56 protein-coding genes (1 of these 56 cut by a window edge) are annotated in these 56,750 nt (G+C 61.4%); 20 read left to right on the top strand and 36 right to left on the bottom strand.

Features of this window, described 5'->3' with window-relative positions:
- Nucleotides 1-49 precede the first annotated feature (49 nt).
- From B0G77_RS42635 to B0G77_RS42580, 12 genes are all read right to left on the bottom strand, one after another.
- The gene (locus tag B0G77_RS42635; RefSeq protein ID WP_133667860.1) at nt 50-829 is read right to left on the bottom strand and encodes an enoyl-CoA hydratase/isomerase family protein; all 780 of its coding nucleotides are present in this window, start codon (nt 827-829) and stop codon (nt 50-52) included.
- A gap of 7 nt (nt 830-836) precedes the next feature.
- The gene (locus B0G77_RS42630; protein WP_133667859.1) at nt 837-1,508 is read right to left on the bottom strand and encodes a 4-carboxy-4-hydroxy-2-oxoadipate aldolase/oxaloacetate decarboxylase; all 672 of its coding nucleotides are present in this window, start codon (nt 1,506-1,508) and stop codon (nt 837-839) included.
- 2 nt (nt 1,509-1,510) lie between these two features.
- A complete protein-coding gene (locus tag B0G77_RS42625; RefSeq protein WP_133667858.1) occupies nt 1,511-2,170 on the bottom strand; it encodes an RraA family protein in 660 nt (219 codons plus the stop codon).
- A 43-nt stretch (nt 2,171-2,213) separates the two neighbouring features.
- Nucleotides 2,214-2,867: an RraA family protein gene (locus B0G77_RS42620; protein WP_133667857.1), complete on the bottom strand. Its 654-nt coding sequence runs from the start codon at nt 2,865-2,867 to the stop codon at nt 2,214-2,216.
- A gap of 76 nt (nt 2,868-2,943) precedes the next feature.
- The gene (locus tag B0G77_RS42615) at nt 2,944-3,942 is read right to left on the bottom strand and encodes a protocatechuate 3,4-dioxygenase (protein ID WP_133667856.1); all 999 of its coding nucleotides are present in this window, start codon (nt 3,940-3,942) and stop codon (nt 2,944-2,946) included.
- 36 nt (nt 3,943-3,978) lie between these two features.
- Nucleotides 3,979-5,208, bottom strand: coding sequence for a CaiB/BaiF CoA-transferase family protein (locus B0G77_RS42610; RefSeq protein ID WP_133667855.1), 1,230 nt, complete (start codon nt 5,206-5,208; stop codon nt 3,979-3,981).
- A gap of 187 nt (nt 5,209-5,395) precedes the next feature.
- Nucleotides 5,396-5,512: a hypothetical protein gene (locus tag B0G77_RS43975; RefSeq protein ID WP_279571402.1), complete on the bottom strand. Its 117-nt coding sequence runs from the start codon at nt 5,510-5,512 to the stop codon at nt 5,396-5,398.
- 20 nt (nt 5,513-5,532) lie between these two features.
- Complete coding sequence (locus B0G77_RS42600) at nt 5,533-6,000, bottom strand: Zn-ribbon domain-containing OB-fold protein (RefSeq protein WP_133667854.1); 468 nt, start codon at nt 5,998-6,000, stop codon at nt 5,533-5,535.
- A gap of 2 nt (nt 6,001-6,002) precedes the next feature.
- The gene (locus B0G77_RS42595; RefSeq protein WP_133667853.1) at nt 6,003-7,166 is read right to left on the bottom strand and encodes a thiolase domain-containing protein; all 1,164 of its coding nucleotides are present in this window, start codon (nt 7,164-7,166) and stop codon (nt 6,003-6,005) included.
- Nucleotides 7,163-8,308 carry an acyl-CoA dehydrogenase family protein gene (locus B0G77_RS42590; RefSeq protein WP_133667852.1) on the bottom strand — a complete coding sequence of 382 codons (1,146 nt, stop codon included), beginning with the start codon at nt 8,306-8,308 and terminating at the stop codon, nt 7,163-7,165. The genes B0G77_RS42595 and B0G77_RS42590 overlap by 4 nt, the downstream gene beginning before the upstream one ends.
- A gap of 14 nt (nt 8,309-8,322) precedes the next feature.
- The gene (locus B0G77_RS42585) at nt 8,323-9,504 is read right to left on the bottom strand and encodes an acyl-CoA dehydrogenase family protein (protein ID WP_133667851.1); all 1,182 of its coding nucleotides are present in this window, start codon (nt 9,502-9,504) and stop codon (nt 8,323-8,325) included.
- A gap of 27 nt (nt 9,505-9,531) precedes the next feature.
- A complete protein-coding gene (locus tag B0G77_RS42580; protein ID WP_133667850.1) occupies nt 9,532-11,682 on the bottom strand; it encodes an acetate--CoA ligase family protein in 2,151 nt (716 codons plus the stop codon).
- Between the two features lie 317 nt (nt 11,683-11,999).
- Between B0G77_RS42580 and B0G77_RS42575 the strand changes: the two genes are divergently transcribed.
- From B0G77_RS42575 to B0G77_RS42545, 7 genes are all read left to right on the top strand, one after another.
- Nucleotides 12,000-12,743 (top strand): GntR family transcriptional regulator, encoded by a 744-nt coding sequence (locus B0G77_RS42575; protein ID WP_243751534.1) that lies wholly within the window; start codon nt 12,000-12,002, stop codon nt 12,741-12,743.
- A gap of 36 nt (nt 12,744-12,779) precedes the next feature.
- A complete protein-coding gene (locus tag B0G77_RS42570; protein ID WP_133667848.1) occupies nt 12,780-13,157 on the top strand; it encodes a RidA family protein in 378 nt (125 codons plus the stop codon).
- Between the two features lie 75 nt (nt 13,158-13,232).
- Nucleotides 13,233-14,234 (top strand): amidohydrolase family protein, encoded by a 1,002-nt coding sequence (locus tag B0G77_RS42565; RefSeq protein WP_133667847.1) that lies wholly within the window; start codon nt 13,233-13,235, stop codon nt 14,232-14,234.
- 33 nt (nt 14,235-14,267) lie between these two features.
- On the top strand, nt 14,268-15,506 hold the full coding sequence (locus tag B0G77_RS42560; RefSeq protein WP_133667846.1) for an aromatic ring-hydroxylating dioxygenase subunit alpha: 1,239 nt from the start codon (nt 14,268-14,270) through the stop codon (nt 15,504-15,506).
- Nucleotides 15,507-15,525: 19 nt separating this feature from the next.
- On the top strand, nt 15,526-16,509 hold the full coding sequence (locus B0G77_RS42555) for a PDR/VanB family oxidoreductase (protein WP_133667845.1): 984 nt from the start codon (nt 15,526-15,528) through the stop codon (nt 16,507-16,509).
- A 55-nt stretch (nt 16,510-16,564) separates the two neighbouring features.
- Nucleotides 16,565-17,347: a crotonase/enoyl-CoA hydratase family protein gene (locus B0G77_RS42550; protein WP_133667844.1), complete on the top strand. Its 783-nt coding sequence runs from the start codon at nt 16,565-16,567 to the stop codon at nt 17,345-17,347.
- A 7-nt stretch (nt 17,348-17,354) separates the two neighbouring features.
- Nucleotides 17,355-18,680 carry a 3-hydroxyacyl-CoA dehydrogenase gene (locus B0G77_RS42545; protein WP_133667843.1) on the top strand — a complete coding sequence of 442 codons (1,326 nt, stop codon included), beginning with the start codon at nt 17,355-17,357 and terminating at the stop codon, nt 18,678-18,680.
- Between the two features lie 264 nt (nt 18,681-18,944).
- Here B0G77_RS42545 and B0G77_RS42540 read toward each other — a convergent pair whose 3' ends face one another.
- The 3 genes from B0G77_RS42540 to B0G77_RS42530 form a co-directional block, all read right to left on the bottom strand.
- Complete coding sequence (locus B0G77_RS42540) at nt 18,945-20,105, bottom strand: porin (protein ID WP_133667842.1); 1,161 nt, start codon at nt 20,103-20,105, stop codon at nt 18,945-18,947.
- 499 nt (nt 20,106-20,604) lie between these two features.
- Entirely contained in the window at nt 20,605-21,321 is a 717-nt protein-coding gene (locus tag B0G77_RS42535) for a GntR family transcriptional regulator (protein WP_243751533.1), read from the bottom strand.
- A 202-nt stretch (nt 21,322-21,523) separates the two neighbouring features.
- Nucleotides 21,524-22,909, bottom strand: coding sequence for an MFS transporter (locus tag B0G77_RS42530; RefSeq protein ID WP_133667840.1), 1,386 nt, complete (start codon nt 22,907-22,909; stop codon nt 21,524-21,526).
- A 108-nt stretch (nt 22,910-23,017) separates the two neighbouring features.
- On the opposite strand from B0G77_RS42530, the gene B0G77_RS42525 reads away from it, so the two are divergent.
- From B0G77_RS42525 to B0G77_RS42505, 5 genes are all read left to right on the top strand, one after another.
- Nucleotides 23,018-23,257: a hypothetical protein gene (locus B0G77_RS42525; RefSeq protein ID WP_133667839.1), complete on the top strand. Its 240-nt coding sequence runs from the start codon at nt 23,018-23,020 to the stop codon at nt 23,255-23,257.
- Nucleotides 23,258-23,469: 212 nt separating this feature from the next.
- Complete coding sequence (locus B0G77_RS42520; protein WP_133667838.1) at nt 23,470-23,967, top strand: transporter suffix domain-containing protein; 498 nt, start codon at nt 23,470-23,472, stop codon at nt 23,965-23,967.
- Between the two features lie 730 nt (nt 23,968-24,697).
- On the top strand, nt 24,698-25,291 hold the full coding sequence (locus tag B0G77_RS42515) for a cytochrome b/b6 domain-containing protein (RefSeq protein WP_133667837.1): 594 nt from the start codon (nt 24,698-24,700) through the stop codon (nt 25,289-25,291).
- Nucleotides 25,292-25,293: 2 nt separating this feature from the next.
- Nucleotides 25,294-26,067, top strand: a complete 774-nt coding sequence (locus B0G77_RS42510; RefSeq protein ID WP_133667836.1) for a molybdopterin-dependent oxidoreductase — start codon at nt 25,294-25,296, stop codon at nt 26,065-26,067.
- A gap of 48 nt (nt 26,068-26,115) precedes the next feature.
- Entirely contained in the window at nt 26,116-26,730 is a 615-nt protein-coding gene (locus tag B0G77_RS42505; RefSeq protein ID WP_133667835.1) for a hypothetical protein, read from the top strand.
- A gap of 361 nt (nt 26,731-27,091) precedes the next feature.
- Here B0G77_RS42505 and B0G77_RS42500 read toward each other — a convergent pair whose 3' ends face one another.
- Genes B0G77_RS42500 through B0G77_RS43755 form a run of 3 tightly spaced genes read right to left on the bottom strand, consistent with a single transcriptional unit; the run spans nt 27,092 to nt 28,581 of the window.
- On the bottom strand, nt 27,092-27,991 hold the full coding sequence (locus B0G77_RS42500; RefSeq protein WP_133661085.1) for an integrase core domain-containing protein: 900 nt from the start codon (nt 27,989-27,991) through the stop codon (nt 27,092-27,094).
- A complete protein-coding gene (locus B0G77_RS42495; RefSeq protein ID WP_133661086.1) occupies nt 27,988-28,377 on the bottom strand; it encodes a transposase in 390 nt (129 codons plus the stop codon). Before B0G77_RS42495 ends, B0G77_RS42500 begins: the two co-directional genes overlap by 4 nt.
- Before the next feature lie 27 nt (nt 28,378-28,404).
- The gene (locus tag B0G77_RS43755; RefSeq protein ID WP_166656410.1) at nt 28,405-28,581 is read right to left on the bottom strand and encodes a hypothetical protein; all 177 of its coding nucleotides are present in this window, start codon (nt 28,579-28,581) and stop codon (nt 28,405-28,407) included.
- Nucleotides 28,582-28,724: 143 nt separating this feature from the next.
- Here B0G77_RS43755 and B0G77_RS42490 point away from each other — a divergent pair, with 143 nt between their 5' ends.
- Together B0G77_RS42490 and B0G77_RS43750 are read left to right on the top strand one after the other, a co-directional pair.
- Nucleotides 28,725-29,429, top strand: a complete 705-nt coding sequence (locus B0G77_RS42490; protein ID WP_133667834.1) for a hypothetical protein — start codon at nt 28,725-28,727, stop codon at nt 29,427-29,429.
- Nucleotides 29,430-29,446: 17 nt separating this feature from the next.
- A complete protein-coding gene (locus B0G77_RS43750; RefSeq protein ID WP_166656409.1) occupies nt 29,447-29,599 on the top strand; it encodes a hypothetical protein in 153 nt (50 codons plus the stop codon).
- Nucleotides 29,600-29,900: 301 nt separating this feature from the next.
- On the opposite strand, the gene B0G77_RS42485 is transcribed toward B0G77_RS43750, so the two are convergent.
- The 12 genes from B0G77_RS42485 to B0G77_RS42430 all read right to left on the bottom strand — a co-directional run bounded on the left by B0G77_RS42485 (nt 29,901) and on the right by B0G77_RS42430 (nt 43,907).
- Nucleotides 29,901-30,932, bottom strand: coding sequence for a histone deacetylase family protein (locus B0G77_RS42485; RefSeq protein WP_133667833.1), 1,032 nt, complete (start codon nt 30,930-30,932; stop codon nt 29,901-29,903).
- A gap of 163 nt (nt 30,933-31,095) precedes the next feature.
- Nucleotides 31,096-32,385 carry a CDF family Co(II)/Ni(II) efflux transporter DmeF gene (dmeF, locus tag B0G77_RS42480; RefSeq protein ID WP_133667832.1) on the bottom strand — a complete coding sequence of 430 codons (1,290 nt, stop codon included), beginning with the start codon at nt 32,383-32,385 and terminating at the stop codon, nt 31,096-31,098.
- Nucleotides 32,386-32,393: 8 nt separating this feature from the next.
- Nucleotides 32,394-32,669: a metal/formaldehyde-sensitive transcriptional repressor gene (locus tag B0G77_RS42475; protein ID WP_133667831.1), complete on the bottom strand. Its 276-nt coding sequence runs from the start codon at nt 32,667-32,669 to the stop codon at nt 32,394-32,396.
- Between the two features lie 1,005 nt (nt 32,670-33,674).
- Entirely contained in the window at nt 33,675-34,151 is a 477-nt protein-coding gene (locus B0G77_RS42470) for a hypothetical protein (protein WP_133667830.1), read from the bottom strand.
- Between the two features lie 400 nt (nt 34,152-34,551).
- Nucleotides 34,552-35,877: an epoxide hydrolase family protein gene (locus B0G77_RS42465; protein WP_208116606.1), complete on the bottom strand. Its 1,326-nt coding sequence runs from the start codon at nt 35,875-35,877 to the stop codon at nt 34,552-34,554.
- 112 nt (nt 35,878-35,989) lie between these two features.
- Nucleotides 35,990-37,219, bottom strand: a complete 1,230-nt coding sequence (locus B0G77_RS42460) for an ISL3 family transposase (RefSeq protein WP_133662124.1) — start codon at nt 37,217-37,219, stop codon at nt 35,990-35,992.
- Between the two features lie 283 nt (nt 37,220-37,502).
- Nucleotides 37,503-38,177 carry a YciI family protein gene (locus B0G77_RS42455; protein WP_166656408.1) on the bottom strand — a complete coding sequence of 225 codons (675 nt, stop codon included), beginning with the start codon at nt 38,175-38,177 and terminating at the stop codon, nt 37,503-37,505.
- 322 nt (nt 38,178-38,499) lie between these two features.
- Entirely contained in the window at nt 38,500-39,126 is a 627-nt protein-coding gene (locus B0G77_RS42450) for a TetR/AcrR family transcriptional regulator (RefSeq protein ID WP_243751532.1), read from the bottom strand.
- 101 nt (nt 39,127-39,227) lie between these two features.
- Nucleotides 39,228-40,247, bottom strand: coding sequence for a zinc-dependent alcohol dehydrogenase family protein (locus B0G77_RS42445; RefSeq protein WP_133667827.1), 1,020 nt, complete (start codon nt 40,245-40,247; stop codon nt 39,228-39,230).
- A gap of 557 nt (nt 40,248-40,804) precedes the next feature.
- Nucleotides 40,805-41,236 (bottom strand): tautomerase family protein, encoded by a 432-nt coding sequence (locus B0G77_RS42440; protein WP_133667826.1) that lies wholly within the window; start codon nt 41,234-41,236, stop codon nt 40,805-40,807.
- A gap of 262 nt (nt 41,237-41,498) precedes the next feature.
- On the bottom strand, nt 41,499-42,383 hold the full coding sequence (locus B0G77_RS42435; RefSeq protein ID WP_133667825.1) for a 3-keto-5-aminohexanoate cleavage protein: 885 nt from the start codon (nt 42,381-42,383) through the stop codon (nt 41,499-41,501).
- A 117-nt stretch (nt 42,384-42,500) separates the two neighbouring features.
- On the bottom strand, nt 42,501-43,907 hold the full coding sequence (locus tag B0G77_RS42430; protein WP_133667824.1) for an NAD-dependent succinate-semialdehyde dehydrogenase: 1,407 nt from the start codon (nt 43,905-43,907) through the stop codon (nt 42,501-42,503).
- Between the two features lie 161 nt (nt 43,908-44,068).
- Here B0G77_RS42430 and B0G77_RS42425 point away from each other — a divergent pair, with 161 nt between their 5' ends.
- From B0G77_RS42425 to B0G77_RS42400, 5 genes are all read left to right on the top strand, one after another.
- Complete coding sequence (locus B0G77_RS42425) at nt 44,069-44,365, top strand: DUF1330 domain-containing protein (RefSeq protein WP_133667823.1); 297 nt, start codon at nt 44,069-44,071, stop codon at nt 44,363-44,365.
- Nucleotides 44,366-45,202: 837 nt separating this feature from the next.
- Nucleotides 45,203-45,979: an enoyl-CoA hydratase/isomerase family protein gene (locus tag B0G77_RS42415; RefSeq protein ID WP_133667821.1), complete on the top strand. Its 777-nt coding sequence runs from the start codon at nt 45,203-45,205 to the stop codon at nt 45,977-45,979.
- A 1-nt stretch (nt 45,980) separates the two neighbouring features.
- Nucleotides 45,981-47,246 carry a CoA transferase gene (locus tag B0G77_RS42410; protein WP_133667820.1) on the top strand — a complete coding sequence of 422 codons (1,266 nt, stop codon included), beginning with the start codon at nt 45,981-45,983 and terminating at the stop codon, nt 47,244-47,246.
- A 123-nt stretch (nt 47,247-47,369) separates the two neighbouring features.
- Nucleotides 47,370-48,734 carry an MFS transporter gene (locus tag B0G77_RS42405; protein WP_133667819.1) on the top strand — a complete coding sequence of 455 codons (1,365 nt, stop codon included), beginning with the start codon at nt 47,370-47,372 and terminating at the stop codon, nt 48,732-48,734.
- A 251-nt stretch (nt 48,735-48,985) separates the two neighbouring features.
- Nucleotides 48,986-49,699 carry a TetR/AcrR family transcriptional regulator gene (locus tag B0G77_RS42400; RefSeq protein ID WP_133667818.1) on the top strand — a complete coding sequence of 238 codons (714 nt, stop codon included), beginning with the start codon at nt 48,986-48,988 and terminating at the stop codon, nt 49,697-49,699.
- Between the two features lie 784 nt (nt 49,700-50,483).
- Here the strand turns inward: B0G77_RS42400 and B0G77_RS42395 are convergent.
- A complete protein-coding gene (locus tag B0G77_RS42395) occupies nt 50,484-51,116 on the bottom strand; it encodes a malonic semialdehyde reductase (RefSeq protein WP_133667817.1) in 633 nt (210 codons plus the stop codon).
- A gap of 500 nt (nt 51,117-51,616) precedes the next feature.
- Here B0G77_RS42395 and B0G77_RS45455 point away from each other — a divergent pair, with 500 nt between their 5' ends.
- Nucleotides 51,617-51,742 (top strand): hypothetical protein, encoded by a 126-nt coding sequence (locus B0G77_RS45455; protein ID WP_279571401.1) that lies wholly within the window; start codon nt 51,617-51,619, stop codon nt 51,740-51,742.
- Nucleotides 51,743-51,768: 26 nt separating this feature from the next.
- Here B0G77_RS45455 and B0G77_RS42390 read toward each other — a convergent pair whose 3' ends face one another.
- The 5 genes from B0G77_RS42390 to B0G77_RS42370 form a co-directional block, all read right to left on the bottom strand.
- Nucleotides 51,769-52,221 carry a VOC family protein gene (locus B0G77_RS42390; protein WP_133667816.1) on the bottom strand — a complete coding sequence of 151 codons (453 nt, stop codon included), beginning with the start codon at nt 52,219-52,221 and terminating at the stop codon, nt 51,769-51,771.
- On the bottom strand, nt 52,222-52,551 hold the full coding sequence (locus B0G77_RS42385; RefSeq protein ID WP_133667815.1) for a hypothetical protein: 330 nt from the start codon (nt 52,549-52,551) through the stop codon (nt 52,222-52,224).
- A 632-nt stretch (nt 52,552-53,183) separates the two neighbouring features.
- Nucleotides 53,184-54,125, bottom strand: coding sequence for an ABC transporter substrate-binding protein (locus B0G77_RS42380; protein WP_133667930.1), 942 nt, complete (start codon nt 54,123-54,125; stop codon nt 53,184-53,186).
- A gap of 88 nt (nt 54,126-54,213) precedes the next feature.
- Nucleotides 54,214-55,239: an ABC transporter permease gene (locus tag B0G77_RS42375; protein WP_133667814.1), complete on the bottom strand. Its 1,026-nt coding sequence runs from the start codon at nt 55,237-55,239 to the stop codon at nt 54,214-54,216.
- Between the two features lie 19 nt (nt 55,240-55,258).
- On the bottom strand, nt 55,259-56,750 hold the 3' portion of the coding sequence (locus tag B0G77_RS42370) for a sugar ABC transporter ATP-binding protein (RefSeq protein ID WP_133667813.1). The gene runs 20 nt beyond the window's last position; 1,492 of the gene's 1,512 nt are visible here — the last part of the coding sequence; its start codon lies off the right edge, out of view; its stop codon occupies nt 55,259-55,261.

The raw sequence follows: 56,750 nt of genomic DNA, 5'->3' as shown, positions 1-56,750 counted from the left end.
GGGGCCGCTGCGAAATCGAATCCGTCACGACCGTTGTGTCTCATCCTGTCTATTCGCCGCGAAAAACGGGCTTGCGCTTTTCCTTCCATGCGAGCGCGCCTTCACGCAGATCACGCGAAGCGTCCGCCTGGACGACGTCGCGCTGAAACTCGTCGGCGTCCAGGGTGCCCGTCGCGATCCGGTTCAGGTGCTTCTTCATGCCGAGCAGTGCAAGCGGCGCCATGCCGGCCAGCTCGCCGGTCAGGCGATCCACTTCGTCGCGCAACGCTGCGGGCGCCACAACCGTATCGAGAAAGCCGCAAGCTTGCATCTGCGCTGCGTCGAATGTTGCCGCCGTGAGCAGTAGCTTTTTCGCTACGTTCAATCCAAGCCGCGACACATAGCGCCGCAGCCCGCCCCGATAAAACAGCAGGCCGAGCCGCGCAGCCGGCACGAACATCTGGCTCGTCTCGACTCCGACGCGGAAGTCACACGCCAAGGCAAGATCGGTTGCTCCGCCGTATACGCCTCCGTTGATTGCGGCAATCGTCACGGGTCGTGCCTGCTCCAGTTCGCTCGCGAGCGCCTCGAAGCTCGCCCCCACATTGCCGTCAGCCACGCTGCCAATGTTGAATCCGGCACAGAACTGCCGGCCTGCAGCGCGTAGCCGCAACACGAGCACTTCGCGCCGCGCGTTCACGTCACGGATGAAGCCGCGCAGCGTATCGAGATCTGCCGGCTCGAGCCGGTTCGCCATGTCGGGTCGGCGCAGCGTGATCGTTGCGATCGGACCCGTGATGGTCAGTTCCGGCGCAAGGCCGGGCGAATGGGTGGCGTGTTTCGAGGTCATCGTCGGGTCAGTGGAAGTTGTAGATCTGCATGGTCGTCTCACCTGCTTCGATGCGCTTGCAGATCGCCGCTTCGTCGATTTCGCGCTGCGCGGCCCTGGCGACCACTTCTGCCGCACGGGCACGCGGTACCGCCACCACGCCGTCGCGGTCGCCGACGATGAGGTCGCCAGCCTCGACAGTCGTGTGGCCGAGCAGCACCGGCGCATTAAGCCAGCCAATCGCGCCATAGTCCTTGCCCGTGCCGCGAATCGACAGACCGCGTGAGAACACCGGGAAGCCGATCTGGTCCAGCAGGTCGGCATCGCGCACGCAGCCGTCGATGACGAGACCCGCGAGACCGCGCACCTTGGCCGCCGTAGTCATGACCTCACCCCAGTAGCCATGGTCGTACGCGCCGTTCGTGTAGACCACGAGCACATCGCCCGGCTTGGCCGCGAGGATGGCACGGTGCAGCCAGAGGTTGTCGCCGCCCGGCGAATGCACGGTGAACGCCGTGCCGCAGATCCTGAAGCCCGGCGCGACCGGCTTGATCGAAGTCGGCAGCACGCCGATCTTGCCGCCGGCCTCATGCAATGCGGCTGCCGGAACGTTACGCGCGGCTTCGACGACCTTCGCGTCGACGCGCTCGAAATCGAGACGGGTCGTGCTCGCCTGATCGTGTTCCTTGATGGCGCTCATGCTCACTTCCCCCGGGTCTGCAGTTGGTGGTACTTGAACTGCTTGCGCGCCTCGTCGAGACGCATGCCGCCACGGCAGGCCTCGCGGATCGCTTCTTCAGCGCTGTGAATCGTTTCAGCGGCGTCGAGCACGGCGTCCTCGTGCTCGCGCGGGATGACGATCACGCCGTCAGCATCGCCGCGCAGCAGGTCGCCCGGCGCGACACGCGCCTCACCGATGTTGACCGGCACGTTCACGGCTTCGACCTGCACGCGGTCCTTGCCGGTACGCATCCAGTGGTCGCGGCTGAACACAGGGTAACCGAGCTTCAGGCACAGCGCGACGTCGCGGCACACCCCGTTGATCACGGTGCCGGCGATGCCGCGGCGGTGCGCGATCTCGGTCATGATGTCACCCCACACGGTGGCGTCTTCACGGCCACTGTTGTCGAGCACGACGATGCTGCCGACCGGCACGTCGTCGATGAAGTCGCCCACGGTGCCCGGCGGGTTCGAAGCCGGACCGTATTTGATCGTGAAGGCGCGACCGGCGGTGCGGAAATCGGTGCTGCGCGGCTTGATCCTGTAGCACTGGCCAACGATGCCGAGCTTGTCGAGCGCGTCGGAGAGGGTCGCCGTATCGAGCTTCGCTGCGCGCTCGACGTTCTTGTCCTGAATCGTCACGGTATGAATTCCTGCGTGTTTTCTGGGTTTGTCCGGATGCCGCCTACTTGAGCATGTGCTCGTAGTTGCCGCCCATCACCTGCCCGACCGGCGTGCCGGCCAGAATCGCCTTGGCCATCGCGGCCTCCTTGTTGACGATCATTTCGGCAACTTCCAGCACGGCTTCGATGTCGGCTGCGCGAATGAAGATCACGGCGCTGTTGTCGGCCACGATGTAGTCGCCGGCTTCCACGCGCACTTCGCCGATCTGCACCGGAATATTCGTGCCCTTCTCGACCACGCGGCCGCGCGCGGTGCGCGCCGTCGTCGAGCGGCTGAACACCGGCAGCTCGTAGGCCACGGCTTCGTCGATGTCGCGCACCGGACCGTCTGCGACCACACCGGCCACGCCGCGCACCTTCGCCGCGAGCGACAGCAGGCCGCCCCAGCAACCGGCTTCCACGCCGCTACGCTGTTCAATGACGATCACGTTCTCGCCGTCGGCCTGTTCAACGGCCGTGCAGCCAAGGTGCACCGGCGGTCCCGGGGGCGCTTCGCCCCTGTCGAGCTTGACGGTGATCGCGCGGCCCGCGATGCGGCCTGCACCGGCGCGTTGCGGCAAACCGCTCACCACGCCGCTCAGCTTGAGTTTGTCGAGCGCGTCCGACACGGCGCAGCAATCGAGCCGGCGCAGGCGCTGTACGTTTTGGTCAGCCATGATGTGTTGTACTTTCCTGATAGAAACTTGAAGTGCCATGCGAGCGCCCCGCCCTGGACGGACAGGGCTGCCGCGTTCAGTCGCGCGTATGCCAGGCCGCAAAAGCGAGGCCCGTGCCGGTCAGGGCCGCCGTGCGGTAACCGGGCACGTAGGTGACCCATTCGAGGTCGAGCGACTTCAGTGCCTCCACGCCGATGATCCAGTTGCGGATCTCCGAGCTGCCAGCCTGCAGCTGCTTCGGATCGAGCGCGGCCAGCCATTCACTGTCCTTGCGGCGGATCGCGTCGATGATGCCGTTGTCGAGTTCCTCGTCCACGACGAAGTGCGACAGGCCGCCCGAAGCGAGCACGCCCACGCGCAGGTCTTCCGGATACGACTCGATCAACTCGCGCAGCGCACGGCCGAGCTGGATGCAGCGGCGCGGCGTGGGCTGGTTCGGCGGATCGAACGTGTTGATGATGACCGGGATCACCGGCAGGTCGAGACCCTGCATATAGCGGCGGTGAATGAACGAGAACGCATGGCCCTCGTACTGGTCGCGCTCGAGACCGTCCATCGCCGTGATGTCGAAATCGCGGTCGCACAGCTCGCGGATCAGCCAGCGCGCCATGTCGGCCTTGACCGGATAGTGCACGTCGGCATCCGGCTCCTGGCGCATCGTGCGCGCCTTCGCGTACCAGCTTTCATTCGGGCTCGACACGCGCTTCGCGTTGCGGATCGTTTCACCGTAGTAGATCGCGAAGGCCGGATTGCTGGTCGTGCGAAACAGCTCGGTCTGGTCGTCGCCGACCACAAGCAACACGTCGAGCTTCGCCGTGCGGATACGCTCGCGCAACTCGTCCATGGCCGCTTCGGCCTGATCGTAGCGCTCGCCCATCTTGTCGGCCGTCACCATCGCCTCGGAATCCGTCGGGGCGATCTTGAGCAGCGCGTCATAAGTCGTGGGGTTGCCGAGGCGATCGAAGTAATACGGATTCTTCGGATCGACCTGCTTGAAACCATGCTGCCAGTCTTCGCGCTGACAAACCAGCATGATGCTGTGCGATGAACCGAATCCGGCGACCAGTCGTGCCATTTCGTCTCTCTCTTCAATACCTGCCGTTAATGCGCGTCAGACCACGAAGGCCGAGCGCCACTGCTCAATCTGTCGATCGTCGTAGCCAAGCTCGTTCAGGATCGCCTGCGTGTGCTCGCCCTGCTCCGGCGCGAGTCGCGGCGTCTGCGCGCGCGGATAGCGCGAGAGACGGAACGGCGTGCCGACGAACGACACTTCGCCCTTGCCCGGCACGTTGGCCGGCCACGCGATACCCAGATGCTTGACCTGCGGATCGTCGAATACTTCGTTAACCTTGTAGATCGGGCCGCACGGCACGCCGACCTTGATCAGCAGCTCAGTCCACTCGCGCGTGGTACGCGTGATGAACACCTCGCCGACCGCCTTGTTGACCGCGTCGCGGTTTTCGACGCGCGCCGGGTCCGATTCATAGCCAGGCTGGCCGACCAGGTGCTGCAGGCCGAGCGCCTCGCACAGGCGCGCGAACATCGAATTGCCGATCGCGGCCAGGTTCAGGAAGCCATCTCTGGTCGGGAACACGCCGGTTGGCACCGTGAGCGGATGCTCGTTGCCGACCTGCTGCGGCACCTTGTGGTCCACGAGCCACTGCGCGGCCTGGAAGTCGAGCATCGCGATCTGTGCTTCGAGCAGCGAGGTCTGGACCCACTGGCCCTCGCCCGAGGCTTCGCGTTCGAGCAGCGCGGTCATGATCGCCTGCGCGCAGAAGTGCCCCGAGCACAGGTCGGCAATGGGGATGCCGACGCGCATCGGACCTTCGCCCGGCTTGCCGGTCAGGCTCATCAAGCCGCCCATGCCCTGCGCAATCGAGTCGAAACCGGGCCACTTTGCATACGGGCCGTCCTGGCCAAAGCCCGAAATGCTCGCGTACACAAGACGCAGATTGACGGCACGCAAGGCTTCGTAGCCGATGCCGAGGCGATCCTTGACGTCGGGGCGGAAGTTCTCGATGAACACGTCGGCGCCCTTGACCAGCTCGCGGAGAATCTCGAGGCCGGCCGGGTCCTTCATGTTCAGCGTCAGGCTTTCCTTGTTGCGGTGCAGGTTCTCGTAGTCGGCGCGGTTATGGTCGCGGCCGCCGATCATGTCGTCACCGCCCGGCGCGCCAGGCGGGATCTCCAGCTTGATCACGCGCGCGCCCATGTCCGCGAACACACGCATGGCCGTGGGGCCCGCGCGTACGCGCGAGGCGTCGATGATCGTGAAACGCGACAGCGGACCTTTCTTCGGATCGTGGCGGCTGTGCTGTTCCCTGAAATTGGCTGACATGCCTTGTCTCCTCTGTCGACCAGAGTTGGCGCTTCAGCGCCTTACTCTGGTCCCATGCAACGTTAGTTGCGGTCGACCAGAGTTGGCGCTTCAGCTGTCGACCCGAGTTCGCGCTTTAGCGCGCTACTCAGGTCCCATGCACAGCACTTACTCTGGTCCCATGCAAAATGGCTGCTCTGGGTTTCGTTCAGGCCGGCGTAAACATCGGCACCGGGTATCCGCCCTCGCTCGGCTTGAAGACGAGCTTCACGCGCTGGCCAATCTCGAGCGCTGCGGGATCGCAGTCGACCAGATTGGTCAGCATCGTGACGCCCTCGTCGAGCGTCACGTACGCGAGGGCGTAAACATCGGCACCGGGTATCCGCCCTCGCTCGGCTTGAAGACGAGCTTCACGCGCTGGCCAATCTCGAGCGCTGCGGGATCGCAGTCGACCAGATTGGTCAGCATCGTGACGCCCTCGTCGAGCGTCACGTACGCGAGCGTGTAGCGCGCCTCGTCCTTGCCCGTCGTGCTGAACGAATAGACCGTGCCCAGGCCGTTCGTATCGAGCCATTCGGTGTTCGAGCTCATGCAGTGCGGGCAGATGTCGCGCGGGTAGTAATGCGTTTCGCCGCAGTCCTGGCAGCGCTTGATCAGCAGGCGGCCTTCCTTTGCGGCTTCCCAGAATGGCTTCGCCTCGGGCAGCACGCGCGGCGCGTGGATGCGACGCGGGCCAGCGGGCTTCGCGGCGGGTTGGGCAGCAGGCGTGGCGCCCTGAGCCGGCGCGTCGGTAGTCGGTTGGGTCGTGCTCATGATTACTCCCGTTCCATGATCAGCGTGCCCGCGGTGTGACGCGACGCCAGCGCGCCGCCGATACCGTTCGCGAGCGCGATATCGCAGTTCTTGACCTGCACGGCGGGATGCGCCTCGCCACGCAGCTGGCGCACCGCTTCGATCACCTTCGTGACGCCGCCGCGGTTGGCCGGATGGTTGTTGCACAGACCGCCGCCATCGGTGTTGAAAGGCAGCTTGCCGACCCCCGAGATCAGGTTGCCGTCCATCACGAACTTGCCGCCCTCACCCTTCCTGCAGAAGCCGAGGTCTTCGAGCTGCATGAGCACCGTGATCGTGAAGCTGTCGTACAGCGACGCGTACTTGATGTCCTGCGGCGTGAGGCCGGCCTCGGCGAACGCAGCCGCACCCGACCACTTCGCTGCCGACCAGGTCAGGTCGATCTTGCCGCCAGCCGCGTGCTTGGGCGCCTCGCCCGCGCCACGCACCTTGACGAGCGGACGTTTGAGCTTCTTCGCGATTTCGGGGCGCGCGACGATCAGCGCACCGCCGCCGTCGCTCATCACACAGCAGTCCAGACGATGCAGCGGATCGGACACCATCGGCGAATTGACGACGTCCTCGACGGTCACAACGTTGCGCAGCATCGCGTTCGGGTTGTGCTGCGCGTGGTGTGAGGCCGCGACCTTGATCCACGCGAGTTGTTCGCTCGTGGTGCCGAACTCGTACATGTGACGCTTCGCGACCATGCCGTACAGGTTCTGCGTGGCCGGGCCGAAGGGCAGTTCAAACTGCACTTCCGGCGCGTCCGGGTCCGGCGCCTTCAGCGACAGCGCGGCACCTGCTGCGCGCGGACGGCCCGCGAGCGTAATCAGCGCCACGTTGCAACGGCCGGCTTTGATCGCTTCGGCCGCGTGCGCCACGTGAAGGATCGGCGCGGAACCGCCGCACTCGGTCGAATCGACGTGGCGCAGCTTCAGGCCCAGGTATTCGGCGACCGTCGTGGTGCCGAGGCCCGGCGCGTCACCGGCGCAGAAGTAACCGTCGATGTCGTCCTTGGTCAGGCCCGCGTCTTCGAGCGCGCCCTTCGCCACATCGGCGTGCAGGCGCAGCACCGAGAGGTCGTCGGCCTTGCGCGTCGGGTGCTCGTAAGCGCCTACGATATAGGCTGCTCCGTTCAGGCTCATGCTGCCTCCTGTGCGAGACGCTGCGAGGAGAAGCGCTGCAGATGCCAGCTCGCGTCGCCATAGGTCATGTTGATCGCGAACATGCGCTTGGCGTAGTGGCCGACGCGGCACTCTTCGGTCATGCCCATGCCGCCGTGCAGCTGGATACCCCATTCGCCGGCCGAGCGGCACGCGTCGCCGACATAGGCCTTCGCAGCCGACACGAAACGGCGGCGCCGCTCGGGATCGTTCTCGTCCACGGCCATCGCGGCCGCGCAGGCCATCGACCTGCTCTGTTCGAGCGAAATCAGCATGTCGGCCACGCGGTGTTGCAGCGCCTGGAGCTTCGCGAGCGGCGCGCCGAACTGCGTGCGTGTCGTCAGGTGTTCGGACGTGTGTTCGAGCAGTGCTTCGAGCACGCCGACCGACTCCGCCACCAGCGCGGCATTCGCGCGGTCGAGGGCAGCATCGATCAGGTCGTGAGCCGCACCGGCCGCACCGATCAGATCGGCCTTGCTCACGGCCACGTTGTCGAACGTGACGTGCGCGGCTTCGCGTGCGTCGATCGTCCCGAAGTTGCGCAGGCTGATGCCGGGCGCTTTCGCGTCCACGAGGAACAGCGTCAAGCCTTGCCTGTCGCCGCGCTGGCCTGCGGTACGCACGGCCACCACGAAGGCATCGGCGATCGCAGCGTCGAACACGATCGTCTTCGTGCCGTTGATCTTCCAGCCGTCGCCGGTTTCTGTGGCGGGCACAGCCAGACCCGTGATGTCGTAACGCGCCCCGGCCTCGCCAACGGCGAACGCCAGCACCTCCTCGCCCATTGCCACGGCTTCGAGCCATGCGACCTTCTGTTCGTCGCTGCCGGCTGAGCCGATCAGCGTAGCTGCCGGCAGGCCGCTCGCGAGCCAGCCGGCGCCTCCAAGCGCGCGGCCCAGCTGCTGCGCGACGAGCATCGTTTCCACCGCGCCGTAACCGCTGCCGCCGTGATCGGCGTCGATCACGAGGCCGGTCAGGCCCATCTCGGCCAGGCCCTGGCGGCGCTTCGCGGCCAGTTCCTTGTCCTCGGCGTTGCCGCGCAGGTGCGCGGGATATTCGCCATCGCAGAAGCGGCGCACGGCGTCTTGCAGCGTGACGTGATCTTCAGTCAGAGAAAAATCCATGTTCGTATTCCGCCTCAAGCATTGAAGAACGCGCGGCTGATCAGATTGCGCTGCACTTCGTTGGTCCCGCCGTAGATCGACGCCTTGCGTGCGTCGAAGTAGTTCGCTGCGACCGCGATCAGTTCGTCCGGGCTCGGGCCTTCGTAGCCGGCCGCATCGAGCATGGCCTGCTCGTCGAACGGCACGGCGAACGGGCCGGCGATTTCTGTCAGAAGTGCGTAGATGCCCTGGCGCAGCTCTGTGCCGCGCACCTTGAGCATCGGCGCCTCAACCGTAGGCACGCGGCTCGCCTGGTTCGCGCTCAGCATGCGCAGGCCCGTGAACTCGAGCGCCATCAACTCGACTTCGAAGCGGCTGATGCGCGACTGGAGCAGCGGATCGTTTTCGAGCCCCTGCTGCTTCGCGAGGTGCCTGGCTCGCGCAAGCTGCTGCTTGCAGGAACCGATACCGGCGATACCGGTGCGCTCATGGCCAAGCAGAAACTTGCCGTAGGTCCAGCCCTTGTTCAGTTCGCCGACGAGGTTTTCGGCGGGCACGCGCACATTGTCGAGGTAGACCTCGTTCAGGTCGGTACCGCCTTCTAGCATCCTGATCGGGCGAACTTCGACGCCCGGGGCATGCATGTCGATCAGCAGGAACGAGATGCCTTCCTGGGGCTTCGCGGTCGGATCGGTACGCACGAGCGCGAACATCATGTCGCACCAGTGAGCGTACGAGGTCCAGACCTTGTGACCGTTGACGACGAAGTGATCGCCGTCGAGTACGGCCGTCGTGCGCACTGCCGCGAGGTCCGAGCCCGCGCCCGGCTCCGAGAAGCCCTGCGCCCACCAGGTTTCGCTGCGCAGGATCTTCGGGATGTACCTGGCCTGTTGCTCAGGCGTGCCGAATGCATTGAGCACCGGGCCAAGCATGTTGATGCCGCTCGCCACGATACGCGGCGCGCCGCCCAGCAGCGTCTCTTCGTCGAAGATGTAGCGCTGCACGTGCGTCCAGCCCGGACCACCGTGTTCCTTCTTCCACGACGGCGCGATCCAGCCCTTCTCGTAGAGCTTCGTATACCACTCGACGTAGTCTTCACGCTCGATGCGCAGACCAAGTTCGGCCTTTCGCTTCAGGCGCGGCGACAGGTTCTGCTTCACGAACTCGCGCACTTCGGCGCGGAATGCCTGGTCCTCGGCGGAGAATTCCAGCTTCATTCGATATGTCTCCTCTGATCCGGGGGCTCAGTGATGGGCGGGGCCTTGGGCGCCGCATACCACGAGTGCGTCGAGCGCCAGCACGCGGTCCGGATAGGCCACCAGCGGGTTGACGTCGATTTCGGTGATTTCGGGGTTCGCGCGCATCTGGTCGGCAATCGCCGCCACGGCCTTCGCGACGGCCTTGATGTCCACGCCTGCCGCGCCGCGCACGCCTCCGAGCATCACTGCGGCCTTCAGGCGACCAAGCTCGACCACGATGTCGTCCTCCGACATATCTGCCGGCACGAGGCGCACGTCCTTGAGCACTTCGATGAAGATGCCGCCGAGACCCACGAGCACGACCGGACCCCAGTCGGCGTCGCGCTTCGCGCCCACCACGAGTTCCAGACCGCGCGGACCCATCGCTTCGACCAGCGCGCCGTCGAGCACCAGCTCCGGGCGGTGCGACTTCACGCTCGCGTGCAGCTTGTCCCAACCGGCGCGCAGCGCGGCGGCATCGGCAAGGCCGACCACCACGCCACCGACGTCGCTCTTGTGCGGCAGTTCGCTTGCCTGAGCCTTGAGCACGACCGGGTAGCCGATTTCATCGGCGATCTCGAGCGCTTCGTCGAGCGACTTCGCGAGACCGCCCTTCGGCACTGGCAGACCGGCCGCAGCGAGCCAGCCCTTGCCCTGGTATTCGGCGAAGATGCCGTTCGGCGGCACGGCGCCCGGCAGCGGGATCGCCTTCGGCGCTTCGGCGCGGGCACGCTCGGCACGCGCCAGCGATTCGCCATACGAGGCCACGCGGGCGCACGCACGCAGCGCGCGGTCCGGCGAACGGAAGAACGGCACGCCGCTCGCGGCGATCGCTTCCGTGAAGAAATCTTCAAGTTTGTTGTCGTCACCCATCACGGCGAGCACGGCCGGCTTCGTTGCGCGCGCAAGAGCCGGCACGAGGTAATCGGCCTTGTCGCGCTGGGCGATCGACGGGCCACCCATGATCGAGAGCACGAGCGAGCCGATATTCGGATCGGCCAGTACCGTATCAATCAGTTCGCCGATCAGGCCCGGGTTGCGCACACCGATCGTCGTGTAGTCGAGCGGGTTGTCCGCCACAGCGTAGTCGGGCAGCAGTCCGGTCAGCTTCTTGATGGTCGGCTCGGTCAGGTGCGGCAGCGTCAGGCCGATGTCCTCGGCGAAATCGAGCGTGATGTTCTTGACCGCGCCCGAAGCCGTCATCACCGCCGTACCGGCCGACGGCGGCGCCGGGAAGCGCGCCAGAATCGTCGTCGTGTCGAACAGTTCGTCGAGCGAATCAACGACCACCACGCCTTCGCGCGCCAGCAGCACGCTCGCCGTCGCGTGATCGCCTGCCAATGCGCCGGTGTGCGACTGCGCCGCCTCACGGGCACGCGCGCTCTTGCCCGGCATCAGCAGCACGATCGGCTTGCCGGCCGCGCGTGCTTCGCGTGCGAGAAGCAAAAACGTCTGCGGGCGGCGGATCTGCTCGGCGTACACCGCGATCGCGCTCGTTTGCGAATCGGCGATGAACCAGGCCAGATAGTCTTCGATACCGAGGCTCGCCTCGTTACCGGTCGAAACGGTTGCCGTCAGCGGCTGGCCCCGGCCCATGAACGCGTCACGCAGGTTTGCGGCCATCGCGCCGCTCTGCGCCACCACGCCCACGCCACGGCGACCGCCGGGCGGGTACGGCGCCACGGCTTCGAAAGTCACCGGCACGCCGGCCTCGAAGTTCGTGAAGCCCATGCAGTTCGGGCCGATCAGCGCAACGCCGCCTTCGGCTGCCCCACGCGCCAGTTCTTCCTGCTTCGCGCGGCCTTCGTCACCCGCCTCGGCATAACCCGACGCGAAGATCACGGCGGCGCCGGCCTTCAGCGTGCCGAGCGTGCGCACCGTATCGAGCACGCCCGACTCAGGAATGCACAGCACGGCCAGATCGATACCCTGCGGCAGCGCCTCGACGCTGTTCACGCAGGAGCGGCCATTGATTTCCTGGCTGCTGCGCGACACGAGGTGGATATCGCCTGCATAACCGAAACGCTCGAGGTTCTGCAGCACGAAATTACCGAAAGCACGCGGATCGGCGGATGCACCGACGATCGCGATCGACTTTGGCTTGAGCACACGCTCGACCGGCTGCACGCCGGCCACATCTATAAGGCACTTGCTCATCTGATCTGACCTGTGATGTTGATTGAATCCGGATGTGGCATACCAGATTCCGTTGTGATGTAACGCATTCTGGCATACCAACCGACCAATCTCAATATACCAGTCGCCGAAAAACCACCCTGGTACTTTCACCTAGGCAGTAGCAGAGGACCTCTCTCAATTCACTCCATCTATTTGAAATATAAAAGGTTTTATGTCGCAGTCGGGCGATCTTCGGGGCACTGAGGAAATCCATGAACAGAAACACTATCTTGCATACCAGAAATTATCATTGGTATATTTTGACAACTTACCAACATACCCAAGCGGGCAACTCAATGAAACTTGCAGTCGACCCCACTCTTGAGCGCAGCGGCGCGCCGGGCGAAGCGCCCGAGGCGCCCGCGCGCGGTAGGGCCAGTCTCGCGAGCGATATTCGGGCCACCCTGCAGGCCGAAATCGAACAGGGCAAGCTCGCCCCGGGCACACCGATCGACGAGCGCGCGCTCGCGGCCCGGTTCAATGTGTCACGCACGCCGGTGCGCGAGGCGCTGCAGCATCTCGTCGCGCGCGATCTGGTGGTGATCTCGCCGCGCCAGGGCATTACCGTGTCGCGCCTGTCGATTGGCAAGGTGCGCGCCATGCTGGAATACATAGGCGAGCTTGAGACACTGTGCGCGCGTTTCGCCGCGCGCCGCGCGAGCGACGAGCTGCGCGAACAACTGGATCGGGCCTTGATGGCATGCCAGCAGGCAGCCATAGAAGGCGATACGGACCAGTACGCGATCGCCAACGCGCAGTTCCACGACCTGATTTACGAAGGCAGCCGCAACCAGTACCTGGCCGAGCAGATCCGCACGGCGCGCCGCCGCTCGGAGCGCTACCGCATGGCCGACCTGCGCAACCGCGGCCAGATCGCGCGTTCGCTGCAAGAGCACTTCGACATCGCGCGCGCGATCCAGAGCGGCAACGAAGCCAGAGCCGCCGAAGTCATGATGAAACACGTGCCGGCCGGCACCACCGGTTTCTCTGAATTCCTCGCGGCCGTGCCGCGCCATTTCTTCGATCTGGGCGCGGACTGACGCGCGCCCTTCACCACGTATAGACACGGAGGAGACATGCCCCAATCCATCGACGTTCCCGGCCTCGCGCACAAGGTACCGATCCCTGTCGGTTCGCGCATCGGCAATGTGCTGTGTTCGTCGGCGATTGCGGGCAAGGACCCCGTCGCCGGCAAGCTCGCCGAGACCCCGGCCGATCAGGTGCGCCTCGCGTTCGAAAACCTCAAGCGCTTCCTCGACGCGGGCGGCGCCACGCTGGACCATGTGGTGAAGCTCGCCGTCTACATCACGGACGACTCAGTGCGCGAACACATCAACGCGCACTGGCTGGCCCTCTGGCCCGATGCCGCGCGTCGCCCGGCACGCCATGTGACCGTGCACGTTCTGCAGCACGGCATGGTCATCCAGCTCGAAACCCTTGCGGTAATCGCTTGAGCGCAATAAAAGCGCCGCGTACACGAGTTATCGCACTCTGTTACTGAACACTCCGAACCCCACTGAGGCTCATCCATGATCATCGATTCCCACGCCCACGTCGTGATGCCCCCGCAAAGCTTCCGCTACATGGCGGAACTCGTCGGCGGCCGCGCAAACCCGTCGACCACGCCGAACATCCCCGACGAGGCAGTGCGCAAGCAGGCCGAGGAACTCGTGCGCAGCATGGATTCGGTTGGCACCGACATCCAGTTCATCTCGCCGCGCCCCTACCTGCAGATGCACTCGGTCAAGCCGGCGCGCGTGACGGAACTGTGGACGCGTCACTGCAACGACCTGATCAAGCGCTTCGTCGACATGTTCCCGGACCGTTTCCGTGGCGTGGCCGGCTTGCCGCAGTTCATGAACGACTCGCCGGCTGAGCGCTGCGTCGCCGAACTCAAGCGCTGCGTGAACGAACTCGGCTTCGTCGGCACGCTGTTGAACCCGGACCCGACCGAAGGCGAAGGCCCGGCACCGGCTGGCCTCGGCGACCCGTTCTGGTACCCGCTCTATGACGCGATGACCGAACTCGACGTACCGGCGCTGATCCACTCGGCAGGCAGCTGCAACCCGCGCGAGTCGTACACGCTGAAGTTCATCAACGAGGAGAACATCGCGGTGATCTCGCTGCTCGAATCGAAGGTGTTCGAGAAGTATCCGAACCTGAAGATCATCGTCGCGCACGGCGGCGGCGCGATCCCCTACCAGATGGGCCGCTTCCGTTCGTGGGCCGCGCGCCGCAACAGCCCGCAGACGTTCGACGAGCAGCTGAGGAAGCTCTACTTCGACACCTGCAACTACGCGAAGGATTCGATCGAACTGCTGCTCAAGGTTGCCGGCACCGACAACGTGATGTTCGGCACCGAAAAGCCGGGTACGGGCAGCGCGCGCGATCCGATCTCGGGACGCGACTACGACGACATGAAGCCGGTCATCGAAAGCATCGAGTGGCTGACCGACGAGCAGCGCAAGAACATCTTCGAATGCAACTGCACGCGCGTCTACACGCGTGCCTTCCGCAACTACAAGGCCTGACGCGCAAGACGCAAAACTCGGAGAGGACAGAACATGGCAATGACTCGTGAGGACAATGAGCTGCTGACGCGCGTAGAGAACGGCGCGCCGATGGGCGACATGATCCGCCAGCACTACTGGATTCCGGCCGTACCGTCGGCGAAGCTCGTGGCCGATGGCGCACCGGTGCTCGTGCGCCTGCTCGGCACAAACTATGTGGCGTTCCGCGCAACCGACGGCCGCGTAGGCATCGTGGACGAACTCTGCCCGCACCGCCGCACGTCGCTGATGATGGCGCGTAACGAAAACAACGGCCTGCGCTGCATCTTCCACGGCTGGAAGATGGACACGACCGGTGCCGTCGTCGAGGCGCCGAATCAGGTCGGCGATCAGGCGCAGTTCTGCAAGCGCGTGAAGACCGGCCAGTACCGCGTCGAAGAGCGCGGCGGTCTCGTCTGGGTGTGGCTCGGCAAGGGCGAGACCGCGCCCCGCTTCCCCGAACTGCCGTTCATGGACCTGCCGGCCGAGCACCGCTCGGTCACGAGCGTCGAAGTGCCGACGAACTGGGTCCAGGCTGTCGAAGCGTCGATGGATTCGTCGCACGTCGGCGTGCTGCACGAGTCGACCACGCAGATCACCGCGGGCGGCGGCAACGAGCGCATGATCATGGCGAAGGCACTGGCGCCGCGCTTCGATTTTGAAGACCGCCCGTATGGCTACCGCTATGCCGCCCTGCGCGACATGCCGGACGAGAAGGTCTACGCGCGCGTCAACAACTTCGTGATGCCGTGGTACGGCATCATCTGTCCGCCCGACGCGAAGGGCCCGACCACGGTGTTCTTCTCGACCCCGGTCGACGACGTGACGCACCGCGCGTGGTTCGTGCAGTACAACCCGCACTGCCCACTCGGCATGACGATCATGTCAGCCACGCCAGACGTCTGGAACTTCCCGCCGCTGCCGCCGGGCACGCGCGAGGAATCGTTCGGCCAGAACCGCGACCTCATGAAGCGCGGCCACGCGACGGGCTTCCACCAGCACCTCGGCACGGAAGACTTCGCGATGTTCCTCGGCCAGGGCCCGATCTACGACCGCACGCAGGAACAACTGTGCTCGGCCGACGGCGCCGTGCTGCGCGTGCGCGCACTGCTGCTCAAGGCCGCGCGCGAGTTCGTGGCCGGCAAGACGCCGACCCTCGCCGACAGCCCGGAACTCGATTACTCGAAGGCCGTTTCGGTTGGCGGCGTGCTGCAGGCCGGCGCCGACTGGCGCACCCTGACCGACACAAAGTAAGACCTACTGAATGACCACCATGCTCGCCCCTACTCTCAAGCTGCGTGTCGCGTCGGTTGACGCGCCGACCTCCCTGATCAAGTCCTTCACGCTCGAAGCCGAGGACGGCGCGCTGCTGCCGGGTTATGAGCCCGGCGCGCATATCCGGGTTGAGATCCCGGCTGCCGACGGCGGTATGGCGCAATGGCGCTCGTATTCGCTGATCAATACCGATCCGCAGATCAATACGCGTGCCGGCGTGCGCGCCTACCGTCTCGGCATCCGGCGCGAGGACGAAGGCCGCGGCGGTTCGCGCTTCATGCACACGCTGCAGGCCGGCGCCACGCTCACCGTGCGAGCACCGGTCAACCACTTCCCGCTCGCCGCGCCGCCTTCGGTGATCCTGATTGCGGGTGGTATCGGCATCACGCCGATAGCGGCCATGGCAGCGGAACTGAGCGCACTCAAACGCGATTACACGCTGCACTTCTCGGGCCGCACGCGCGACGCGCTGCCGTTCGTCGAAGCGCTGCGCGCGTTCGCGGGCGAGCGCCTCGTGCTGCACGCCGACGACAACAGCGCCACGCGCCTGTCGATCGACGCACTGCTCGACGGCGCCCATGTCAACCAGCCGATCTATGTGTGCGGCCCGGCCGGCATGATCGACGCGGTGCTCGCGGCGGCACGCCAACGCGGTTGGCACGGGTGCGACCTGCATTACGAACTGTTCAGCGAAGCTGCACCGCAGGAAGGCGACACAACCTTTGAAATCGAGCTGAAGTCATCGGGCAAGGTGCTGACCGTGCCCGCCGACACGTCGGTGCTCGACACCCTGCTCGATAACGGCGTCGACGTCATGTACGACTGCCGCGCCGGTTACTGCGGCCTGTGCTCGACGCAAGTCTGCGGCGGCGAAATCGACCACCGCGACACCTACCTCTCGGATGTCGACAGGGCCGCCGGCAAGGTCATGCAGGTCTGCATCTCGCGCAGCAAGAGCGAGCGTCTCGTCCTCAACCTTTGAACGGTCGATCAGCGTTACTGAACATCACTAGACAACATATCCAACGGAGCGCCGTATGAGCGAAACTCTGGTTACCTATGAACTCGACGGCGCAGTGGCGTTGATCGGCCTGAATCGTCCCGAAAAGCGCAACGCGATCAACGAAGACGTGATCTCGCAACTGCGCGACGCGGTCAACCGCGCCGGCGACGAAGCCATGTGCGGCGTGATCTACGGGCATGGCAGCAACTTCTCGGCCGGCCTCGACCTGCGCGAGGCGCTGTCCCGCGCGACCGGCCAGACGGCGCCGCCGAAGAAGCGCCGCCGCCACTCGTGGCACGAAGTGTTCGACAGCATCGCGCGCGGCCCGATCCCGTTCGTCGCAGCGCTGCATGGCGCAGTGGTCGGCGGGGGGCTGGAACTGGCGACCGCCGCGCATGTTCGTGTCGGCGACAAGACCTGCTTCTTCGGCCTGCCCGAAGGCCAACGCGGCATTTTCGTCGGTGGCGGCGGTACCGTGCGCATCCAGCGTGTGGTCGGCTACACCGTGATGGCCGACATGATGCTGACCGGCCGCCTGCTGAACGCGGAAGAAGGTCAGCGCGAGCACATCATCACCTACCTGATGCCCGAAGGCGGCGCGCTTGAGAAGGCGAAGGAAATCGCAGCAAGGATCGCGCAGAACGTGCCCGACACCAACTGGCGCATCACCAACCTGCTGCCGCGGGTCAACGATCTCTCGCACGAGGACGGCCTGTTCCTCGAGTACATGAGCTCGAACATGATGCGCTCGCCCGAAACCGCCGCACGTCTGCAGAATTTCGTGGACGGAAACGCCAAACTCCTCAAACCGGAGTAATGCAAGGATGAACGCACCCGCAGAACTCACGCCGCAGGAATCCGCGGCACTGGCCCATGTAAAGACCGCCGAAAAGGCCGCCGCGCAAATCCCCGTTGCTGCCGGCGTCAAGCCGCGCGATATCGGGCGCGCAGCCGTGATCGGCGCGGGCACGATGGGAGGCGGCATCGCCATGGCGCTTGTTGCGGCCGGCATCCCGGTCACGCTGATCGACGCCAACGACGAAGGCCTGCAGCGTGGCCTCGCACGCATCCGCGACAACTACAACCAGAGCATCAAGCGGGGCAAGCTGGACGAATCCACGCGCGATGCGCGCCTCGCCCTGATCACCTGCTCGACCGCGATCGTCGACGTCAACGACGCCGACATCGTCATCGAAGCCGTGTTCGAAGACCTGGGCCTCAAGCAAGGCATCTTCCGCGAACTCGATCAGCACGCGAAGGCTGGCGCGATCCTCGCGACCAACACGTCGGGACTCGACATCAACGAGATCGCCGCAGTCATGAAGCGCCCGCAGGACGTGGTGGGCGCACATTTCTTCAGCCCGGCGCACGTGATGCGCCTGCTCGAGGTCGTGCGTGCCGACAAAACCTCCGACGACGCAGTCGTCACGCTGATGGAACTCGGCCGCCGCATGAGCAAGGTGTCGGTGTACTCGCTCGTGTACCCGGGTTTCATCGGCAATGCGCTGTTCCGCAACTACAACCGCGAAGCCCACTTCCTCGTCGAAGACGGTGCACTGCCGCACGAAGTCGATGCCGCGCTCAAGGATTTCGGCTACGCGATGGGTATCTTCGCGGTGCATGACATGGCCGGTAACGACGTCGGTTACCAGACGCGCAAGGCGCAGATGGCCACGCGTCCGAACGACCGCCGCTGGAACGACCTGATCATGAAGCTGGTCGAGATGGGCCGCCTCGGTCAGAAGAGCAGCAAGGGCTGGTACCGCTATGAAGTGGGCGACCGCACGCCACATCGAGATCCGGAAATCGAGCAGTACATCGTCGAGGAATCGGCACGCATGGGCATCACGCGCCGTCGGGTCTCGCAGGAAGAGATCATCAAGCGCTGCATGTACGGCATGATCAACGAAGGCGCGAAGCTGCTCGAACAGGGTATCGCGCTGCGCGCAAGCGATATCGACGTCGTGTACGTGACCGGCTACGGGTTCCCCGCCAAGCGCGGCGGCCCGATGTACTACGCCGACCAGGTCGGCCTCGCCGATGTCTACCAGGACATCAAGCGCCTGTACGAAGAGTACGGCTACTGGTGGAAGCCGGCGCCGCTGCTCGAAAAGCTCGCGGCCAGCAACGGCAGATTTGCCGATCTCTGATCTCCCCCATTAGAGCATGCTGCCCGCTTCACGCAGCAGCATGACTCGAATGCACGGGCCGGACCTCATGTGGATGAGTGTCTGGCCTTTGTTCTTTGATGGCAACAACTGTCATTCTGGACTCGCTGCGAATCGAATGCGCGGCCGCATTCACTACGTGACCATCAACTCGGGACATAAAAAAACGCCACGCGTAAGCGTGGCGCCTGAGGCACGGCATGCCGGAAAACCCGGTGCATGCCTACACTGGCTTTTCTTGACCGCTTAGAACGTGTGACGGATACCGACTTGCACAGCAAGCTGGTTGGCCGTGCTCGAACGGCCATTTCCATAAATTGCATTCGTACCAACGCTGGCACCGTACGACATCGGCGTCGAGATCAGGAAGTTGTCAGCAAATTGGCGACCAGCAAATGCATGCTGCAAGGTACCAAAGGCATACACATCCGTACGCTTCGACAGGCGATAGTCGGCACCGAAGCTATACAGATCGAATTTGCCGAGCTGACGCTGATCCATATAGGTAAAACCAGCACCCAAAGTCACAAACGGCGAAGCCTCATAGGTCAGGCCTGCTTCGTAGCCGCTTGACACCACGGTGCCAAGGGTCCGGCTATTCGCACTCGTGTACGTATACACACCGTTCAAGGCGAAACGGTCACTGAGATGCACCTGACCAGCCAACGCTGCAGTGTAAATCGCATCGGCCTGCAGGGCGTACTGCGCCATCGTACCTGCGCCCGGTCCACCCGTTGCACCGACGGCACCTCCTTGCGTGCGGGTAAAGCTTGCGGCCACCGAGTACGGCGCGTTGAACGTACCGGACGGGCTGTATCTCAGGCCAGCACTGAACACGCTCGCTGCACCGTTAAACGTACCGCCGAGACGACCCGCTGTATTGCTGAAGCCATACATCAGGCCTGCACCGAAGCCATGCCAGACCGGCGTTTCATAACGCACCATGTTGCTGACCGGCTCACCAGCCAGGCGGTCGACGTCATACGAACCGTGGAACGCATACGACGGCGCGAACTGAGCAACGTTCGAGTAGTACGAAATGTAATCGTAGATGAAGTCGTAGTCGTAACCGGCAATCAGGGTGCCGAACTTGTCGCTAGACAGACCAACAAAGGCGCGGCGACCGAACAGTGCACCACCGTGAGTAGCCGTACCGGTATTCAGCGAGAAACCGTTTTCGAGCGTGAAGATCGCCTTCAGACCGCCGCCCAGATCTTCTTTGCCATGCAGGCCCCAGCGCGAAGCCTGGTTGATACCGTCATCGAGCTTGAACTGGGAGCTGCCTTTCACGTTGTTCACGTAGGTCAAGCCATTATCGATAATGCCGTACAACGAGACGCTGCTTTGTGCATAAGCACCTACCGAAACGAACGCTGCAATCGCGCCCACCATTACTTTCTTTTTCATCTCCGTCTCCGTCTCCACGCCTCTCAACTTCTGATTGAACAAAAATTTGCCGGGTAGCGTCGCAATCTGCGCGTCGATCCATGTCAGGCATGACCGTTCAGCACCTGTCACACCTGATCGACATCTCTTATATCCCACGAATGCGATTTTGAATATTTATAGCATTGTTCCGCATACCTGAATGGCGCGCAAGAATACATTAAAGATATCGGGTTATGGTTTTCCCACCCCGGCATATGAGCGGGGCCGTACTCGGTGCAGAGGGCTGCCAGATCAGGCATACGCCTTGCGGCAGGAAGATTTCGACCGGGGAGAAAGGCAGCGCGACGGACGAATCGCGCAGATGGCGACGCATACGCATGACGCCTTTATGTATACCTATTGCGTCGCGCCTGCCAGTCAGCCTGTTCACCCCCAAAAAAATGCCCCTGGGAGCATCAGCTCAAACCAGGGGCACGGAGTAGTGGATTCGGAACGCCGGGAGCAGGCGCGTAGCCTGTCAATCGTCCTCGTAGAGGGGTTCCATCGACGACGGATCGACTTCGCGGCCCGGCGTAGGCCCGCTGGCGAAGTATTCGGCCGGCAGGGTCGCGAGGAACTCGGAAAAGCCCGCGTCGCCGCCCGGGGAGTGCTCGGCCATGGCGGCTCCGGCCGCACTTTCATCGCCCGACAGCAAGGCTTGCGCCAGCTTCTGGTGATCCGCGATGGCCTTCTCGCGTCGACTCGGCGCGAGGAACGGCTTGGGCCGGTAACGCAAGATCAGGCGGCGGATGGAACGAATCTGATCGGCCAGATAGTCGTTATGGCAGGCGCTGCAGATTACTTCGTGGAATGCCACATTGGCACGGGCAAAACCGCGCGCATCGTTTTCCTGCAAAGCGGCTACGCCTTCGTCAATCGCCTTTTGCAGGGCCGCGCGCTGCTGATCGTTCATGCGCCGCGCAGCGAGGCGGGCCGACACCACCTCGAGCTCGCTGAGCAGTTCGAGCACGTCGCGCAGTTGCGGCACCGACATCTTGCTCACGAACACGCCCTGCCGCGGCGCGATCTGTACATACCGCTGCGCGGCAAGCTGCTGAAGCGCCTCGCGGATCGGCGTGCGTGAGACATTGAAGCGCGCCGCCAGCGCCCGCTCGTCGAGCGTTGCGCCCGGGACCAGCACACCACGCTCAATTTCCGCTTCGAGAAGCGCCTTGATTTCGGCAGACCTACTCATTTTCGGGATCTGGCTCATCGGACGAGAATGACAATCATAAGGGGTTGGATAAGAAGAGGCTGAATAAAGAAATACCTACACCAGCACGCATCCCTATGATACCGCATTGGTATACCAGATACTCAACCCCAGATTAGCCCCAATGAAAAACGGCGCCGTGTTTGCACACGGGCGCCGCCGGACAATGCTCGCGAAACAAGGCTTAGCGGTTCTTCAGATGGCGTGCCGCACGGAAGTAATGGAAGGCCGACCAGATCAGCACCACGCTTACCGTCAGCATGGCATAGCGCACACCATTGGCCGAGGCGTCATGACAAGCCGATGCAAACGGACTCTGCAATGCAGCCGCGGCACCATGCGGTCCCTTCGGCGCGGTACACACCGCGTGGAAATTACCCTGCGTGAACAGGTGCGATGCGAAACGATCGCTGAGGAAACCCACCACTGGCGTACCGAGGCCCTGACCGATCAGGTTCATGAGCAGGAACACGATGGCCGACGCGGTAGCACGCATGCGCGGCTCGACGATGCTCTGCACCACCGCGAAGGTCGGGCCGTTCCACAGGTTCAGCAGGATCGTGCCGATGAACAGCAGCGCCACGCTCACCTGCCACTGATCCGCGATGAAGGCGAGCGCCAGCAGCGGGAAACCGAGTCCAGTGCCCAGCGCCGGAATCCGCGCATACCAGCGGCGATCCTTGACGCTGACCCAGTCCGCCGACACGCCGCCGAGCGTATTGCCGACGATGCCGCCCACGCCGAGCACCAGACCAAAAATCAGGCCGGCCTGAGCAAAGCTCATGTTGTAGACGCGGATGAAATACATCGGGATGAACAGGTTGATACCGTACTGGGCAAACGCACCGATCACCGTACCGAGCAGCATCTGCACGAAGGCGCGGCTCGAGGTCAGCAGCTTGAACACTGCGCTCAGGGGCGGAGCACTGGCGCTGGTGCTGGCTGCGACACCATCCGCGCCGCCGCGCTTGGGCTCACGCAGCGTAAGCCACACGAGCAGGCCAAACACGAGACCTGGCAGGCCCACCACATAGAACACCGGACGCCAGCCCAGATGCTGTACGAGCCAGCCGCCGCCAAACGCGCCGGCCAGCACGCCGATCGGCGGCCCCAGCGCATAGATCGCAAGCGCGGTGGCCCGGCGGCGCGGACCGAACTCGTCGGCGATCAGCGAGTGCGAGGTCGGCGTGCTGCCGGCCTCGCCGATACCCACGCCGAGCCGATACAGCATCAGTTGCCAGAAGCTGCCTGCCGTGCCGCACAGCGCGGTCATCGCCGACCAGGCGACGATCGAGATCGAGATCAGCACGACGCGGTTGAATTTATCGGCCAGACGCGCAATCGGCAGGCCGAGCACCGAATAGAAAACCGAAAATGCGAGGCCGCCGAGCAGGCCGACCTGAAAATCGCTGAGGCTCATGTCGATCTTCACGGCTTGACCAACGACCGCAACGATGATGCGATCGACGAAGCTCGACGCATAGATCAACACCAGCAGCAGCAAAAACCATCCGCGATACCAGCTGCTGCTCGATCTCGTGCTCACATTCCGGGCGGTTAGTTCTTTCATATTGGATGTCTCCACCTATCCACGACTCCGGCTATCCGGCTGGTCAAACCACGTCAGCGGTTCCTGCTGACCCTATATGTATGCCACGATACGTGTCGTGGAATTTCGTTGCCGATTTTGCTGCATAAATATTGGCCGCGCAATAACTACATTGCCTTGGATCCGTCATCGTTTTCACCTAGCCGCACCTACCCGCATGGCGGCACAAGCGTGCTTTGTCAGGCTGCGAAAGACTTCTACGACGGCAAGACAGCCGACCTGATCGCCGCATCAATGCGCGGTCACGGTCTGATCACGACGGAAGTGAAACTCGCAAGGCGCGCACGGCAGGACACCCAAGTCGCATGAGGGACGACCGGTCAGTGAATCGCAACTGTCGCCGCACCATTGCAGGCTTGCTCCAGCTTTTACTTCCGCGACACCTCTACATTCACTTCATCCCAGGATGCAGCGCACGATTAGCGCCTGTATGCGTGACTGATGCTGCAACTTCTCGAACAACAACGCCGCATGTCGCGGCAATCCGAGGCTTTAGAGTCGCCATAAAAGGAGATTGGGCCATGACAACGCCAAACGTTGAAACCGATGTTTCCAACGCAAGCGGATGGCGTTTCAAACTCGGGGGGTGTATCTTCGGCTTCACTTTTGCATTGTGGCTAGTCATCCCGCTCGCGGCTTCCCTGGGGACGCCCGCCGCGCGCATGGCGGCACTGACGGGCACGATTTTCGTCGCCAACAAGGTTCTGCAGCTAGCCAGCATTGCGGTAATGGGCAAGGCCGGTTTTCAGCAGCTCAAGGCGATCGTTTTCGGCCATGCGAAACGTCTGGCACCCAGCAAGACTGTCGGTCCCATCCGTCACGCGATCGGCCTGGTGATGTTCTGCCTGCCACTCGTCTGGGCGATGCTTGGGCCTTATGCTGACCAGTTCTGGACAGGTCTAAGGTCGAACATCTGGCAGCTTCAGGTGCTCGGTGATTTGCTGCTGATAGCGAGCTTCTTCGTGCTCGGCGGGGATTTCTGGACCAAGGTCCGCGCTCTATTCGTCCGCACGGCGTAGGTGGCCGGCACCCGTGACTGGGGCACGGACGAGCAAGCCGGATGGTGGGACATCGTTCCACTGCCGCGCAGTTCCATTCACGGCGTAATCAACCACTGCCTTCCACGGACTGCATCTACCCTGCCGCCCTTTTGCGGCAAAGCGGTATTGGTAGCCAGGCTCAGGTCTTAGTCGTCACGCGATGCATGTCGCGCCCTTTGCATCACTGGAGTCTGGCTTGCAGGTGGGCTGGCAGCAGGGGCGATAGGTAAGACGCTCATAGGTTAGATGCAAACTTGTTTTGACCGTCTGAGCTTAACAGTGCACCAAACCGTCGACCGGGGGGATCTTTCGCTTTCGGCCAATAACCTGCCGTTCGCGCAAGTCATGAAATCGTCATTCCAATGTCCGATTAACTTCGACAGCGGTCGTACTTCGTGCGAGCCCGTGATAGGGCAGTCCGTTTCAGCCGAGGGGATGCCGCTCGGTATCAGCGGAACCTGTCCCACCGATACGGAGCAATGTCGTTTCTGTCCATGATCGCTGGCCTTCGGCGCCCATCGGTCGTTTGACCGATACCCTCGCGGCGGCGTCCCTACGATCCTTGTGCTCATACCAACCGCGAGCCGCGCCTGAATGTGGCGCTGGCATTACAGAGTTAAACCTGGACGGACGGGCGACGCGCATTCCATCTGCGCTCGCACCGATAGTCGCGCAATACGCTTTCAATATCGTCTACAACGAGATCGTCTTGAACCACACAAGCATTCATCCCGTATGGGTCCGCGCGTTTCACTGGATTAATGCCGCGGCCGTCATTCTCATGTGCATGAGTGGCTGGCGGGTGTACGAGGCGTCTCCCATCTTCAACACCGTCCGCTTTCCTGCTTCGATCACACTTGGCGGCTGGCTAGGCGGTGCGCTGCTCTGGCACTTCGCCATCATGTGGATACTGGTTGCGAATTTCATCGTTTATCTGATGCTGGGTTTGTGCAGCGGTCGACTGCGCCGGACGATTTTCCCAATCACGCCGCGTGCGGTCGTGACTGACCTCGTGGCAGCGCTGCGCGGCAAACTCAGCCACTGCGATCTCAGTCAATACAACGCAGTCCAGAAGTTGGCTTATCTCGTCGTGCTGGCCGACATTGCACTGGTGATCCTGTCCGGAGTGACGATCTGGAAACCGGTTCAGTTCGGGGTTGTGTGCACGCTGATGGGCGGTTTCGACAACGCGCGCATTGTCCATTTTGCCGCGATGAGCGTGCTCGTCGGCTTCTTCGCGATACATATCGTCATGGTTGCGCTCGTGCCCCGATCGTTGCTCACCATGATCCGGGGCCGCTAATAATGACTTCAGGTGAAGACATGCGGACGCTCGATGCCGCTTCCGTCATCAAGGACGCGCAGAAGGAACTGGGTTCGGCTTCCCGGCGCCTGTTTGGCAAGCGCATCCTGACCCTGGGCGGCCTTGCGCTGTTGTCCGGCTGCGATCTGACGAACGACAGGTCGGTGAACAGCATGCTGCGCACGATCTCCTCGTTCAACGACAGCGCGCAGGCGTTGTTGTTCGACCCACGCAAGCTGGCGCCGACCTTTCCGGAGTCGATGATCACGCGACCATTTCCGTTCAACGCCTATTACGACATCGACCAGGTGCCGGACGTGGATGCAGGTACCTATCGGCTCGAACTCACAGGCCTCGTCAAGGGCAAACGCCTCTGGACGCTCGGAGAACTCAGTGCATTGCCGCAACGCAGCCAGGTGACGCGGCATATCTGCATCGAAGGCTGGAGCGCGATCGGCAAATGGGGCGGCGTGCGTTTCTCCGACTTCCTGTCGCTGGCCGGCGCAGATACGACGGCGAAATACGTTGCGTTGCATTGCGCCGACAACTACTGGACGAGCATCGACATGCCGACGGCCCTGCATCCGCAGACGCTGCTCACGCTGACCTATGACGGCAACGTGCTGCCTGCGAAGTATGGTTTCCCGATGAAGCTTCGCATGCCCACGAAGCTCGGCTACAAAAACCCGAAGCATATTGTCGCTATCACGGTAACGAACGAATTTCCCGGCGGCTACTGGGAAAACCAGGGCTACAACTGGTTCGGCGGATCCTGATCCGCCAGCCGCAGACATTTTCAATCGCAACACACTAACGGAGCACTTATGTCCATTCGTTTCAAGCTCGCTGCTACCTTCGTCGCGCTTACGCTGGCCAGCGCATCGTTCGCTCAATCTCCGGCCGCGAAGCCCGAACGTATTCGTGGCGACATCGTGTCGTTCTCCGGCAACACTTTGACGGTGCATCGCCGCAGTGGTGACACCGTGACGATCGCCATGAGCGACGCGTCGAAGGTAAGCGCTGTGAAGGCGATCCAGTTCTCCGATATCAAACAAGGCTCGTATGTCGGCGCGGCGGCTACGCCCGGTCCCGACGGCAAGCTGACCGCCAGGGAGGTGCTTGTATTCCCCGACGCCGCGCGCGGGACTGGCGAAGGTCACTATGCATGGGATCTCGGCGCCAACAGTTCGATGACGAATGCTAATGTGGACACGGTCGTCGAGGGCACGAGCGGACGCGATCTGAAACTCTCGTACAAAGGCGGCAGCAACACCATCACGGTGCCGACCAATGTGCCGGTCGTCACGCTCGCGCCCGCCACGCGCGCCGATCTGGTCGCGGGCAAGAAGGTATTCGTCGTGGCGGCACCGGCCAACGGCGGTACCTACGGCGCTCAATTCGTCGTAGTCGAAAAGGACGGCGTAGCGCCGCCGATGTAAGCGCACAGGGCGTTGCGGCGCGGCTCAAAGATGAAGGTCAGGTGGCGCGGTCGCCGCACGGCCTCATCTTCTTCATCGTTGAGTGGCCGACGATGGCTGTTGTTGCGACTAGCAAGGGAGCTACCGCGGACCCGTGCGTCGCGAACGATCAGTCATCTCCTTGACGGCTGCACTGGGCGATGCTGCACGCGACGCAACGATTCTCAGCGGCGGCTTGTCGGCGCTGGCTGACCGGCAGTTGCACTTCGGAAGCGGTCGGTTCGACCGCACGTGTTGGAGCAACTGCTCTGGGTCGCTACCAGCCAGATCAAAAATCGCCGAGCGTGTACCGGCTCCGGTTGTCTGGACACGCTTTTGCAGCTCAGGCGGCCAGCTTCATCAGCCGTTCCTGACGGGCTTCGAGGGGTGATTTGAAGCCCAACTTTTCAAGACGCCAGTCGCGATTGTATCGATCCTTGAACGCGATGGCGGCGGCACGAACTTCCTCCAGGTTTTTGAAGATGCGTCCATGAATAGCCTGTTCCTTCATTGTCCGGTTGAATCGCTCGGCGACGCCGTTGGTCTGGGGTTCGGCGACGAAGGCATAGCTCGGCGCGATGCCCCAGAACCGGATCTGGTTACGGAAGTCGTCCGACGTGTACTGCGAACCGTGATCCATACGCAGCGACAGCCCGCGGCCCGCATCGGCGAGCACGGAACCGAATTCGTCCAGCAGCCCCTGGGAGATCGGCTCAAGGGCAGCAAAGCGGTCGCCAATCTTCGCGGCATGAATGCCGGTACACATGCCGTCGCAATGATCAACGGCCGAGAAGATCCACACCATGCCGTCGTCCACGGTCGCGATGCGCACGCCGTCGGTGCCCCACATCTCATTCGGGCAATCGGTTGTGATCCGGCCATCGTGATGGTTGGGTTCGCCTCGCGCTTGCCGGTGCGGCGACAGCAGGCTGTGCTCGCGCATCAGTCGCAGCACGCGGGTCCGGGAGACCCGGATGTCGTGCAGGATACGCAAGCGCGCCCAGACCTTGCGATGCCCCTCGCCGATGAAGGGGGAAGCCACCAGATCGTCGCGGATGGCCTTCAGCAGGTCAGCATCGGGCATCTTCGGTTTCGGGCCGCGGCGGCCCGGGATGATCGGCACCACGTTGTCCGCTGTCCTCGCGCGGACAGCATAGATCGTCGAGCGGGGGAATCCGAGCACCTGGCAAACCCGTTGCAATCCAAAGGGCTTGTTCGCACTAACGGAGATCGCGCGGCTCATGTCGACGATCTCCGAGCGGTCAAAGGGCGACGGGCCTGCAGTTCACGTTCCTTGCGCAGGATCTCGTTTTCCATAGACAACTCGCCGACGCGCCGCACGGCGTCATTGAGCCGGGCTTCCAGGGGATCGCTGGTGCGTGCCTTCAGGCCGGCCTCCATGCCGGCCAGTGCCAGCTCACGCCATTGCTCGAGCACGGCGATCGTCACACCGACTTCACGGGACACGGCGTCGACGGGTTCGCCACGCAGCAACCGAAGCACCACGCCGCGTTTGCGACCGGTCGACCAACGCTTGACTTCGGCGGCGCCAGAGGCGCTTCCAGTCGCGCTACGCGCTCCTTCCAGCGCCTCTGGCGCAACCCCGTTTACATCTGTTTTCTTCAACATCAACAACTCCAGTTTGGGACCCACGTTTTACCCCAAATCTGTGTCCAGAAAAACAGGAGGCGCGGCAAAAATCGCCGAGCGTAGGTTGTAGCGTAGCTTATCCGGTAAGGCCTTATCACGCTTGGCGAAGATGCTGCTGCCGTAGTAGTCGTTGATAGGCAGATGCTGGGTGCCGCGGTTGTCCCAGAACGTCACGATGCCCAATTGCCCAGCGCACGCACAGGTGAACTCACAACGCCCGCAGCGCGATGGACTAACGCCACTATTCACGGCTCTACGTCGTCAAAGTGATCATCTGGCATTGTTAAAATGATTTGGATGAGCCCCCTCAACAGCGAGCGCGAGACATGCTGACTTCCTATTTCTGGAGTGGCGACGCCATTCGCAGTCGACGCGTGAGTGACATCGTGCTGTCAGGCACGGTTGACGTGCCTGTGCCCCCTGCACGTCTGCTTGCAGATTGGGAAAGGGAGACATCGTCTCGCCTGGTCCTGGAGCCCGGGGACGTCGAGGCTATGCCTCTGGCGCGAGCGCGGGCGCGCTGGCCGGACTACACGCGCTGCGTGCAGGCAGTGTCCGATTGGACGTGCGCGCTTGGACTGCCCGCGGTGCTTGCCTCCAGTGACGTAGCCCTCATGGCCTGCCGCGGCGCGAAGTACCACCATGACGCTGCGCAATATGGCGGTGCGGCCTTTTGCAATCTCTTCCTGAGCGAGGACAGGGGTCTGGACTTGCATTTTCCCGCTTTGGTCCATCGCATTCCCCTGACCCGGGGAACGGTTGTGATATTCGATACTGGCCAGCCTCATGGCGTCATTCAGCGCGGGAGCAATGGTTTTAACGTGGCCGACTTCGCGCCGGACCAGGATTGCATCCAGATATTCCTGACCTGGGAACTTCCCATCGAAGATGCCCATGTTGGGCATGCACTTAAGGTTGCCTTCGACATCGCCCCTTCGACCGCGTTGCAACTGGATGCAGAGCAAGTCTGGCTGAACGGCGCACCGGCCGTTGTGTGCCCAGATTCTGGTCGATGGTGCCGGGTTGACTAATCGTCAGGCTCAGGCTCATGTTCGGCGAATCTGCCGATCGCGTGCTCCGCGCCGGTCTCGCCGGCGACCCGGTAGCCTGCATGGAAGCGAATGCAGCACACTACCGGGGCAAGAACACCCCTTCCCTTTATAGACCGGTTGGCGAATCGGAGATTCGCTGCACGGACTGATGACGCTAATTCAGTATATAAACTCAGTATGGAAACCTTCTTCCATTGATTGCATCAGCCCGCCGATGCATACCGTAATTGACAGGCGTTCGACGCAGCCGGGGCCGACCGACACCGGTTTTCTTAGCGCAATCCACGATGGTCCTGCTCGATGCCACTCACCATCGAAGTCAGAACTCGCGCAATGCCTACTGCCTGAACCCGTTTTGAAACGTCCTTGATGTCTATATGTCGCGTTATAACGCCTACTCCTATCTTCAGGCGACGGTCGGATCGCGCCGTCATGCATCAATGAGATGTGTCACACACGTCCTTCGAAGCCCAGCAGAACGTTGACAGCATTGATCCCAATCTCATCGACCATGTATCCGCCCTCCATCACAAACAGTGTGGGGACGTCGAAACCCTCGATGATTTCGCCGATGCGCAGGTAGTCTGGCGTGCGCAGACGGAAGTGGCTGATGGGGTCGTGTTCGAACGTGTCGACACCCAGAGAAATGACCAGCGCGTCGCAGGCATGTCGCCTGATCGTCACGCCGGCGCGATGCAGCGCTGACTCGTATTCATTGATGGCCGTTCCCTTCGGCAGAGGCAAATTCAGATTGAATCCGTCGCCTGCGCCCATGCCCCGCTCGTTGGCATACCCTGAAAAATACGGATATGAAACGCGTGGGTCGCCATGGATCGATACAAATAGCACGTCAGATCGGTCGTAAAAGATGTCCTGTGTGCCGTTGCCATGATGGAAATCGATGTCGAGTATTGCCACGCGCCTGGCGCCGCGTTTGATGCAATGCTGCGCAGCGATCGCGGCGTTGTTCAGATAGCAATAGCCACCCATGTACTCGCGTCCAGCATGATGGCCGGGCGGGCGGCACAGCGCGAATGCGGCACGCGCACCATCGCATACCGCGTCCATGCCGGTCAGCGCCGTGTTGGCACTCGAGCAGACTGCAGCCCAGGTACCCGAGTTAATCGGCGAACCGGCATCCATCGAGAAGAAGCCGAGCTTGCCATCGATGAATTGCGGCATTTCATTACCCGGCAACCCGCGAACAGGCCAAACGAGAGGAAGCGCCTGACAATTGCGACCCGTAGCGGTCCATTCCCTCCATGCTCCTGCCAGGAAGTCGACGTACCGCTGGCTGTGCGCGCCGACGTAGCTTGAGGGTGCATAGGACTTCGGGCTGTTCACATCACCCAGTCCCGTTGCCTTGACTCGCGCGAGCACAGTCTCGGCACGGAGAGGCTTTTCGTACGATTCGGAGATCGCCCCGTCCTTGAGTTCTACGCCGTGATGCAGGCTGTGATCGCTGCTGTAGACGGTAAGCATGGTTGGCTACGCCGTGGAAGGTAACCCACAGTCTATCGAACACCGACGCGATAATTCTGCTTTTGATTGCGATCAGATCCTACAACTTTTGAAAAACTGCCTACCAGACATACAGAACGAGTACAAAACGCTCATCAACGCACGGTGACTCGACGGCCATGGGTCAGGCCGCCGCGTGTGAAGGCTGCACCTCAACGGTGACATGTGACAGCCCCTTGAAACCCTTGAGCGCTGCATGATAGAAGCGCGAGTCCCGCTGGGGTTCACCTGTTGCCACTGACACCACTGCACTCATGTGGCCTGGACCCACCCGCCACACGTGCAGATCGACAACCTTGTCGCCACGGTCCTCGATAGCATGACGCACGTTCTCGGCCATGCGCCGGTCAGGACTCATGTCAAGCAGGATTGCGCCAGTGTCACGCATCAAGCCGTACGACCAGTTCGCAATCACCAGTGCACCGATGACGCCCGCCAGCGGGTCCATCCACAGCCAGCCGAACGCGCGCGCCAGTACCAGACCGATGATTGCCAGCACGGAGACCGCCGCGTCAGCCATGACGTGGATATACGCCGACCGGATGTTGTGGTCCCGGGTCGCTGCCTCATGCACGTCGTGGCCATGCTCGTGCTCTTCGAATTCGACTTCGTACTCGCCGTCCGGCATCCGCACGATGGCCTTGAAGGCGTGTGGTTCAGGGATGTCTTCCTTCGATTCCAGATAGCCGCCACGGTCCGCGAAGGCGAATCCCTGTTGCATCCCATCAGGCCGTACGGTCGTTACAGATACTGTGGACGCGTCCAGTGGCGAAGTCGCCGATGCTGGCGCAATGCGGAAAACGGGCGGCACACCATCCTCGAAAATGGAGACGGCAAACACACCGGACGGGGTGAAAATCTTCTGCACCTCATCTTCGTGAGCGTGCTCGTCAACACCCTGAGCGTGCCCGTGAGCATGACCATGGCTATGCCCGTGACTGTGCCCGTGATGATCGCCGCTCAGCAGCCAAACGCTTGCCAGGTTGACCAGCAGGCCGACCACCGCGATGGGAATCGCTTCGCCGAAATGAATCGGCACTGGCGACAGAAAACGCGACACAGCTTCGTACCCTATCAGCACTGCAATCATGGCAAGCACAATGGCACTCGTGAATCCCGCGAGGTCGCCAAGCTTGCCGGTACCGAACACGAAGCGGGGGTCGGCAGCGTGTTTGCGCGCGTATATGTACGCGAGGGCCGCAATCAGCATCGCTCCAGCGTGCGTCGACATGTGCAGACCGTCGGCAACAAGCGCCAGCGACCCGAACATACTCCCACCGACGATTTCAACCAGCATCATCGCGCTACACAGCACAATCACCGCCCAGGTCTTGCGCTCGTTCTGCTCATGGGCCGCGCCCAGAAAGATGTGGTCATGTCCGGCGCCAAACGCGGCGTCTTTGAAATCACTCATTTTCTGCTCTACTTGAAATAGCTGTGAACGACTTCGATGAGCTGGTCAGTCGCGCTGCCGGCCGGCTCTTCGTGGGTTTCGGCATCGACGAGATGGGTGCGGATATGGTCCTCGAGCACAACGGCCAGCAGGCCATTCATCGCGCCGCGACAACTGGTTATTTGCTGCAGCACGTCGATACACCCCTGCTCTTCCTCGAGCGCACGCTCGATGGCTTCCACCTGCCCCTTGATGCGGCGGACGCGGTTGAGCAGTTTCTGTTTCTCGCGAATGGTGTGACTCATTGATGACCTCCGATATACCGTCGAGAAGTATACTTCAAATAGGGTGGGGGGGTATACCACGCGCTACTATCGAAGGCTTATTGAAAGGGATTGGTCGCGTTAGACTCTATTTCTTCTTTTGGGAGTAGCCTTCCTTCCGCCTCGGAAGGAGTACGCGCCAACATAGTCGGCCTGCGGCCGTGGCGTAGGGCGCCAGAGTACGTGAGACTGGCGCCACAGTTTTGCGACTGGGCGACGGAGTTGGTGCGACTGGCCTAAGTTGTTACGAATGCTCGCCCCTGCGATCCCTGAGGCCGGAATGCCAGCGAACCGGCGGCGCCAGCCAATGGTCGATGTCCGCACTTCCGTGCATCGGGTTGGCGCCTGAACAGACCCGCCCGCATCATCGGTCCGAGTGCGGCCAGAAGCGTCATTCGTCGCGGCCGGCATTTTGACATTCATGCGACTGGCTCCGTCAACGGTCGTTCGACCAGCGAATATGCCCGTCGCGTCATCGGCCATTGCCGACATTGGGGGCGGGCTGGGTTCTACGTCAGCAATGCGGCGGATTGCCGACGGTGGCGACATCGAGCACCGCGACGGCAGCTTCCTGCATCAGCGAACTCGCACTCCCGACCCCTTGCCATCATTCGCTGTCGCGTAGCGACAACGGCCGTTCACAAAGTACAACGGCCCTTGCCTCATACCGGGTCGACTACCACTAGTCGCGTTTACGTTCAACGAAGAAGGCTTGAGGCCGGGAGCCAAGGCCGCACCGGCACTCGCGAATGACGCGCGGTAGCATAGGTCTCCCAAAAAGTAGCCCTTCGATACGATTTATGGGTTCGGCTTCCAAAAGCCCGCCGTTTCATTTCACGTCATGACAGACAGACATGCCGGAGGTTCCGATGTCGCATGCCTCGTCTGTCATTTGTGCCTCGCACAAACACTTACGGAATCGCAAATGCGCGGCTTGTGCGAAACAATATCCTGCATGCAGTCCGGATTCCGTTACTCATTACGGATTCAACCGGCGCAGGACGCACATTCCTTTCTCGCTGCGCCGTTCCGGGCTTCGATGGCCTTGACGCTGTTTGCAAGCGCCTTTTCCAGAAAGTGCCTGCCGATGGTCCCGAGTACGAGTGCGAGCGCCCGTCCTTTCATGTTCTTGCCTTCGCGCACCACGACCGCGTCTAGCGCGGTCATCCCGTCGGGCAGACGCGTGAACGTGTAGATATGGCCTGACCGGCCTCCCCACACGTTGGAGTCGGTTGTCGTCATGACGACACGAAAGGGATCGGACCAGTCGTAGTACAGGCGTTCCCAGATGCCACCCGAGCCCTCCGTGACGTCGGCCTCAGAGGGACCGCGGTGATGTACCTTCATATACGCTTCGGCACTGTTGCCAAAGAGCTTCGAGCGGCCAGGCCCGAAGTCGGTGAGCCCGGCGACAAACTGCTCGGGCGTCGAAAAAGTCTTGTAGTGAAAGTGGATCGTCGACATGATGAGTTCCTTCGTTGGGACCTTGGGTGTATACGCGCTTGAACTTCAACCTCGGGAATCGAGGGACAAAATGGGTCATCTCATCCGCTGGACGCCCATTTTCCCCGTTCAAAGCATGATCAAGAGTAAGGTATTGGCGGTGGCAGTGACCGCTACGGGAGGCGGTACCGGTAAGCATCACCGTCGGTTCGCACTTCACCAATGCGCCGACGGCGCGATCGGACGGTCTTTCACATGCGTGCTGCCCTCCGCCAGTACTGAAGAGGCTGTCCCGGAGCAGTTCTTACTTGTCGCCGGGCACGCGTGACGGCCGGCGAATCCGAACACAGCGGTGGACATAAACCGCGCATGCACTGGCGATGCGAGTGACGTCATAGTGGTGTCATTCACATCTTCGACGTTAGCGCAACGTCCGGAAGCTCACGCGAACTTCTTCCGTGAACGCTTGCGGCTGTTCCCAGGCCGCAAAGTGCCCGCCTTTCGGAAGTCGGTTGTAGTGAACAAGCTTCGGATACGCCTTCCCCGCCCAGCTCTGCGGCGCCGCGTAGATCTCATCAGGAAAAACACTCACGGCGACAGGAACCTCAACGCGCTTCGGCGCAAAGAAGTTGAGCTTGTTTTCCCAATAGAGCCGTGCAGATGAAACGCCCGTATTCGTCAGCCAATAGAGCGTGACATTGTCGAGCACGTCGTCTCGCGTCAGGCCCTCGGACTGACCGTCAAAGACGCGTGCGATCATCACCTGACTCGCGGCGTCGTGATCGAGCATCCATGCAGCGAGCCCGATCGGCGAATCCTCGATTCCGTACAGCGTCTGCGGACGGTTTGCCATTTCTTGCGCATAGCCGAGACCGTGTTTGTAGAAGTTGTCGAGTTGATCGAACGCATGCTTTTCATCGGGAGTGAGACCGGCCGGCGGTGGGTTTCCGTATTTGAGTGCGTTGGCAATGTCGTCCGGTACGGTAGCGGGCATGTTGGTGTGAATGCCGAGCAGTTCAGGCGGCGCGATGAGCGCCATCTGCTCCGTGACCGCATTGCCCCAGTCGCCGCCTTGCGCTACATACCGTGTGTATCCGAGGCGTTGCATCAGGACGATCCACGCGCGTGCGATACGTGCAGGATCCCAGCCCGTCGCGGTCGGCTTGCCTGAAAAACCGTAGCCCGGCAGCGACGGAATCACGATATCGAAAGCGTCCGATGCATTTGCGCCGTGCGCCGTTGGATTGGTCAGCGGACCGATAATCTTCAATTGCTCGATGATCGAGCCGGGCCATCCGTGCGTGACGATGATTGGCAACGCGTTCTGATGTTTTGAACGAACGTGGATGAAGTGGATGTCGAGCCCGTCGATTTCTGTGACGAACTGCGGTAACGCGTTCAGTCTCGCTTCGACCTTGCGCCAATCATAATTTGTCGACCAATAGCGCGCGAGCCTTCGCATCGTCGCAAGCTGCACGCCTTGCGATGAATCCGTGACGGTTTCGCGTTCAGGCCATCGAGTCGACTTGATTCGCCTGCGCAAATCGACAAGTTGCGATTCCGGCACATGCACACGCAGTGCACGGATAGCTGTCTTGTCGTTATCCGCAGGTTGCGCGACATCAGTGACAGATTGACTTGTTTCCGCAAAAGCGAGCTGGCTCAATGAGGCAGAAGCAACCGACGCCGCCGCCACACCAAGAAAATGCCGACGCGACGGCGTATGAGGATGGATATCGTTTAACACAGAAGTTCCTATAAACATTTAATATACCTAAACATACTGCGGCGATTTGGTTTAGTCATCCGCCCGTAGCGTAGAAATATGGCTCTTTTAAAAGCGCAGTGGGTAATGCGGCTCACGAGGCATGCGGATTGAGTGCTGAGAAGTCGAGTTTGCCCGCGATGAGAAACAGCACGGTGCGCATGGTCTTGAAGCTGGCGTATCCCCGTGCCTTGCGCTTGGCGGCCTGAAACAGGCCGTTGATCGCCTCAATGAATCCATTGGTCTGGCGTGTCTGCGCCCACGCGATGATGCCGTCGAAATGACGACGGATCATGCGCGCGACGTCCTTCATGGGCTCGACCTTGGAACGCATGACGTTGCCGCACCACCGGCGCAGCATTTTGGAGACGACGTGGATCTGTTTGCGATCGAGAATCTCGCGCAGTTGCTCGCGGTACATCCACGCTCGGGCCGTGCGGTTGGTGGCGTACTGGCTGATCAGCGCCTCGAGATCGGTCAGTTGCGCGAGATCGAGTTTCTCGGCATCCTTGAGCAGCGACCAGCGCATGCCCTTCAGCGAGGGATCGGTTTTCTGCTGCGCGCGGCGCACACCATCAAGCGCTTTGGACGCATGCGCCACGACATGAAACTTGTCGAAGGTCACACGCGCGTCGGGCAGGTGTTCGTCCACGCCCTTGATGAAGGCAGCCGACATGTCGATGCTGACCGATTCGATCTGTGCAGGCGTGGCATTATGTTCCTCCAGGTGCCGGGCAAAGCGTTCGACAACGCCGGCATCCTTGCCTGGCGTGACGAAGACCACGCGCCTTGCGTCCATGTCGGCGACCAGCGAGATATAGTCCTGCCCACGTCGGGCCGACGTTTCGTCAATGGCCACCGCGGTAACTTCGGACAGGTCGGTCGCGGCCACGGCCAGGTCCACGTAACGGTCACAGATGGCCTTCACCCGATGCCACGACAGGTTCACCACGCGGGCCACCGCGGCAAATGTCATCTCCCGGCACAGCGTCAGCACGAGCGCTTCAAACAGCAGCGTGAAGCCGTCCAGCTTGCCTATCCAGTCGGGTTCGACCAGGCGCACCGAGCCGTCCGGCAGACGCACCCGCGGCACCCGAACCTCCAGATAGCACTCGTGCTGAAAGAAGTTGAGGTGGCGCAGCCGCTTGATCTGGGTGTCGTGAGCCGGATGCTCGCCCGCGACGCCGGGATAGGGAAAGCGCGTACCCGCGACAAAGTCCACGGCAATGGTCAGTTCACGCCGCGCGGCATCGAAATCGACGCCTTGCACGTACCACGGGGCCTTGATTCCCAAGGCGGCTTCAAACAGTTGGGTCTGGTTCATCGGTTCACGTTGTCTTGCAGGGCTGGTTGCCGCATTCTGCCGCAACCAGCCCTGTCCCAGCTTACTTCTTCAACGCGCGTCAAGTATTCGCTTCGCCGGGCTGACGCCCGTACTTGACCCGCCAAACCAGCCACTCGGAATTTGAAATAGGCAGAAATATTCGCCAGCTGGAAAACCTCAACCGTCGCAAACGGGTTTTTTGACCGCGCTCGCCTGAAGAGGTACCGTCATGCCGATACTATGCCCCGATCGGCGTAAGAAATGACCTATAAGTGACTGCGCTTCAACGGTCCTGAATCAAGCCCGCGTTCAACCCGAACAACCGCCACTCGGAAAGCGCGAACGTTTCGAACACGCCCGCAGCGTGGTACGGGTCCTCCAGTACCAGCGCCATCGCTTCGTCTTTCGACTGCGCCCGATAAATGAACAGCGCGCCCGAGTCGTCTGCAAAAGGACCCGCCATGATTAGCTCGCCGTTCGCCTTGATCGTCCGTGCATACGACCGGTGCGCCGGCCTCACACGCGCGACTTGTGAGCGATCGGCAACATATTTCGCGTAATTGACATAGGTTCGCGCGGCGTGCGCGACTGAATCAAATGGCGTAGCGCCAGATGCACGCGATTCTTTGGGCGCAACACGTCGATCTTTCGCGACGAGCGCGGCAGCGAGCAACTCGAGATTGCTGTTCAGCACGGTCCACTCTGACAGGCGATAGTCCGCGATCGCACCATTCAGAACGAACGGATCTCCTTGCACCAACGTTTCGGCCTCCTCTTTCGACGCAACCTCATAAACGAGCAGGACGCCGCGGGGCCGCCCGTCGTCATCGAGCAGCGGGCCGCCCATCACCAACCGGTCGTGTTCCCGAAGCGCATCCGCATAAGCCTGATGGTCGGCTCGGGATGCGTCCACTCTGTGCCGGTCCTGAACGTACGTCGTGTAGTTCACGACTTTCATTGGGCCTGGATTCCCTGCGAGGACTTGAGAAAGCGCAGGAAGTGGGGACCCTTGCACGGCAGCGCCTTTGGAGGACGGGGACACTGCCATGGCCGAGGGCATGTCGACAAGCGCGAGGCTTGCAACGCCTGCGGCGGTGGATACGAGGAAGCGGCGGCGCGACAGATCTTGTGACACGATGTTGCTCTTGAGTTCGAGTACCGTTGATGAGGGTTTGTCAGTGTTCTTCAATGCCGACCATGAGCTCGCTGCCAGGCCACCCCGCGACGAACGCCCGGCGCATTGTCGGGTGACGTCGCGCAGCAAGATGCCGGATGTCGCTTTACTGCCCCTCCGATGCTTTCAACAGCACGGCACGCACCGCCTTCAATATTTCATCGGACAACGAAGGGTCGCTCTTGGCGACGGCGCGGGCGGCGGCCATTGCCCCGATTTCCGCTGCGACGATGGTCATCGCCAGACGGCGCCGTTCGGCCTCGGGGATTGCTTCGTCCAGCACGGCCTCGAATGCGCTCGCCTTGTCCTGAAACCCTTTGGCAAACCGCGCACTGATGTCCTTTCCGTGCCGGCCAATTTCGCTCGCCGACGCCGTCATCGGACAACTCATGCCGGGATCGTCGCGTCTTAGCGGTGAAAACAGATAGTCGAGATACCCCAACACGCTGTGCTTGCGACGCGCTGCCTTGCCCCGGAACGCTTCGCGACTCCGCGCCAGGCCCTGCGAAAAGGCTTCCGTCGCAAGATCGTCCTTCGAGCGGAAATGCGCGTACAGCGCCCCATGTGTCAGCCCGGCTTCGCGCGCGATTTCCGCGACGCCCACGCCATCGATACCTCGTTCGCGAAACAGCCGGCTAGCCGTGGCCAGCAGCGCTTCGCGGTTTTCGTCGGATTGCTCGCGTTTTACATACACCACGGTGTTCTCCAGAAACGGGGACAGCGAATAACTCACGAATACCGCGCCTGATCGATGCCCTCTTGAACCTTCGATCAAACTTCATCCGCGGCCGCCCGACGGCGCAAAGCCGCCTGCGACGGCGACACGGGCGAAGCTCAGCGCTCCGCGAACGCTAGCAGCGGTTTGGCGTCGTGTGCGGCGCTCTCCGCGGCCGTGAAGGCTTCTCGTGCGCGTTCGACGTGGTAGCGGCGCGCTGCCGGCGGCTTCAAGGTGCCCGCAGCCATGCGGTCGAGCAGGCTGCGCAGCGTCTGGCTGCCTTCACTCAAGCCCTTGCGCGCGAGCCACGAGAAGATGAGCCAGCCGCGCACCTCGGCACTGGAGTAGATAAGCGCCGGGGCGAAAATCGGCATCTCGAAGCCCGCCGGGTCGGTCTGACGGTGCGACGACAAGGCTCCATAGACGAGCAGGCATCCGTTCGGGGCCAGCTGACGCGCAAGCGTAGCGCCCGTGCGGCCGGCGACGCAGTCAATCGCGTTCACGATGCCATTGCCGCCAGTGGCCTTCATCAGCTGCTCCGGCCAGCTTTCGTCCGCGGTGCATAGCACGACGTCACCGCCAAGATCCTGGATCTCAGCGACCTGCTCTTCACGGCGTACGAGGTTGATGGTGCGGAACCCCTGCGCTTTCGCGATCTGCAGCACGAGGCGACCGACCGTCGAGCCGGCCGCGCTCTGGACAAGCCAGTCACCGCGCCCGAGCTGGTGCTCGCTCATCGTCATTGCCCATGCCGTCATCGGGTTGATGAGAGCCTGTGCAGCGTCCTCGTCGGAGATCACCGCCGGTACAGGTATCGCCCGTTCAGCCAGACTGATGACCTGCTCTCTCCAGGTTCCGGGCACGTTCAGTAAAACGACGCGCTCTCCGATCCGCGTGCGCGGCACGTCGCCGCCCACGGCGTCGATGATTCCGACGCCCTCGGAGCCGGGTGAGGCGGGCAGTTCAGGCTGACGCTGACGGGCGAAACGTCCGCGGATGACGTGCAGGTCGGACGGGTGCACGGGCGCCAGCAGCATCCTCACGCGGACTTCAGCTGGCCCGGGCGTGGGCTCGGGCAAATCACGCCAGTGGACTACCTCTGACGGCTCGCCGTTGCGTTCGATGATCAGGGCCTTCATGTGCTTTCTCCTTCGCTCGAGTTGCGGTGTGAATCATGCCGCCGCGGGCGCGACGCGATGTCAAGGCTGCGGACTCATGCATAACTCCCAGATTTGATTATGGTCACAATCAAGCTTGGACGCAAGCCCCACGGAAAACCATTGCCCAAAGGTATGAACGCACGATGTCCGCCGATGACTGGAGCGACCGTCTGTAGAATGGCTCGCGCGCTCGTGGCAACGATTGGTGGTGATGCCAGATACTTTCACAACTGACGGCAACTCGCTGCATCGCTGTGCGTCGTCACACGCCAGTACCGCAGCACGCCAGCGGCGGAGAGTAAAAGCGGGGTAATAGGAAGCGTGGCGATTTTTCCGGCGCACTGCGTTGGCCTGAAAATTGCCGAGGATAACGATGGAAAGATGCGCGCGACCAAAACACGTCTCCGTTTTGTTATAAAACGATACTTTTGAGAGACGGGCAGTCAGGAGGTGGGGAGAGACTGCGGTGAAAGCCCGGCTTTCACCGCAGTCGGTTGAGTTCCGCCTCCGAGTCGTTTCAGACGTGACTGATCGATTCAACCTTCGCTCGGCTCATAGGGAGACGCCCGGTTTTCGAGCTTCCATTTCTTCTCGGCTTCCGTATCAGGCCGAGGTGGTCGAATGCTGTCGATCAACCACAGTTCTCGCGGCGTTTCGCCGACATGCAACTCGTAGTGGTAGCCCCGATCCTGGACAAATGGCGCAATCGCAGCGTTCGCCTTGCGCAGCCACGACTCCGTCCACGCGACGTCCTTGGAGATGTGTCTGGCGAATTGATCTAATCTGATTCTGACAAAATCACCCCGCGACTCCCCCCCCATGAAGAAGGAGTCTTTCGGCTGTTCATGAAACAGAACACCTACGTAGAAGCGAGGGATGATGTAAATGTCGGCGATTCGCTTTGCCATCTCCTGCTTGTCTTCTGCCGTGTAGGCACCGACCGGATGATAGATATTCCACAAAGGCATTTTTGTCTCCATGCATCAATAGATGCCGCGTTTCTTATGTCAGAACATCTAACTTTCTTGAAAGAAACGATGAACCAGACATGAGTGAGGCGGCGGTACAGGCAGCCCAGGGATAGGCTACCCCTTAAAAACAACGCTTTCGCAACGCAGCATTTTTAGGGAAATCGGTCCTACTCATCAGCTTCCTTGAGAAGCCGACCGGACTTACAACCATCAATTGCGACTTATCAGATAGAAGTGCGATCACATCGTCGTTCCCGTTCTATTGGCGACGGGAAAGGTCGAGTATGCTGCGAGCCTCGTCAGGTGTTGCCACGTCCCTGCCGATGCTTTTGACGATACTGACCGCGCGTTCGACCAGCGCTGCGTTGCCCGGCGCCAGTTCGCCTTTGGCAAGATAAAGATTGTCCTCGAGGCCGACGCGGACATGCCCGCCGAGAATCACGCTTTGCGCCACGATCGGAAATTGGGCGCGCGAGATGCCGAACGCCGACCAGCGGGCGTTCTCGGGTAGATAGCGCTTCATCTGAAGAAGGCTCTCGGTGTCGGCAGACGCGCCCCATGGCACGCCAAGACATAACTGGAACAGTGGAGCCTGCAGAATGCCCTGCGTTTCGATCAGGTGGCGCGCCAGACGCACGTGCCCCAGATCGAAGACCTCGATTTCCGGCTTCACGCCTGCTTCTTCAATCAAGGTTGCCATCTTGACCAGATGGTCGGGCACGTTCACGAATGCGCGACTGCCGAAGTTCATGGTCGCGATGTCCAGGGTGCAGATTTCCGGACGCAACTCGAGCACATGCCGCACGCGCGCCTCGGGCGTCATCATCGTACTTAGTTCACTTCCCCGGTTCGGGTCTTCGTCGCTGGGAACGAAACGTGCACCAGGGCCCATCGTCAGATTGATCAGAATCGGGCACCCGCTATCGCGGATACGCGAAACGACTTCTCTGTAGAGCGACAGCTCAGTGCTCGAAACGCCAGTCCTGGGGTCCCGTACGTGAATGTGTGCGATGCTCGCACCGGCTTCACATGCAGCCATGGCCTCATTGGCGATTTGCACGGGCGTGACCGGCACTGCAGGGTTCAGCCGCGGTGTATCGTCGCTTCCAGTGAGTGCACAACTGATAATCGTCTTGCTTGTCATAGTGTTCGTTCAAAGGAAATATGAATGAAGCGCCACAACCGCGCGCCTCGTCATGTGACCGGAGTCAGGTACCCGTCGACGGACATGGCAATGAGCGGACGGCGCGCCGAGGTACGTTCAGGCGGCCCGCGCGGGGCCGAACGGTGCTGCCCCGACGGGGGCAACCTTGATCAGCTTCTTGTTGACGAACTCGTCGAAGCCCAGCTGAGAAAGCTCTCGACCAAAGCCAGAACGCTTGATGCCACCGAACGGCAGTTCCGCCGCCGTGCCGAACGGCTGATTGATGAACACCATGCCGCTGTCGATCTGCGCGGCGACCCGCTCGCCGCGTTCGGTATCCGCGGTGAACACCGACGCGCCGAGACCGTACGGCGTGCCGTTGGCGAGCGCAATCGCGGCGGCTTCGTCCTCGACGACGTGGAAGGCGGCGACCGGCCCGAACAGTTCTTCGGCGAAGATCGGATTTTGCGGCGTGATATCCGACAGAACAGTCGGCTGCAAGTAGAAGCCCAAGCGCTCGACGCGCTTGCCGCCACACACGATGCGCGCGCCATATGAAGCCGCGCGATCGATCTGCTCAAGCAGCAGCTTCAACGCGCGTTCGGACGAAAGCGGCGCGACGGCGGTCACGGGATCGGCTGGATCGCCCGTCTCGAGCGCTGCCATCCGCTTTGCGAAGCCTTCAAGGAAAGCGTCGCCGCGCGCCTTGCCGATCACGATGATGCGCTTGGAACCCACGCAGCATTGACCCGCATTGAGCATGCGGCCAGCGACCGCGCTTTGGATCGCCCAGTCGAGTGGCGCATCCTCGAGTACAATCAACGGGTCGCTGCCGCCCAGTTCGAGCACGACCTTCTTCAGATTACGGCCGGCACGCTCAGCGACCGCGGTGCCAGCGCGCTCGCTGCCCGTCAGTGTCACTCCCTGGACGCGCGGGTCGTCGATGACTCGGCCGGCCTGTTCGATCGAGATAAACAGATTCGTATAGACGCCTTCGGGCGCGCCTGCTTCCTCGAACAACCGAGAGAAGGCCAACGCCGATTGCGGCACACTTTCCGCATGCTTGAGCAGCAGGACGTTGCCCACCATCAGTTGCGGTCCGGCTACGCGTGCAATCTGGTAATACGGAAAATTCCATGGCTCGATACCGAAGAGCACGCCGATTGGCTCGATGTGCACGGCTGCTCCGGGCGCTTCCGCGAGTGGGCGCGGTTGCAGATAGGCGTGCGCATGCTTTGCGTAGTAGTCGAGAATGGTCGCCGACGATTCCACTTCCTTGCGTGCTTCGCCGCTGCGTTTGCCCATTTCCAACGTCAAATAGCCCGCGTATTCGTCGGCCTTCTCGCGCAACAACGCTGCCGCGCGCGACACAATGCGCGCCCGGTCGCTGACCGGACGACGGCGCCAGTCGGTTTCAAAAGCGCGCTGTGCGGCAGCGAGCTTCGCTTCGAGCAACTGGTCGGATATGTCCTCGTAGGTGGCGAGCATCTCGCCGGTAGCAGGATTGATAGTCGTGTACGGCATGAAGTTCTCCGCGAAAAGGTTGGTATCGAGTCATCGCACTGGCCCATGTTAACATCGTTATCACTTTCCCTGACCAGCTTTTTGAGCCCAGGAATAACCCTCATTGATATCTATGTTAACGGTGTTACTATGTGCACGTGTCTTTCAACTGGGGAAGCGAAATGGCAAAGGGATATTGGGTGGCAGCGTATCGGGCGGTCCATGACGCAAGCAAGCTCGCGGCGTACGGCGTCCTCGCGACACGGGTGGTGAAAGCGGCGGGCGGAAAATTCCTCGTGCGAGGCGGCGAGGTCGTTGCGTTCCAGGCGGGTCTCAAGGAACGGACCGTCGTGGTCGAATTCCCGAGCTTTGAACAGGCTCTTGCCACGTTTCAGAGTGAGGCTTATCAGAATGCGTTGGCCGTACTGGGGGACGGAGCCGAAAGGGACGCGCGCGTCGTCGCGGGTGTCGACGACTGAGACACTCCCAGGAGGCTACCGGGTCCGCCGCCCGCGCCGCATGACAGCGCGGGCGCTGTTCACGATGGAGCAGCCAGCATTCCTTCAGCGTGAGTTCCCTTCGGAACCTGGCGGCCAGGAACGTCGAGGCAGCCAGGCCGTCCCTCACCGCCCAGCTTTGTTCTTCGGATGGTGATTTTTCGCGAGCGGTTGGCAATGGGTTCCGGCGACCCGCCCACGCTCGATGTCCAGACTGTCCATGCGCTGAGCTCGCTACCGCGCCCTGCCTGTTGACAATTTCCGGAGAGAGTTTTGGCTTGTGAACAAAAGTCGTTGCGCGCTTTGGTCGAACATTGGCTTGCGCCTGGCACGACGCATCAGGTTAGAGTCATCGAATTTCGGAATAACCGGACCAGGTCGAAATGCTACGTGCGTGTAGAGGTGTCAAAGACAGGGGACCGCACGGCGATGTTCTTGTTTCGTCACGACGATGGCATATGGCGCGTATTCCCGCCTGCTGGAGCCCGGTCCACGATGGGCTGTAGCCGTGCCTCTACTCACTGACAGGATCAACCTCAGGCCTAGTGAGCAAACGTATGTCTGATCGATCGCGACGTTATGATTTAGTTCGTTATGCTACATACATCGCATCAAAGACTTCATTACAACGCTCGAAGACTCGCCCCCCGGCTCGAGTCCCGTCGTAGTCTGATTGTTTTTGCTAGGACAGAGAAGCGAACCTCTTTTGCTGTTACTTGTTTCAGCCAGGGAAAACGCTGGTATCGACACCTCACTCAAATGTTATGCTTGTTAACATATAAATTGAAAGACGTCTGAATCTGACGAAATGGAGCAAGAATGGACGAAGCAATTGTTGTGAGCGAACTTAAAGATCATGTGACGGTTCTTACGATGAACCATCGCCCACATAACCTGATGGGTCCGACGCTGTATCGCGCGCTACTCGATGAATTCGACGCGGCCGTGAATCGCGGCTCGCGCGCGATCCTGCTGCGCAGCGGTCTGCGGCACTTCTCGGCCGGCGCCGAAGTGGCGCTTTTTCCGGATCGCATTGCCAAGCAAGGCAAGGCGCTGATGGATCCGCTTGAGGTGCTTCGTGGCTTCGAGACACTACCGATCCCGATCGTTGTCGCGGTGAACGGCACATGCCTCGGCGGTGGCTTCGAAGTGGCGCTCGCCTGTGACTTCAGCGTAGTTGCCGAATCGGCCAAGATCGGCTCGGTCGAGGTCGCACTCGGTTTGCATCCGCTGCTCGGCGGCGTCCAGCGTCAGGTGATGCGAGCAGGTCCAGCGCGTGCGAAAGAACTCGCGTTGCTCGGTCGCCGTTACGACGCGGCCACGCTCGAACGCTGGGGCCTGATCAATCTCGTTGTGCCCGACGACAAGCTCGATGAAGTGGCGCTGTCGGTTGCGCAGGAACTGGCCGCCGGTCCGACCATCGCGCATGCGGCCACCAAGCAACTCGTGCGGGTCGCGGTCAACGAGGGCGTAGCTGCTGCCGACGAGGCGATGTTCGAACTGCAAAAGCCGATCTGGGCGTCGCAGGATCTCAAACGTGGACTGGAGGCCTTCGATAAGGCTGGCCCGGGTACCGCCATTTTCGAAGGGAACTGACATGGCCGGACCGCTCGAAGGACTCAAGGTCGTCGACTTTTCCCGTGTGCTGGCCGGTCCGCTGTGTGCGCGGACGCTAGCCGATCTCGGCGCCGACGTGATTAAGATCGAGCCGCCGCGGCCCGACGTGTCGCGTGCTGCGTTCCCGAATCTCGACGGCATGTCCGGCTACTACGCTCAGCAGAATAGCGGCAAGCGCAATATCAGCATCGATCTGAACGCACCGGGCGCACGTGAGTTCGTGCTACGCCTGTGCGACGAAGCCGACATCATCGTCGAAAACTTTCGGGCCGGTACGCTCAAGGGTTTTGGACTCGACTACGACACGCTTTCCCGGCGCAATCCAAAGCTGGTCTACGTTTCGATCACAGGCTACGGGCAACACGGCCCGTGGGCGTCGCGCATGGCCTACGCGCCGACCGTGCAGGCCGAAACGGGATTCACGCACAACACGCTGCGACATTTCGACAGCGCGGGCGGCGGCCGCAGATGGACCGATCCCCTGTCGCACGCGGACGTCTATGCGGGCCTCCAAGCGACCATCGCCGTGCTCGCGGCAGTGCGCAGGCGTGAAGTCACCGGGCGCGGCCAATACATCGACGTCGCGATGGCGGCCGTAATGCTGTCGATCAACGAGCGCGCTCACCTTGATCTCGCGGGTGTCGATACGGGCGCTGAGCCGGGCATCCTCGGTGCCGCCGACGGACCGCATTTCGTCGGCCCCGGTGGCGAAGAGTTTGTGGCGGCGCAAAGCATCGTCGGCAGCAACACGTTTCCGAATTACTTGCGCGCAATGCGCCGTATGGACCTTGCGCAGGATCCGCGTTTCAGCACCGCTGAGCGCCGCCTGCAGAACTACAAGGCACTGCACGCAGTGCTCCAGACGTGGATGCTGTCGTTCCGCGATCTCAAGACGCTCGATGCGCAACTCGACGAGGCCAAGATCGCGATTGGCCAGATTCGTGCGCTGAAGGAATTGGCCGAGACCGATTGGGCAAAGCAATGGGGTGCGGTGCACGAGATCACGGATCGCCGCGGCGGCTCGTATCTGATACACGGCTATCCATGGCACTTTTCCGATGACGAGCTTGGAATGCGCAGCGCGCCCGCGTTTCGCGGCGAGCACAACGAGCAGGTGTTCCGCGAAGCGGGCCTGGCGGATACCGCAATCCGCAATGCAATCGATACCGGCATTCTGGTCGGCGGCCCGCCACCGTCCGCGAAGGAGATCGACACCACTGTTCTTGCGGAAGCACAGTCCAACTAGACGCATCCACGTGTCGCGGCGCGGATCGGCTTCGGAGAGTGAGTCGCAGAAGTGACCGGCGACCTTTGATAGCTGCAGTCCGTTCTGTATTTCCGGTATCAATAAAACACGTCGGAGGACCGAATGGAAGTCGTGAAACAAGCCTGGGTAGACGGGTCATCGTCAGATGACAACGCCCTCCTTCGGAAGGCCTACGCTTCGGCGCAATGGAGGATACTGCCGATACTGTTTGGCTTATGGATGCTGGCGTGGGTCAGTCGTTCGAACGTTGCTTTCGCGAAGTTGCAAATGGTCGTGGATCTGCGATTCAGCGAAACGGTCTATGGATTGGGCGCCGGCCTCTTCTTCGTCGGCTACGTGCTGTTCGGCGTCCCTACCACGATGCTGCAAAAGAAGTTCGGTGCACGCGCCGTGCTTGCTGGTATCGCTGGCGCCTGGGGACTGACGAGTGTCGCGATGACGTTCGTCAATAGCGCGCCGACGTTCTACGCGCTGAGGTTTATGCTCGGTGTGTTCGAGGCCGGTTTCTACCCGGGCGTCGTGTTGTACTTCAATGCGTGGTTCCCGGGGAAAAGGCGCACGCGTAACTTCAGTATCTTCCACTCAGGGTCGCTCTTCTCGACGGTCACGATTGGTCTAACGGGGGGAGTCATGCTTGAGCACATGAACGGACTGGCCGGCTTTCAGGGCTGGCGATGGATGTTCTTCGCTCAGGCCATCCCTACGGTCGTGTTGGCGTGCGTCGCGTTCATGATACTTCCGGATCTGCCCCGCGGCGCCAAGTGGCTCTCGGCGCGACAGCGTACGCTCGTCGAGGATGATCTCCAAAAGAACGCCGAAACGATGAACGATACCGGCGCAGACGAGCGTCCTCTGTTACTCAACCCCGCCGTCTGGATCTTGAGCGCCGCCTACTTCTGCCTCCTTGCCGCCGCGGCGGCACTGTTTTTCTTCTCCCCGACGATACTTCGTGAGGCGGGATTCGGCGGATACAAAGAGATTGGCCATGCAGTCGCTGGAGCCTGCATTTTAGGGGCATTGGGCAATGTGCTCATCTGTAGCATCGGGGGCAGTCCGCAGCGTCGACGGCTCTACTGTGCGCTGGCGTCGGTCTTTACTGCGGCGAGCCTCTCGGCGCTCGTTTTCGTATGGCACAGCAGTACTACCGCGACGTTTTTCCTGCTTGTTCTTGGCTTCGGGGGAACGGGAGCAGGTATAACGCTCTTCTGGCAAATGTCTGTCAGCCTCCTCAGCGGTAAGTCGCTAGTGGTCGGCGTGCCGTTGATCAGTTCTGTCGCCAACGTCGCCGGCTTCGTTACGCCTTTTCTGATCGGGTATGTCCGCGACGCAACGGGAGCTTACGCGAGCGGGTTCATCATGATTGCCTGTGTCCAGGCACTTGGCGTTGTGGTTCTCCTTTTTGGCGTCCAGCGCATTGTCAGAAGGCGATCGCCCGTTGACGATGTATCGGTTCGATGCCCAACGTGATTAGTCGATGCTGATGTGGGCGCGCCAGGTACTCGTGGCGAGCGCGTGCATTGTGCACTGAAAGGTTGCTTCGGGTGCTGAAGGCCCGGAGCAGCCAGGCATGCGACGTAGCCTGACACCCAGTCGCGCCATTACGCGGATAGAATGCCTGTAGGGACACACGCTTGTTAGCGCGTGATCCGTGATATTGCGTGCCTCTTTGCGCAGAATTTATAATAGATTCCTTGTTTTGCTCCTCGAACGAAGGCCACGTGAGTCCCAAGTCATCTATCGCGAAGAATGCGGATTACCATCATGGCAATCTGCGCAACGCGCTCATCGAAGCGGGGCGCAGTGCGCTCATGGATGTATCAGCACAAGACTTGAGCCTGCGTTACCTCGCGCGCATGGTGGGCGTATCAGAAGCCGCGCCCTCGAGACATTTTTCGGGTATCGACGAACTGCTGGCCACGATCGCGGCGAGTGGTTATCGTGACCTCGCTGCGCTGCGCGTTGCGATCCGTGACAGCGAGGATACGGCGCTTGCCAAAGCGTACCGGATGATGCGGGTGTATGTTGAGTTCGCGCAGCGCCACAACGGGCTATTCAGTCTGATGATAGGGCCTCGCATCGTGGCGCATCAAGCGTATCCAGAACTCGCCGAGGAAAGTAACAGGTCTTTTGGGTTGTTTTCCGAGACGATCGAGGCGCTGGCTATCGAGAGTGGTTGGGCGCACTCCGATCTCAAGCTCGTGACCCATACCGCGTGGAGTATGGAGCATGGTCTCGCCACGCTGATCCTGGCGAACCGCGCGCCGCGCGCGGACACGAAAGTGGCAATACCAAAGTTGATCGACTTCGTCGTGATGACGTTGCTTAGCGCGATCACGGCCGGTCCGGATCACCTCCAGAGTGTGATTCAGCAATGCGCGATCTTGCAGAAGCCAGTGGTTACGCGCGCAGCTCGAAAGCGCGCCAAAGCGTAGTCGTCGTCGCTGTCGAAAACGCGGCACCTGTGACGCGCCCTGGAGTATCGTTCTGAACGTGTACGAGATCTTAAGCAATGAGTGTTGCTGCGGGGTTCGATCGCGCCCCAGCGTGGCCATGCTGTGAAGCGAGCGTTGAGTTCGAGACGATGTTGTGGGGCATTCATCCCGCGGATTCGCAACGCGAAGTGCCCGCCGGATTGGGCCAATAGCGGGGAAACGATGCTTCACAAGACGAGCTCGCCCGGCTATTGCCTGCTGCAGACAATCAAGATCCACGGCCGTACATGATCACCGTACATCAGCGTCTCTGTGTCACTTCGACTTGTTCGAATCAGCGTCAGGGCAGCCGTTGCCATCTGCAGCAAAGGAATCCGCTTCAAACCAGAGTTGATGGCCAAACCGAGCGTCAGCAGCGGTCGGCTTTGCAGGACGCGGCTGCGATCGCCGGGAATGCCATCGCTGTAGACAGGTGGTGGAGATAGGTAGGACTTATTCCTTGAGGCATGGGGCGCCACGGTCGGTGGGCATGGCGTTTTGAGGGCTCGGCGGCACGATTGGCGACGTACGGCCGACATCCATGAGCGTCGGTCTCGGTCGCATGCACCCATGCACCCATGCACCCACGTTTGTGTCGGGTCATATGGATATGCCCGCACCGGACCGGAACCTCTTCTTTGAAGTGGCCATGTAATTGGGCTCACATGCTGATCCACCGGCATGTGAGCCGTTTACACCCAGGCAGGCGAGGGAGATCAGGCCCGCGAAGCCGGGTTCCTGGTGGTCAGAGCAATTTGCAGGCCTCGTCAAAATCCAAGCGTGGGCTGCGCGGGAACAGCCCTGCCGGATCACCATAGCCCAGATTACAGAGAAAATTCGACTTGATGTGGCTGTCGGGAAAGTACTCCTGCTGGAAGGTGCCTTCCTGTGCGCTCGCAGGAAAAAATTCATGGTCAACTTTTGCATGATCGAACCCGGACATCGGACCACAATCCAGTCCAAGCGAGCGGGCAGCCAAAACGAAATAAGCCCCTTGTAGCGAGCTATTGCGCCGCGCCGTGACCTCGGCCAGTTCCGGTGTGTCGGCGAACCAGGCTCGCGCATCTGCGTGCGGGAAGAGTTTAGGCAGCTTGTCATAGAACTTGCCGTCATAAGCGATGATGACAGTCACCGGTGCGCTCATCGTCTTGTCGATATTGCCTGGTGCCAATGCCGACAGAAGTCGTTCCTTCGCTTCCTGAGTGCGCAGGAACAGAATACGTGCTGGGCTGCAGTTTGCGCTCGTTGGACACCACTTCATCAGCTCGTAGAGTTCGCGCAATGTGTCATCACTGACCGGCTTAGGCAGCCAGCTATTGTGGGTTCGAGCCTGACGGAACAGCAGATCCATCCCTTCTTCATTCAATCGTTTGTCCATATTTGCCTCCCAACGGAAATGGACGTTGCAAGTTGCCTTCCTGCATCAACAACCACGAATTCCTGGAGGGCGGTACGCCGTCCAGGCGTTTCGTGAACGTCACGCAGCTGGTCATCGATGATCTGAGCGCAGCCCCGTTTGGGTGTTATAGACGTACCACGCGTCGTTCATGGAAAAATTTGCGCGGTCGGATACCAGTGACGCTCCAGGGAGCCCCTGCTGGACTGTAAGGAAGTCGGCATTTCCGAGCGGAGCTAATACCGCTGGCGCAAGGAATACGGCGCCCACCAGAAAGGGCTGCGACGTTGTACATTCGTCACTGCCGTTGATATGGCGTCGAGCCGAACGGCCTGGAGGGACGTGACGCCCGACACCGGCGACGAAAGTGGGCGGAGTTGGGATGACGGGATGCATGGGGCGCTCTCCTGGTATTTGACTTGCAATAGCCTGGTGCTTTCCCGGCCACGTCGCGCGTGTGCGTGCTTCCTGCGAGCATGTACATGGCACGCACCACGAACAGCGTCAGCTGCGTGCAGCGTGCCGATGCCAATCTGCCGCCGCCCATAAACTGGCAAGGCGCCGACATGCTCGGTGGACGCTCTGCTGAGACCACACCCGACGGTTGAGCTCAACAACTCCACACGAGGGAACTCTAGCTCTCCGCCATCCCTTTTTCCGCCAGCTCCTTTTTCGCGCTTTCGTTCTTGGTCAATTGCGTCAGGCCCATGCCGCGCAAAACGTTCGGAGCCTTGGTAAACTGGATGTTGTCATAGCCCACGATCTCGATGCGATTGCCCCAGGGATCGCGGAAATCCAGAAACGGACCGTCGATCGGCTTGACCCCCGCCGCCTTGAGGGCAGCGCGCGCCGCCTCCTTGTCATCGACAACGAGGCCGACATGCCGGCCGTCATCGGGGGGCTGTTTGCGTCCCGCCTGCAACGCGATGAATTGGTCGCCAAGATCGATGAAGGCCATCGTCTTGTTCTTGCCGCGCAATTGAAAGTCGAAGATGCGGCCATAGAATGCCAGCGCTTCCTCGATATCGCCGACTTCCAGCGCTACGTGGTTGAAGCCGATGGCGCGCGGCTTTGTGGCGTCAGCCATTTAACCCTCCTCCTGTAACCAGTGGATAGCGTTCACAAACTCGATCACAACATTGTCCGCTCGGATGGCGAATCGACCAAGCAGCCCGTGCTTTTGACGGGCGCCGCCAGCGCCTTGGGGTGGCATCTCGCGGCTGCATTGGCAGCGCAGGGCTGGACGCTTCGGCTCACCGATATTGTTGCCTATCCCGGCGCACTGCCGCCTGACACCACGTTCACACAAGCCGATTTGGCCGATGGAGCGGCGATTGCGCAACTGGCCGTCGGACGTGGTGCCATCCTGCCGTTTCGGCGGCACCGGCCGCTCCATGAAGCTGTTCGCGGTGGCCACCTTGGCCGGCGGCCCGGAAACGGCCTCCTGTGCGACACCTCAAGTATGGGGGATTGAAGTCATCTCACACCAGACGGTCAAATAGGATCTGTTTAATCCATTTTTGGACAAATATCGCGCTCGATCAGAACGATCTGGCGATGTTCGTCCAGGTCGTCCGCGCCAGGTGCTTTCCTGCTACGTCGCGCGTGTGCGTGCTTCCTGCGAACATGTACATGGCAGGCACCACGAACAACGTCGAGCTTAGACCTCCCCACCAAACGGCAGGAGCCGCGATGCTCGGATTTTGTCGAACGACCGATCACCGCCCCGGTGCAGTCGTTCAACACACGTGGAACGTGCGTCCGCAGAGGGTCGGCTATGGCTAATCGCGTCAGGCAAAATGCTATAGCTTTGTCGCGGACGTAGGCCGTCGCACGAGCTTTGTCGGACCACCCTGGCACACGTGGCGCGGTTACGCGTAAACACTTGATTTTCTAATGTGCGCCGTTGCAATAAACGTGGCGCCCTACGCGTGGCGCGCACGACCGGTTCGGTTTGGCGAGACCTCACAACCAACTTCTCGCTGCGATGGGAGAAAAAAAGGAAGAGCCGAGGCTCTTCCTCGCTCATGGCGCCTTAAGCGGCGTCGATCAATCATAGAGCACAGCGGCGATCTTGGGATCGTTCATATTGCTCTTGTCGTACCAGTAGAAGCCCGTGTCGACTTTCCTGGGTAGCTTCTCGCCCTTCAGTGCCTTCACCGCCGAGTCGACGACGCATTTGCCGATGCCGACGGGATTCTGCGTTATGGCGCCCAGCATCAGTCCCGAATTGATGTCCTCCTTTTGCTCCTTGCCAGAGTCGTAGCCAATCAGGATGAGCTTTTTGCCGGATTCCCTGACGCCGATCGCAGCACCTTCCGCCGAACCTTCATTCGCGCCGAAAATGCCCTTGAGACTGGGGTTGGCCTGGATCATCGCCTTGGCGATCTCGGCCGACTTCAGATGGTCGCCACCGCCATATTGGACCGAGACGATTTTGATGTTTGGATGCTTCGCCTTCATCTGGTTGAGAAAGCCATCGCGGCGATCGATGCCCGTGCGGCTGGTCTGGTCGTGGACGATCACGCCGACTTCACCGGAATTGCCGATCGCCTCGGCCATCTTCTCGGCGGCGAGTGCGGCGGCGGCAAGATTGTCCGTTGCACAGGTCGTCAGCGGAATGTCGCTGTCGACGCCAGAGTCGAATGCGATGACGGGTATTTTGGCGGCCTGCGCTCTCTTCAGGAGCGGAATGGCCGCCTTGCTGTCGAGCGCGGCGATGCCGATTGCCTGGGGCTTCTTGGCAAGCGCGGCCGAGAGCATGTCGATCTGCTTATCGACCATAGCCTCCGTCTCCGGGCCCTCGAAGGTAATTCTCACGTTCTGGTCCTTCGCCGATTGTTCAGCGCCGGATTTGACGGCTTGCCAAAACTGGTGCTGAAATCCTTTCGAGATCAGCGGGATATAGACTTCATCCGCATACGTAAGAGTCGTCCCGCCGACGAGCACGCCGACACCGATCGCGACACCGATAAGTTTTCTTTTCAACATGGTGTTTCTCCTCCTAAGTTGGGCTTTCAACCTTCAGCCGTTGCGGGAGCCTTCGGGCGCTCCTTTTTCGATTTTGTCCTGTGCAGGGTCAGCTCTTCTTGCGTCGCAGGATATCGGCATAGACTGCAAGAATGATGATGAGGCCCGTCACCACGATCTGCCATTCCTGAGCGACGGACATGATGCGCAGGCCGTTGGTCAACACGCTCATGATAAAAGCGCCGATGATCGTGCCCAGAATCGTGCCCGAACCACCGCTGAGTGAGGTGCCGCCGATGACGACGGCGGCGATTGCCTCAAGCTCATAACCCTGGCCGAGAGCCGGCTGGGCCGAATTCAGACGCGAGGCGATGAGCAGTCCGGCGACACCGCAAATCGCACCGCTCAGGCCGTAAATAGCGATCTTCCAGCGATCGACATTCACGCCGGAGAGGCGCACGGCTTCCTCATTGCTGCCGAGCGCGAAGGTATAGCGGCCGAGCGCCGTGCGATTGAGTGTGATAGAACTCGCGACCGCGAGGAAGAACAGAATCAGGACCCCGTTCGGAATGGGAACGCTCGGCAGCACGTGGCCGATCAGCGAATCCTGCGAAATCATGTAGAAGTTCTCGGTGTCGTTGAAATAGATCGGCTTGTCGGCCGAGACAACGAGCGAAAGCCCTTTCAGGAGCATCATCATGCCCAATGTGGCAATGAAGGGCGGGATCTTCAACTTCGCCGTCAGGGTTCCTGAAGTCATTCCGCAAAGTGCGCCCGTCGCAATCGCAGCGACGACCCCCGCCCCCATCGGCAGGTGCCAATAGGTGAGAAACACGCCGCAAATGACCGCCGTAAAGGTCATCAGCGTGCCGACGGACAAATCAATGCCGCCCGTGATGATGACGAATGTGCAGGCGATCGCCAGAACGCCGTTGACCGCCGTCGCCTGCAGAATGCCGAGGATGTTGTCCATCTGCATGAAGGCGGGCGAGGCGAAACTGAAAAAGGCCAGCAGCAGGATCAGGCTCGCGAAGGCGAGCAGCTTTTGCAGGGCGGTCGGCGCGAAGACGCGGGCCCTCAAGCCAGAGGCCCGTCTCTCATTGGCCAGCGCCGCAGTATCAGATGGCTGTGTCATGTACTTGACCTCTTGAGGCTTACGCCGCTTTCAAGGATTCGCGCTGCGTCGCCAGTTGCATGATGCGTTCTTGCGTCGCCTCGCGGGCGGCAAGTTCGCCGGTGATACGGCCCTCGCACATCACAACGATGCGGTCGCTCATACGCAGGATTTCCGGCAGTTCCGACGAGATCATCACGATCGCCTTGCCTTGCCCGGCGAGCGAGCGCAAAAGCTTGTAGATTTCGCTCTTGGCGCCGACATCGATGCCACGCGTCGGCTCGTCGAAGAAGAGCACATCACAGTTGCGCTCAAGCCATTTGGCAATGACGATCTTCTGCTGATTGCCGCCTGAGAGAAGCCGTACCGGCTGCGCCGCGGAGGGTGTACGAATGGCGAGCAGATTGATGAAATGAGAAGCTGTCTTGCGTATCTGCGCACGGCGCAGGAAAAAATTCAGCGACAGGAATTTTCCCAGGTTGGACATCACGATGTTCGACTCGACGTCCATTCCGGTTGCCAGGCCGAATCGCTTCCGGTCTTCCGAGAGATAACCGATACCGCGCGCCACCGCGTCGCTCGGCCTCCTGATCACTGCATTCACACCTTTCACCAGAATCTCGCCGGATTCGATCGGGTCGGCACCGAACACCGCGCGGGCGACCTCGGTGCGGCCCGCGCCCATCAATCCGGCAAAGCCCAATATTTCGCCTTTGCGCAGCGTGAAGCTCACGTCCCTGACGAGCGGACCGGCGTTGAGATGTTTCACTTCGAGCGCGACCTCGCCCTTGTCTGCAGTGCTTTGAAACAGTGCGACGTCGGTCAACGTTCTTCCGACCATCATGCCGATGACCGCTTCGACGCTCGTGTCGCTGGCGGCGACGGTGGCCACATATTCGCCGTCACGAAGCACGGTGACCCGGTCGGCAATCTGCTTCAGCTCATCCATCTTGTGTGAAATGTAGATGACGCCGACGCCGCGGTCTTTCAACTGGCGGATGATGCGAAAGAGCTCGGCGATTTCGGCGTCGTTCAGCGCGGAGGTCGGCTCATCCATGATCAGGACGCGCGAATCGAAAGACAAGGCCTTGGCGATCTCGACCATCTGCTGGCTGGCGACGGTAAGCGCACCGACCATGGCGCGCGGGTCGAGATGCACATGCATGCGGGCGAGAATGTCGCGCGCCTGGGCGTTGAGCTTGTCTTCGTCGAGGAGCAGGCCCAGGCGTCCGCGCGGCTCGCGGCCGATGAAAATATTCTGCGCGACGGTCAAATGATTCATCAACTGCAATTCCTGATGAATGATGCCGACACCCACGGCCTGCGCATCACGCGGGCTCAGGAACTCAACTGGCTGGCCGTCATAGAGAATTTCGCCCGAATCCCGGGTGTACACGCCTGCGAGGATTTTCATCAGCGTCGACTTACCGGCGCCGTTCTCGCCCATCAACGCGTGGACCTCGCCAGCCACGAGCTCGAACTGGACCTCATGAAGAGCCCTCACACCGGGAAAGCTCTTGCTGAGCTTATTG

Origin of the sequence: Paraburkholderia sp. BL10I2N1 (genome assembly GCF_004361815.1) — a bacterium.
Classification (GTDB): Bacteria; Pseudomonadota; Gammaproteobacteria; order Burkholderiales; family Burkholderiaceae; genus Paraburkholderia.
This window is presented reverse-complemented; position numbering and strand designations above follow the sequence as displayed.

What these genes read in the sequence shown, in the direction of transcription:
- B0G77_RS42635 (WP_133667860.1), bottom strand. Translation starts at nt 829, where the DNA reads ATGACCTCGAAACACGCCACCCATTCGCCCGGCCTTGCGCCGGAACTG.
- B0G77_RS42630 (WP_133667859.1), bottom strand. Translation starts at nt 1,508, where the DNA reads ATGAGCGCCATCAAGGAACACGATCAGGCGAGCACGACCCGTCTCGAT.
- B0G77_RS42620 (WP_133667857.1), bottom strand. Translation starts at nt 2,867, where the DNA reads ATGGCTGACCAAAACGTACAGCGCCTGCGCCGGCTCGATTGCTGCGCC.
- B0G77_RS42615 (WP_133667856.1), bottom strand. Translation starts at nt 3,942, where the DNA reads ATGGCACGACTGGTCGCCGGATTCGGTTCATCGCACAGCATCATGCTG.
- B0G77_RS42610 (WP_133667855.1), bottom strand. Translation starts at nt 5,208, where the DNA reads ATGTCAGCCAATTTCAGGGAACAGCACAGCCGCCACGATCCGAAGAAA.
- B0G77_RS43975 (WP_279571402.1), bottom strand. Translation starts at nt 5,512, where the DNA reads ATGCTGACCAATCTGGTCGACTGCGATCCCGCAGCGCTCGAGATTGGC.
- B0G77_RS42600 (WP_133667854.1), bottom strand. Translation starts at nt 6,000, where the DNA reads ATGAGCACGACCCAACCGACTACCGACGCGCCGGCTCAGGGCGCCACG.
- B0G77_RS42595 (WP_133667853.1), bottom strand. Translation starts at nt 7,166, where the DNA reads ATGAGCCTGAACGGAGCAGCCTATATCGTAGGCGCTTACGAGCACCCG.
- B0G77_RS42590 (WP_133667852.1), bottom strand. Translation starts at nt 8,308, where the DNA reads ATGGATTTTTCTCTGACTGAAGATCACGTCACGCTGCAAGACGCCGTG.
- B0G77_RS42585 (WP_133667851.1), bottom strand. Translation starts at nt 9,504, where the DNA reads ATGAAGCTGGAATTCTCCGCCGAGGACCAGGCATTCCGCGCCGAAGTG.
- B0G77_RS42580 (WP_133667850.1), bottom strand. Translation starts at nt 11,682, where the DNA reads ATGAGCAAGTGCCTTATAGATGTGGCCGGCGTGCAGCCGGTCGAGCGT.
- B0G77_RS42575 (WP_243751534.1), top strand. Translation starts at nt 12,000, where the DNA reads ATGAAACTTGCAGTCGACCCCACTCTTGAGCGCAGCGGCGCGCCGGGC.
- B0G77_RS42570 (WP_133667848.1), top strand. Translation starts at nt 12,780, where the DNA reads ATGCCCCAATCCATCGACGTTCCCGGCCTCGCGCACAAGGTACCGATC.
- B0G77_RS42565 (WP_133667847.1), top strand. Translation starts at nt 13,233, where the DNA reads ATGATCATCGATTCCCACGCCCACGTCGTGATGCCCCCGCAAAGCTTC.
- B0G77_RS42560 (WP_133667846.1), top strand. Translation starts at nt 14,268, where the DNA reads ATGGCAATGACTCGTGAGGACAATGAGCTGCTGACGCGCGTAGAGAAC.
- B0G77_RS42555 (WP_133667845.1), top strand. Translation starts at nt 15,526, where the DNA reads ATGCTCGCCCCTACTCTCAAGCTGCGTGTCGCGTCGGTTGACGCGCCG.
- B0G77_RS42550 (WP_133667844.1), top strand. Translation starts at nt 16,565, where the DNA reads ATGAGCGAAACTCTGGTTACCTATGAACTCGACGGCGCAGTGGCGTTG.
- B0G77_RS42545 (WP_133667843.1), top strand. Translation starts at nt 17,355, where the DNA reads ATGAACGCACCCGCAGAACTCACGCCGCAGGAATCCGCGGCACTGGCC.
- B0G77_RS42540 (WP_133667842.1), bottom strand. Translation starts at nt 20,105, where the DNA reads ATGAAAAAGAAAGTAATGGTGGGCGCGATTGCAGCGTTCGTTTCGGTA.
- B0G77_RS42535 (WP_243751533.1), bottom strand. Translation starts at nt 21,321, where the DNA reads ATGAGTAGGTCTGCCGAAATCAAGGCGCTTCTCGAAGCGGAAATTGAG.
- B0G77_RS42530 (WP_133667840.1), bottom strand. Translation starts at nt 22,909, where the DNA reads ATGAAAGAACTAACCGCCCGGAATGTGAGCACGAGATCGAGCAGCAGC.
- B0G77_RS42520 (WP_133667838.1), top strand. Translation starts at nt 23,470, where the DNA reads ATGACAACGCCAAACGTTGAAACCGATGTTTCCAACGCAAGCGGATGG.
- B0G77_RS42510 (WP_133667836.1), top strand. Translation starts at nt 25,294, where the DNA reads ATGACTTCAGGTGAAGACATGCGGACGCTCGATGCCGCTTCCGTCATC.
- B0G77_RS42505 (WP_133667835.1), top strand. Translation starts at nt 26,116, where the DNA reads ATGTCCATTCGTTTCAAGCTCGCTGCTACCTTCGTCGCGCTTACGCTG.
- B0G77_RS42500 (WP_133661085.1), bottom strand. Translation starts at nt 27,991, where the DNA reads ATGAGCCGCGCGATCTCCGTTAGTGCGAACAAGCCCTTTGGATTGCAA.
- B0G77_RS42495 (WP_133661086.1), bottom strand. Translation starts at nt 28,377, where the DNA reads ATGTTGAAGAAAACAGATGTAAACGGGGTTGCGCCAGAGGCGCTGGAA.
- B0G77_RS42490 (WP_133667834.1), top strand. Translation starts at nt 28,725, where the DNA reads ATGCTGACTTCCTATTTCTGGAGTGGCGACGCCATTCGCAGTCGACGC.
- B0G77_RS43750 (WP_166656409.1), top strand. Translation starts at nt 29,447, where the DNA reads ATGTTCGGCGAATCTGCCGATCGCGTGCTCCGCGCCGGTCTCGCCGGC.
- B0G77_RS42485 (WP_133667833.1), bottom strand. Translation starts at nt 30,932, where the DNA reads ATGCTTACCGTCTACAGCAGCGATCACAGCCTGCATCACGGCGTAGAA.
- dmeF (WP_133667832.1), bottom strand. Translation starts at nt 32,385, where the DNA reads ATGAGTGATTTCAAAGACGCCGCGTTTGGCGCCGGACATGACCACATC.
- B0G77_RS42475 (WP_133667831.1), bottom strand. Translation starts at nt 32,669, where the DNA reads ATGAGTCACACCATTCGCGAGAAACAGAAACTGCTCAACCGCGTCCGC.
- B0G77_RS42470 (WP_133667830.1), bottom strand. Translation starts at nt 34,151, where the DNA reads ATGTCGACGATCCACTTTCACTACAAGACTTTTTCGACGCCCGAGCAG.
- B0G77_RS42460 (WP_133662124.1), bottom strand. Translation starts at nt 37,219, where the DNA reads ATGAACCAGACCCAACTGTTTGAAGCCGCCTTGGGAATCAAGGCCCCG.
- B0G77_RS42455 (WP_166656408.1), bottom strand. Translation starts at nt 38,177, where the DNA reads ATGAAAGTCGTGAACTACACGACGTACGTTCAGGACCGGCACAGAGTG.
- B0G77_RS42445 (WP_133667827.1), bottom strand. Translation starts at nt 40,247, where the DNA reads ATGAAGGCCCTGATCATCGAACGCAACGGCGAGCCGTCAGAGGTAGTC.
- B0G77_RS42440 (WP_133667826.1), bottom strand. Translation starts at nt 41,236, where the DNA reads ATGCCTTTGTGGAATATCTATCATCCGGTCGGTGCCTACACGGCAGAA.
- B0G77_RS42435 (WP_133667825.1), bottom strand. Translation starts at nt 42,383, where the DNA reads ATGACAAGCAAGACGATTATCAGTTGTGCACTCACTGGAAGCGACGAT.
- B0G77_RS42430 (WP_133667824.1), bottom strand. Translation starts at nt 43,907, where the DNA reads ATGCCGTACACGACTATCAATCCTGCTACCGGCGAGATGCTCGCCACC.
- B0G77_RS42425 (WP_133667823.1), top strand. Translation starts at nt 44,069, where the DNA reads ATGGCAAAGGGATATTGGGTGGCAGCGTATCGGGCGGTCCATGACGCA.
- B0G77_RS42415 (WP_133667821.1), top strand. Translation starts at nt 45,203, where the DNA reads ATGGACGAAGCAATTGTTGTGAGCGAACTTAAAGATCATGTGACGGTT.
- B0G77_RS42410 (WP_133667820.1), top strand. Translation starts at nt 45,981, where the DNA reads ATGGCCGGACCGCTCGAAGGACTCAAGGTCGTCGACTTTTCCCGTGTG.
- B0G77_RS42405 (WP_133667819.1), top strand. Translation starts at nt 47,370, where the DNA reads ATGGAAGTCGTGAAACAAGCCTGGGTAGACGGGTCATCGTCAGATGAC.
- B0G77_RS42395 (WP_133667817.1), bottom strand. Translation starts at nt 51,116, where the DNA reads ATGGACAAACGATTGAATGAAGAAGGGATGGATCTGCTGTTCCGTCAG.
- B0G77_RS45455 (WP_279571401.1), top strand. Translation starts at nt 51,617, where the DNA reads ATGGCACGCACCACGAACAGCGTCAGCTGCGTGCAGCGTGCCGATGCC.
- B0G77_RS42390 (WP_133667816.1), bottom strand. Translation starts at nt 52,221, where the DNA reads ATGGCTGACGCCACAAAGCCGCGCGCCATCGGCTTCAACCACGTAGCG.
- B0G77_RS42380 (WP_133667930.1), bottom strand. Translation starts at nt 54,125, where the DNA reads ATGTTGAAAAGAAAACTTATCGGTGTCGCGATCGGTGTCGGCGTGCTC.
- B0G77_RS42375 (WP_133667814.1), bottom strand. Translation starts at nt 55,239, where the DNA reads ATGACACAGCCATCTGATACTGCGGCGCTGGCCAATGAGAGACGGGCC.